54 protein-coding genes, 4 tRNA genes and 1 pseudogene (1 of these 59 cut by a window edge) are annotated in these 56,719 nt (G+C 62.4%); 30 read left to right on the top strand and 29 right to left on the bottom strand.

Annotated features, from left to right (window positions below; all coding sequences use genetic code 11):
• Positions 1–17: the beginning of a PAS domain-containing hybrid sensor histidine kinase/response regulator gene (locus CBW66_RS07010; RefSeq protein ID WP_086142919.1), read on the bottom strand. 3,049 nt of this gene lie to the left of the window's left edge; 17 of the gene's 3,066 nt are visible here — the first part of the coding sequence; the start codon lies at positions 15–17; the stop codon falls past the left edge of the window.
• Positions 18–179: 162 nt separating this feature from the next.
• Entirely contained in the window at positions 180–1,526 is a 1,347-nt protein-coding gene (gene tssK / locus CBW66_RS07005) for a type VI secretion system baseplate subunit TssK (protein WP_086136588.1), read from the bottom strand.
• 175 nt (positions 1,527–1,701) lie between these two features.
• Between tssK and tssF the strand changes: the two genes are divergently transcribed.
• The 7 genes from tssF to CBW66_RS06970 all read left to right on the top strand — a co-directional run bounded on the left by tssF (position 1,702) and on the right by CBW66_RS06970 (position 10,919).
• Positions 1,702–3,507: a type VI secretion system baseplate subunit TssF gene (gene tssF, locus CBW66_RS07000; RefSeq protein ID WP_086153616.1), complete on the top strand. Its 1,806-nt coding sequence runs from the start codon at positions 1,702–1,704 to the stop codon at positions 3,505–3,507.
• Entirely contained in the window at positions 3,507–4,496 is a 990-nt protein-coding gene (gene tssG, locus CBW66_RS06995) for a type VI secretion system baseplate subunit TssG (protein ID WP_170933035.1), read from the top strand. Before tssF ends, tssG begins: the two co-directional genes overlap by 1 nt.
• 29 nt (positions 4,497–4,525) lie before the next feature.
• Positions 4,526–4,780, top strand: coding sequence for a PAAR domain-containing protein (locus tag CBW66_RS06990; protein ID WP_086136585.1), 255 nt, complete (start codon positions 4,526–4,528; stop codon positions 4,778–4,780).
• A gap of 12 nt (positions 4,781–4,792) precedes the next feature.
• Positions 4,793–7,387 (top strand): type VI secretion system Vgr family protein, encoded by a 2,595-nt coding sequence (locus tag CBW66_RS06985; RefSeq protein ID WP_086136584.1) that lies wholly within the window; start codon positions 4,793–4,795, stop codon positions 7,385–7,387.
• Positions 7,384–9,237 carry a triacylglycerol lipase gene (locus tag CBW66_RS06980; RefSeq protein WP_086136583.1) on the top strand — a complete coding sequence of 618 codons (1,854 nt, stop codon included), beginning with the start codon at positions 7,384–7,386 and terminating at the stop codon, positions 9,235–9,237. The genes CBW66_RS06985 and CBW66_RS06980 overlap by 4 nt, the downstream gene beginning before the upstream one ends.
• A gap of 3 nt (positions 9,238–9,240) precedes the next feature.
• Positions 9,241–10,368, top strand: a complete 1,128-nt coding sequence (locus tag CBW66_RS28930; protein ID WP_230492222.1) for a T6SS immunity protein Tli4 family protein — start codon at positions 9,241–9,243, stop codon at positions 10,366–10,368.
• Between the two features lie 71 nt (positions 10,369–10,439).
• Complete coding sequence (locus CBW66_RS06970; protein ID WP_086136582.1) at positions 10,440–10,919, top strand: GNAT family N-acetyltransferase; 480 nt, start codon at positions 10,440–10,442, stop codon at positions 10,917–10,919.
• 2 nt (positions 10,920–10,921) lie between these two features.
• Here CBW66_RS06970 and CBW66_RS28925 read toward each other — a convergent pair whose 3' ends face one another.
• The 6 genes from CBW66_RS28925 to CBW66_RS06945 all read right to left on the bottom strand — a co-directional run bounded on the left by CBW66_RS28925 (position 10,922) and on the right by CBW66_RS06945 (position 14,405).
• The gene (locus CBW66_RS28925; RefSeq protein WP_170933034.1) at positions 10,922–11,095 is read right to left on the bottom strand and encodes a hypothetical protein; all 174 of its coding nucleotides are present in this window, start codon (positions 11,093–11,095) and stop codon (positions 10,922–10,924) included.
• Positions 11,088–11,465, bottom strand: coding sequence for a DUF2750 domain-containing protein (locus tag CBW66_RS06965; RefSeq protein WP_170933033.1), 378 nt, complete (start codon positions 11,463–11,465; stop codon positions 11,088–11,090). The genes CBW66_RS28925 and CBW66_RS06965 overlap by 8 nt, the downstream gene beginning before the upstream one ends.
• A complete protein-coding gene (locus CBW66_RS06960; RefSeq protein WP_086136580.1) occupies positions 11,455–11,727 on the bottom strand; it encodes a hypothetical protein in 273 nt (90 codons plus the stop codon). Before CBW66_RS06960 ends, CBW66_RS06965 begins: the two co-directional genes overlap by 11 nt.
• A gap of 1 nt (position 11,728) precedes the next feature.
• A complete protein-coding gene (locus CBW66_RS06955; protein ID WP_086136579.1) occupies positions 11,729–12,118 on the bottom strand; it encodes an Imm1 family immunity protein in 390 nt (129 codons plus the stop codon).
• On the bottom strand, positions 12,115–13,755 hold the full coding sequence (locus tag CBW66_RS06950; protein ID WP_086136578.1) for a SulP family inorganic anion transporter: 1,641 nt from the start codon (positions 13,753–13,755) through the stop codon (positions 12,115–12,117). Before CBW66_RS06950 ends, CBW66_RS06955 begins: the two co-directional genes overlap by 4 nt.
• Before the next feature lie 68 nt (positions 13,756–13,823).
• A complete protein-coding gene (locus CBW66_RS06945) occupies positions 13,824–14,405 on the bottom strand; it encodes a TetR/AcrR family transcriptional regulator (RefSeq protein ID WP_086136577.1) in 582 nt (193 codons plus the stop codon).
• Between the two features lie 127 nt (positions 14,406–14,532).
• Here CBW66_RS06945 and CBW66_RS06940 point away from each other — a divergent pair, with 127 nt between their 5' ends.
• From CBW66_RS06940 to CBW66_RS06930, 3 genes are all read left to right on the top strand, one after another.
• Positions 14,533–15,507: an SDR family oxidoreductase gene (locus CBW66_RS06940; RefSeq protein ID WP_086136576.1), complete on the top strand. Its 975-nt coding sequence runs from the start codon at positions 14,533–14,535 to the stop codon at positions 15,505–15,507.
• Positions 15,508–15,510: 3 nt separating this feature from the next.
• Positions 15,511–16,386: a Ku protein gene (locus CBW66_RS06935; RefSeq protein WP_086136575.1), complete on the top strand. Its 876-nt coding sequence runs from the start codon at positions 15,511–15,513 to the stop codon at positions 16,384–16,386.
• A gap of 121 nt (positions 16,387–16,507) precedes the next feature.
• A complete protein-coding gene (locus tag CBW66_RS06930; protein ID WP_086136574.1) occupies positions 16,508–18,820 on the top strand; it encodes a PAS domain S-box protein in 2,313 nt (770 codons plus the stop codon).
• On the opposite strand, the gene ligD is transcribed toward CBW66_RS06930, so the two are convergent.
• Positions 18,804–21,302 (bottom strand): DNA ligase D, encoded by a 2,499-nt coding sequence (ligD, locus tag CBW66_RS06925; RefSeq protein WP_086136573.1) that lies wholly within the window; start codon positions 21,300–21,302, stop codon positions 18,804–18,806. The two genes, CBW66_RS06930 and ligD, sit on opposite strands and share 17 nt — an antisense overlap.
• A 210-nt stretch (positions 21,303–21,512) precedes the next feature.
• On the opposite strand from ligD, the gene CBW66_RS06920 reads away from it, so the two are divergent.
• The 6 genes and pseudogenes from CBW66_RS06920 to CBW66_RS06900 all read left to right on the top strand — a co-directional run bounded on the left by CBW66_RS06920 (position 21,513) and on the right by CBW66_RS06900 (position 24,000).
• Entirely contained in the window at positions 21,513–21,830 is a 318-nt protein-coding gene (locus CBW66_RS06920; protein ID WP_086136572.1) for a hypothetical protein, read from the top strand.
• A 222-nt stretch (positions 21,831–22,052) separates the two neighbouring features.
• Entirely contained in the window at positions 22,053–22,400 is a 348-nt protein-coding gene (locus CBW66_RS06915; RefSeq protein WP_086136571.1) for a hypothetical protein, read from the top strand.
• A 42-nt stretch (positions 22,401–22,442) separates the two neighbouring features.
• A complete protein-coding gene (locus CBW66_RS06910) occupies positions 22,443–22,781 on the top strand; it encodes a hypothetical protein (protein ID WP_086136570.1) in 339 nt (112 codons plus the stop codon).
• A 251-nt stretch (positions 22,782–23,032) separates the two neighbouring features.
• Positions 23,033–23,179 (top strand): annotated as a pseudogene (locus CBW66_RS28385) (IS1595 family transposase); the annotation flags it as partial.
• 126 nt (positions 23,180–23,305) lie between these two features.
• On the top strand, positions 23,306–23,659 hold the full coding sequence (locus CBW66_RS06905; RefSeq protein ID WP_086136569.1) for a hypothetical protein: 354 nt from the start codon (positions 23,306–23,308) through the stop codon (positions 23,657–23,659).
• 53 nt (positions 23,660–23,712) lie between these two features.
• The gene (locus CBW66_RS06900; RefSeq protein WP_086136568.1) at positions 23,713–24,000 is read left to right on the top strand and encodes a hypothetical protein; all 288 of its coding nucleotides are present in this window, start codon (positions 23,713–23,715) and stop codon (positions 23,998–24,000) included.
• Positions 24,001–24,055: 55 nt separating this feature from the next.
• Here the strand turns inward: CBW66_RS06900 and CBW66_RS06895 are convergent, their stop codons facing one another.
• The 6 genes from CBW66_RS06895 to CBW66_RS28920 form a co-directional block, all read right to left on the bottom strand.
• A complete protein-coding gene (locus CBW66_RS06895; protein WP_205701191.1) occupies positions 24,056–24,613 on the bottom strand; it encodes a fasciclin domain-containing protein in 558 nt (185 codons plus the stop codon).
• Positions 24,614–24,808: 195 nt separating this feature from the next.
• Complete coding sequence (locus tag CBW66_RS06890; protein ID WP_230492224.1) at positions 24,809–26,257, bottom strand: efflux transporter outer membrane subunit; 1,449 nt, start codon at positions 26,255–26,257, stop codon at positions 24,809–24,811.
• A gap of 44 nt (positions 26,258–26,301) precedes the next feature.
• Positions 26,302–29,502 (bottom strand): efflux RND transporter permease subunit, encoded by a 3,201-nt coding sequence (locus CBW66_RS06885; RefSeq protein ID WP_086136566.1) that lies wholly within the window; start codon positions 29,500–29,502, stop codon positions 26,302–26,304.
• A gap of 2 nt (positions 29,503–29,504) precedes the next feature.
• The gene (locus CBW66_RS06880) at positions 29,505–30,749 is read right to left on the bottom strand and encodes an efflux RND transporter periplasmic adaptor subunit (protein WP_070289289.1); all 1,245 of its coding nucleotides are present in this window, start codon (positions 30,747–30,749) and stop codon (positions 29,505–29,507) included.
• A 281-nt stretch (positions 30,750–31,030) separates the two neighbouring features.
• Entirely contained in the window at positions 31,031–31,891 is an 861-nt protein-coding gene (locus tag CBW66_RS06875; protein ID WP_086136565.1) for an alpha/beta hydrolase, read from the bottom strand.
• Entirely contained in the window at positions 31,888–32,058 is a 171-nt protein-coding gene (locus CBW66_RS28920; RefSeq protein WP_157792285.1) for a hypothetical protein, read from the bottom strand. Before CBW66_RS28920 ends, CBW66_RS06875 begins: the two co-directional genes overlap by 4 nt.
• A 190-nt stretch (positions 32,059–32,248) precedes the next feature.
• On the opposite strand from CBW66_RS28920, the gene CBW66_RS06870 reads away from it, so the two are divergent.
• From CBW66_RS06870 to CBW66_RS06860, 3 genes are read left to right on the top strand one after another with little or no spacing between them, the layout of a single operon-like run.
• Positions 32,249–33,211: a LysR family transcriptional regulator gene (locus CBW66_RS06870; protein WP_086136564.1), complete on the top strand. Its 963-nt coding sequence runs from the start codon at positions 32,249–32,251 to the stop codon at positions 33,209–33,211.
• Positions 33,208–34,191 carry a D-2-hydroxyacid dehydrogenase gene (locus tag CBW66_RS06865; protein ID WP_086136563.1) on the top strand — a complete coding sequence of 328 codons (984 nt, stop codon included), beginning with the start codon at positions 33,208–33,210 and terminating at the stop codon, positions 34,189–34,191. The genes CBW66_RS06870 and CBW66_RS06865 overlap by 4 nt, the downstream gene beginning before the upstream one ends.
• Positions 34,188–34,646, top strand: a complete 459-nt coding sequence (locus CBW66_RS06860; RefSeq protein WP_086136562.1) for a hypothetical protein — start codon at positions 34,188–34,190, stop codon at positions 34,644–34,646. Before CBW66_RS06865 ends, CBW66_RS06860 begins: the two co-directional genes overlap by 4 nt.
• A gap of 3 nt (positions 34,647–34,649) precedes the next feature.
• On the opposite strand, the gene CBW66_RS06855 is transcribed toward CBW66_RS06860, so the two are convergent.
• From CBW66_RS06855 to CBW66_RS06825, 7 genes are all read right to left on the bottom strand, one after another.
• Positions 34,650–35,153, bottom strand: a complete 504-nt coding sequence (locus CBW66_RS06855; protein ID WP_230492223.1) for a DUF1993 domain-containing protein — start codon at positions 35,151–35,153, stop codon at positions 34,650–34,652.
• A gap of 60 nt (positions 35,154–35,213) precedes the next feature.
• The gene (locus CBW66_RS06850; protein ID WP_086136561.1) at positions 35,214–36,095 is read right to left on the bottom strand and encodes a PHB depolymerase family esterase; all 882 of its coding nucleotides are present in this window, start codon (positions 36,093–36,095) and stop codon (positions 35,214–35,216) included.
• 75 nt (positions 36,096–36,170) lie between these two features.
• On the bottom strand, positions 36,171–37,394 hold the full coding sequence (locus tag CBW66_RS06845; protein ID WP_086136560.1) for a HAMP domain-containing sensor histidine kinase: 1,224 nt from the start codon (positions 37,392–37,394) through the stop codon (positions 36,171–36,173).
• Positions 37,387–38,091, bottom strand: a complete 705-nt coding sequence (locus CBW66_RS06840; RefSeq protein WP_086136559.1) for a response regulator transcription factor — start codon at positions 38,089–38,091, stop codon at positions 37,387–37,389. The genes CBW66_RS06845 and CBW66_RS06840 overlap by 8 nt, the downstream gene beginning before the upstream one ends.
• Positions 38,088–38,627, bottom strand: coding sequence for a GNAT family N-acetyltransferase (locus CBW66_RS06835; RefSeq protein ID WP_086136558.1), 540 nt, complete (start codon positions 38,625–38,627; stop codon positions 38,088–38,090). Before CBW66_RS06835 ends, CBW66_RS06840 begins: the two co-directional genes overlap by 4 nt.
• Positions 38,628–38,642: 15 nt before the next feature.
• A complete protein-coding gene (locus tag CBW66_RS06830; RefSeq protein WP_139841542.1) occupies positions 38,643–38,990 on the bottom strand; it encodes an SMI1/KNR4 family protein in 348 nt (115 codons plus the stop codon).
• Positions 38,987–39,550: a GNAT family N-acetyltransferase gene (locus CBW66_RS06825; RefSeq protein ID WP_086136557.1), complete on the bottom strand. Its 564-nt coding sequence runs from the start codon at positions 39,548–39,550 to the stop codon at positions 38,987–38,989. Before CBW66_RS06825 ends, CBW66_RS06830 begins: the two co-directional genes overlap by 4 nt.
• Before the next feature lie 179 nt (positions 39,551–39,729).
• Between CBW66_RS06825 and CBW66_RS06820 the strand changes: the two genes are divergently transcribed.
• The 4 genes from CBW66_RS06820 (at position 39,730) to CBW66_RS06805 (ending at position 42,695) form a co-directional block, all read left to right on the top strand.
• Entirely contained in the window at positions 39,730–40,497 is a 768-nt protein-coding gene (locus tag CBW66_RS06820) for a CPBP family intramembrane glutamic endopeptidase (protein WP_086136556.1), read from the top strand.
• Between the two features lie 9 nt (positions 40,498–40,506).
• Entirely contained in the window at positions 40,507–41,172 is a 666-nt protein-coding gene (locus CBW66_RS06815) for a hypothetical protein (protein ID WP_086136555.1), read from the top strand.
• Positions 41,173–41,182: 10 nt separating this feature from the next.
• On the top strand, positions 41,183–41,980 hold the full coding sequence (locus CBW66_RS06810) for a DUF6624 domain-containing protein (RefSeq protein WP_086136554.1): 798 nt from the start codon (positions 41,183–41,185) through the stop codon (positions 41,978–41,980).
• Positions 41,981–42,188: 208 nt separating this feature from the next.
• Complete coding sequence (locus CBW66_RS06805) at positions 42,189–42,695, top strand: ATP-binding protein (protein ID WP_086136553.1); 507 nt, start codon at positions 42,189–42,191, stop codon at positions 42,693–42,695.
• Here the strand turns inward: CBW66_RS06805 and CBW66_RS06800 are convergent.
• Together CBW66_RS06800 and CBW66_RS06795 are read right to left on the bottom strand one after the other, a co-directional pair.
• The gene (locus tag CBW66_RS06800; protein ID WP_086136552.1) at positions 42,692–43,837 is read right to left on the bottom strand and encodes an alpha-hydroxy acid oxidase; all 1,146 of its coding nucleotides are present in this window, start codon (positions 43,835–43,837) and stop codon (positions 42,692–42,694) included. The genes CBW66_RS06805 and CBW66_RS06800 overlap by 4 nt on opposite strands.
• A 94-nt stretch (positions 43,838–43,931) precedes the next feature.
• Positions 43,932–44,891: a phytanoyl-CoA dioxygenase family protein gene (locus tag CBW66_RS06795; RefSeq protein ID WP_086136551.1), complete on the bottom strand. Its 960-nt coding sequence runs from the start codon at positions 44,889–44,891 to the stop codon at positions 43,932–43,934.
• Positions 44,892–45,006: 115 nt separating this feature from the next.
• Here CBW66_RS06795 and CBW66_RS06790 point away from each other — a divergent pair, with 115 nt between their 5' ends.
• Positions 45,007–45,879, top strand: coding sequence for an AraC family transcriptional regulator (locus CBW66_RS06790; protein WP_086136550.1), 873 nt, complete (start codon positions 45,007–45,009; stop codon positions 45,877–45,879).
• 55 nt (positions 45,880–45,934) lie between these two features.
• On the opposite strand, the gene CBW66_RS06785 is transcribed toward CBW66_RS06790, so the two are convergent.
• Positions 45,935–46,011, bottom strand: a tRNA-Arg gene (locus CBW66_RS06785).
• Between the two features lie 278 nt (positions 46,012–46,289).
• Between CBW66_RS06785 and CBW66_RS06780 the strand changes: the two genes are divergently transcribed.
• A complete protein-coding gene (locus CBW66_RS06780; protein ID WP_086136549.1) occupies positions 46,290–48,419 on the top strand; it encodes a hypothetical protein in 2,130 nt (709 codons plus the stop codon).
• Between the two features lie 117 nt (positions 48,420–48,536).
• On the opposite strand, the gene CBW66_RS06775 is transcribed toward CBW66_RS06780, so the two are convergent.
• From CBW66_RS06775 to CBW66_RS06765, 3 genes are all read right to left on the bottom strand, one after another.
• Positions 48,537–48,613, bottom strand: a tRNA-Arg gene (locus CBW66_RS06775).
• Positions 48,614–48,704: 91 nt separating this feature from the next.
• Positions 48,705–48,781, bottom strand: a tRNA-Arg gene (locus CBW66_RS06770).
• A gap of 82 nt (positions 48,782–48,863) precedes the next feature.
• Positions 48,864–48,940: transfer RNA gene (locus tag CBW66_RS06765), tRNA-Arg, on the bottom strand.
• A gap of 427 nt (positions 48,941–49,367) precedes the next feature.
• Between CBW66_RS06765 and CBW66_RS06760 the strand changes: the two genes are divergently transcribed.
• Positions 49,368–51,875 carry an ATP-binding protein gene (locus CBW66_RS06760; RefSeq protein WP_086148663.1) on the top strand — a complete coding sequence of 836 codons (2,508 nt, stop codon included), beginning with the start codon at positions 49,368–49,370 and terminating at the stop codon, positions 51,873–51,875.
• A gap of 306 nt (positions 51,876–52,181) precedes the next feature.
• The gene (locus CBW66_RS06755; protein WP_086136547.1) at positions 52,182–53,165 is read left to right on the top strand and encodes a diguanylate cyclase; all 984 of its coding nucleotides are present in this window, start codon (positions 52,182–52,184) and stop codon (positions 53,163–53,165) included.
• Positions 53,166–53,245: 80 nt separating this feature from the next.
• Here CBW66_RS06755 and CBW66_RS06750 read toward each other — a convergent pair whose 3' ends face one another.
• The gene (locus CBW66_RS06750) at positions 53,246–53,641 is read right to left on the bottom strand and encodes a hypothetical protein (protein WP_086136546.1); all 396 of its coding nucleotides are present in this window, start codon (positions 53,639–53,641) and stop codon (positions 53,246–53,248) included.
• 310 nt (positions 53,642–53,951) lie between these two features.
• On the opposite strand from CBW66_RS06750, the gene CBW66_RS06745 reads away from it, so the two are divergent.
• From CBW66_RS06745 to CBW66_RS06735, 3 genes are all read left to right on the top strand, one after another.
• The gene (locus tag CBW66_RS06745) at positions 53,952–54,665 is read left to right on the top strand and encodes a sensor histidine kinase (RefSeq protein WP_086136545.1); all 714 of its coding nucleotides are present in this window, start codon (positions 53,952–53,954) and stop codon (positions 54,663–54,665) included.
• Positions 54,666–54,739: 74 nt separating this feature from the next.
• The gene (locus CBW66_RS06740; protein ID WP_086136544.1) at positions 54,740–55,255 is read left to right on the top strand and encodes a DUF6265 family protein; all 516 of its coding nucleotides are present in this window, start codon (positions 54,740–54,742) and stop codon (positions 55,253–55,255) included.
• A gap of 434 nt (positions 55,256–55,689) precedes the next feature.
• A complete protein-coding gene (locus tag CBW66_RS06735; protein ID WP_139841541.1) occupies positions 55,690–56,658 on the top strand; it encodes an IS1595 family transposase in 969 nt (322 codons plus the stop codon).
• The last annotated feature ends 61 nt before the right edge of the window (positions 56,659–56,719 follow it).

Below are 56,719 nucleotides of genomic sequence, written 5' to 3'. Positions count from 1 at the left end.
GGCACCTTACGCATCATTCGCCATGCCCATGCTCGCCCTCGCCTGTCACCATGTTTCAACCATGCGCCGACTATTCAGCCACCGACACTTACAAAAACATGATAACGTCAACTGCAGGGGCAAGTCTATTCCTTAGGGCAATCTTTTGACAATACACCGGAGCGCCAGGCCAAGCATCGTTACGCGGCGGTGCTACTGATGCCGAACAATTCCAGCTTCAGCCCTTTTATGCCAGAGGGCACATAAATCGCCATCGCCTGGGCCTTGATCATGCTGTCATAGATACTGCCCTTGTTATCGATCGAAAAGTAATACGTATTGGGCCGTACTGGCACCTCGGCGGGAACCTGGGCCATATGACGCAACTCGGCCCCGGGCAGCGCCCTGCCCAGTAGCAGTTCGATATTATCCGGAGATGAAATCTTGAACTGCAACGGCACCGTGGCGACCAGTTCCAGCGCCGGCATGTCGGCGTTTACCGCAAGACACAGTTCGGTCTGACGGTCAATCCGCTTGGCATCAAGCACGCCGTAATAGTGGGTGTTCTGTTGCGCGTCGTTCGATAGCGCGATCGGGAAATAACGCGACAGGAGCACGGTATCGATCAGGTCACGAATGATGCCATCGAGCTTGCCGAAGCCGGCAGCCGCGTCATCGTGACAATAAGCGGGCAAGTCGCCCAATGTATATTTTTTTGAGAACGTCATCAATCCACCGGCCAATGCCATCAGTTTTTCAAACAAATACACGGGATGGTGGCGCCGGTAACTGGCGCAATGACTGAGCGTGGCGCTGGCCATGCTCAAGGTATGGAGCATCCAGAACGAGGAAACATCCCCGCCATGAAATTCCACCGTATTGTTGCCAGGCTGACGGTGGCGGCTGTACAGCGCCTCAATTTTCGCGCCCATGCGGTCGATCAGCGCATCGAGCATTTTCTGCAGCGAGGATTCTGCACTGATGGTCAGGCCAGGCGGAATGAAGGAGGCATCGATGTCAAAGCCGCCGTTGCCAGTGCGGTACAAACGGATCAGCGGGATGGCAAGGTAATCATTCAGGGGGTCCAGTTGGGACAGCAGATACACGCGTTTCTTCAGGTAAGCCACGTCTATGCTGACTGCCTCGCTGTACAGATCCGGGGTTTCGATATCGGCCTGGACATAACGCGCACCGGCAGAGCTCACATTGCCGCCATGTGCCTGCAGCGCGGGCAGCGCGGCATAAAAGGTAAAACTGTGTTCGCTCGAAGGGAGTTTGGACAGGTCAACCGCATTGGGCAGCACATCGCCCAGCGGCGCTTCAAACAGTTCGCCGTCCTGAAAGACAAGCGACATGGCATCCGCGCGCAGGCTCTGGTTGGCCAGTGCATCCGCATTCCAGCTGACGCCATGCACGCCCCATAAATGTGGATTGATTAATGAAGCCAGACGTTGCAGGCGCGCTTCATGGTAGCGGTCCAGCTGCTGGAATTGCTGGGGACCGATGGCCAGGCCTTCGGACCACAGTAATTTGGATGGCAATGTCATTGCATTCTCCGTGTTGACCGTTGGAATCTTTCTGCTTTGCCAGTCTGATGTTGCCAGCGTGGAAGTCCTTGATGTTGCGCAGTAACCCTGTTCAATTATTTGCGCAAACGCAATTTTCCTTGGAACAAACGCTCGGATACTGGCCATTCCACCGCAAGGCCACAGGAAAAGAAAGATGGAAGACTTGCTGCCGTATTTCGAACGGGAACTGGTGATGCTGCGGCGACATTGCCGTGAATTCTCCGAGCGCTATCCGAGAATCGCCGGCAAATTGCACATGTCCGGCGAGTCTTGCGAAGATCCGCACGTGGAACACTTGATCGAATCGGTGGCCATGCTGGCGGCACGCATCTCAAAACGGCTCGATGACGACTATCCGCAATTTACCGAAGCCTTGTTCGAAGCCCTGTTCCCCCATTATCTGCGCCCCTTCCCATCCTGCAGCATCGTGCGCCAGTGCGCCCCAGCGGCTGGAGCGGGCGTATTGCACCTGTCTGCCGGCAGTGAAATGGATACAGCGCCGGTGCGTGGCGTACGCTGCCGCTTCAAGACGGCMTACGAKATGACGACAGGAGCATCGCTACTGGACAGCGCCGTTTTCGATGCGATGATCAAGGCGCCACCGGGCGTGCGCCTGCCGGCGTCAGCCAGTTCCTCGCTGAACATCGGCATCCGGCATCTCGATGCGGCGCCCGCATCGCTGCGCGTTTTCATCGATGGAGAAGCGTCTTTTTCAGCCGCACTGCGCGATGCCTTGTTCATGCATACCGTCTGTGCTTTTGTGTCGACCGACGCGGCGCAATGGATGGCCTTGCCCACCGTGCCTTTGACCCCAGTCGGCTTCGCCGACTCGGATGCCTTGATACCTTTTGGCGCCCGTTCGCAGCCGGCCTACCGCATCCTGAGCGAGTATTTTGCGTATCCGGAAAAATTCAATTTCTTCGACATTGATGTCGCGGCGCTGAGTGCCGCCGTGCCGCTTGCTTGCCAGCGCTTTACCCTGCATCTGTGCATGGCCGGTTTGCGGCCCGATTCCGCTACGGCGCGCATGTTGTCCAGCATTTCCAGCGACAACTTAAAGCTGGGCTGCAGTCCGGCGGTCAATCTCTTTCGCCAGGAAGGCGTACCGATCTCCGTCACCCGGCAGAAAACCGACTATCCCGTGCTGGCCCATGCCACCCATGCGCATGGTTACGAAGTCGTCTCCGTCGACGCGGTGCGTTTGCTGCGCCAACGCGGCGGCGAAAGCACGCTGACCGAATTTCGCCCGCTGTACAGCCTGCGCCATGGCGAGGGGGCGGCGCAACAAGGCCATTACTGGATCATGCGCCACGATACGACGTTGGCCATCAGAAGTCCGGGTCACGAAAAGAACATCACGCTGGTCGACAGCGACTTCAATCCCCTGATCCATGAAAAGGCCAGCTTGTCGCTGTCGCTGAGATGCAGCAACCGCGATCTTCCCCTGGCACTCAAATACGGCCAGCCGCAAGGAGATTTGCAGCCATGTGCTGGCGGACCCGCGCTGCACATGCTGCGACGCCCGAGCCAGCCGCGACGCTTTTCACCGGGCACGGGTCTGCACTGGCGCCTGATTTCGCATCTGGCGCTGAATCATCATGCGCTGGTCCAGGAGGGACTGCCGGCGCTGCGCGAAATGCTGACGCTGTACGACCTGTCCCAATCGGCAAGTTCACAACGCCAGATCGGCGGCATCGTCGCGCTGGCGCACTCGCCGACCACGACATGGCTGCGGCACAGGCGCGGCACCTCGCTGGCGCATGGCGTGGAAGTGCGTATCACGCTCGACGAGGAAGCCTTTATCGGCAGCGGCATGCACCTGTTTGTGCAGGTGATCGATCACTTCCTCGGGCTGTATGTACAAATCAACAGTTTTATCGAACTGGTGGTGCTGTCACTGCAAAGCGGAGAGGAGCTGATCCGATGCAAACCAAGAAGCGGATTGCAGAATCTGGTGTAATGCACCATTTGCTGGCCGAGCCCTACCGCTACCAGTTCGTGCAGGCGGTGCGTATTCTGCTGAGCTGGCTGCATCGGCAGAACATATCCCATACGCAAGCCTTCAGCCAGGTGCTGCGCTTCAAGAACAGCCTGTCCATGAGTTTTCCGGCCAGCGAAATCGAACGGCTTACACTCGACGACAACGAACAAGTGACCTTGATACCGGCGTTCATGCGTTTTCTGGGCGTCGCTGGCACCTTGCCCTTGCACCACTCGGAACGCATCGCCGCCTACCGCTTGTCGAGCAAGGACGCCGGCGTCTCGGCCTTCCTCGATATCTTTTCCCACCGCATGCTCACGCTGTATTACCAGGCATGGGAAAAGTATCGACTGGAATCGACGCTCCAGACCCAGGCAAGGGATGCGCAACTGCCTTTGCTGATGGCACTGGCCGGTGTGCAGCGCGATGCGCTGCCGTCGAGCGCCGAACCCGATGCCGTGACGCAGGACGCCGCGGCCTGGTACGCGGGTCTGCTGCGCTGCCGCCCCGTCTCCGCGCAAGCGATCGGCCCGGCGCTGGCCGAATACTGCGGCGTGCCCGTCGCATTGCAACAATTTGTCGGTAGCTGGGACTATCTGGAAAAAAACCGGCGCAGCCTGCTGGGCGGTGTCAACTTCGTTCTGGCGCGCGGCGCAACGCTTGGCCTGCGGCTTTGGCGCCACGACAGGCGTGTCTGCCTGCATATCGGCCCGCTGGATCCCGCCGGTCTGCAACGTTTCCTGCCGCGTAGCGCAGGTGCGGCGGCATTGGCAAAGATGCTGGCGCTGTTTGGCGTACCAGATTTGCAATATGAAGTGCGGCTGATATTGAGTCCGCCATGCATTACTCCCCTGCTTCTAAGCGCCAACCCTGCAGAAAGACGGCGCCTTGGCTGGACGACGTTCTTGCAGACAGCACAAGGCAAGGTACGCGGCGCCGAAGTGCGTTATTTGCTGCAACTGGCTTGAGCAGTTCATCCCTGGAAAGCGAGGCAATCATGAAACATGTGGGACGCGGCGTCATCCGGCTTGGAGACGCAACCGATCACGGCGGCAAAGTCACCAGCGCATCGTCGGGCAGCACCGTGATGGGAAAGACGGCGGCGCTGGCCGATGACACAACCTTCTGCCCCAAATGTAAGGGCAGCTTTCCGATCACGCCGGACGGCGCCGGCGCAAAACACATGGGCAAGCCGTACGCTTATGACGGCGATGCCACCGCCTGCGGCGCCCACCTGATCACATCGCTATAACGGAGGCAGGCCATGCATGCACGCATCCAGGCGGCGCTGTCGGTCTTCGACCTCGCCGCGCAAGAACGGCGCCTGCTGAAGATCGAATTCCCCCATGACGATGGACCGGCCGGCGCCATCCTGCTGGTCAATTCGCTGACCGCCAGGGAAGAGGTGTCGCGCGATTTCCGTTTCGAGGCTGAACTGCTGTCCGATGACGCGCATATTGCACTCAAGGCCATGATGGGCCGCATGGTGACCATTTCCATGGTGCGCGACGATGGCACACTGCGCCACTTCAACGGCTATGTGGGCGAATTCTGCCTGCTGCGCGCCGACGGCGGTTTCGCCTGGTACCGGATGGTGCTGCAACCGTGGCTGGCCTTTGCCCGGCTGCGCCAGGACAACGTCTCCTTTCATGGCCAAAGCGTGATGCAGCTGACCGAAACGACGTTTGCGCACTATGCGCAGCGCGACTGGAAAACCAGCCTCCACGGCGACGACCCGCAAATCACCTGCGCCAACCAGCACAATGAAACCGATTACAACCACTTGCACCGGCGCTGGGAAGCGCTGGGCTGGCATTACTGGTATGAACACCGCGCCGATGGCCATACGCTCTGGCTCGCCGACAACAGCACCCTGGCGGACATGATCGCCACGGCGTCCGGTGACGGCGCCATGCGTTTCCACGCCGAGTCGGGCTCCCTGGAAGACGATGGCCTCCAGCAGTGGCAAGCCGTACGCCGGCTCGGCTCCGGGCAGTTGACCTTGGCCAGCTTCGACTATAAAAATCCCAGGCCCCATCTGGCCAGCGGCTACTCGCTGAATCGCCAGGGTGATGTATTTGCCCACGAACTGTATGAAAACACGGGCGCCTATGGCTACGGGAATGTCGATGATGGAGAGGCGTTGGCACAGCGCCGCATGGAAGAAAGCGACCATCTGCGCCAGTATTTTGAAGCGGCCGGCAATCACCGCGGCGCGCAGCCCGGCCTTTGTTTCCGGCTCGATGGACACTTCAGCGCCGAGGAAAAACGCTATCAGCATGGCGAGGAGCGCCCGGACAGTATTGCCGAACGCGAGTACCTGATCCTGTCAGCCGAGCATATCGCCAGCAATAATTATCAGGCTGAAGCGGGCGCTCCATCGCATTACGCGAACACGCTCACCTGCGTGCGCCGGGACATCCGCTGGAGACCAGGCCGTGGCTACAATAGCACGCCCTGTATCGTTGCCGGCGTGCAGACGGCACTGGTGGTCGGGCCCGCCGGGGAGGAAATCCATACCGATGCACTGGGACGCATCCGCCTGCAATTTCACTGGGACCGCCTGGGCGAATTCGATGAACACAGCTCCCCATGGATACGGGTCATGATGCCGATGGCGGGACCGCAAATGGGACACATCGCCTTGCCGCGCGTGGGCCAGGAAGTCGTCGTGCAATTCCAGGACGGCAATATCGACCATCCCATCGTCATCGGCGTGGTCTACAACAGCGCCAACCCGCCGCCATGGCAATTGCCGCAGCAGCGCGCGCTGTCCGGCGTGCGCAGCCGCGAACTGGGCGCCCGCAGCGCCAACCATCTTGTGCTCGACGATACCAAGGGGGCGATCCAGGCACAGCTGCGCAGCGAGCATCAGGACAGCCGTTTGTCATTGGGCAATATCACCCGCATCGACGACAACGCGGGCCGCAAGGACGCGCGCGGAGAAGGATTCGAGCTGTCCAGCAACGCCTGGGGCGCCCTGCGCGCCAGCAAAGGCATGCTGATCACCACCGAAACACCGGCAGGGGCCGCGTCGGTGAAGCAGCTCGACGAAACGCAATCCCGCCTGGCGCAAGCGCGCCAACTGCAAAAGGGACTGGCCGGCATGGCCGTCGATGCAGGCGCGCAAGACAGCGCCGCACAGCAAGGCGCCGTGGCCGAGGCCATCCAGCGGCAAAATACCGCCATCAAGGGCGCCGGCGGCAATTTTCCGGAACTGTCCGAACCCCACCTGGTGCTGGCCAGCCCGGCCGGCATCGAATTGAGCACAACCCAGTCGATCCACCTGGCCGCCAGCGAACATGTGGCGCTCACCAGCAGCAAGAATATCTCCCTCGCCAGCGGCGACAGCATGTTTGCCAGCATCGCCAAGAGCTTCAGCCTGTTCGTGCACAAGGCCGGCATGAAACTGATTGCCGCCAGCGGCAAGGTGTCCATCGAAGCCCAGAGCGACGAAGTGGAAATCATTGCCCGGAAAGTGCTGTCGCTGATCAGCGAAGCGGACTGGGTCAACATCAAGGGCAAAAAAGGCGTACGCCTGCACGGCGCCAACCACATGCTGGAAATCAGCGACAAGGTGCAGTTCTTTACTTCCTCGCCCGTGCTCTTCAACGGCAACCTGGAAACCCTGGCGCCGAAGAGCGTGTCGCAGGAATTCAATGAGCGGCCGCACAGCAGTTTTGACCAGGAAGTGTTGCTAGTGAATGTCGACGATACGCCGGCCGTTGGCGTTGCTTTTGAAATCCTGCGTGATGACGGCAACATGGCCGGCAAAAGCGCGCAAGACGGTTCCACGCAACTACAAAAATCCGCCGGCATGGACAGCTACATCATTCGCTATAAGGGAGAACTGCCATGAGCAAATGTGATGACTTGAATAAGCGCGGCAATCATCCTGCAAAGTTTAGCCAAGGCGTGGGAGGGTGGGCGGAACTCGCTGTTTCGATGACGGAAACGAAAGATACTGCTCGGCATGACGTCACCGTGCCACCAGGCAAAGTCATTCCTGTCATTTTCCTGCCGGGCGTGATGGGCAGCAATCTACGAATGAGCAAGGTTCGCCAGGACGAATTGCGCCGTCCAGACAATCGGGCTTGGCGGCCAGACGATATGATGGGTGCGGGCGGCACGACGGCTATCCTTACAGGCAAGGGCTTGGGCGGCTGGTTCAAAGAGGCGTCGCCACGGCAGCGGCAATTGGTGTTTGATCCCACTGAAACCGAAGTGGAGTACTACCACTATACGGAGAGCAATAGCCGCTTCGATCCAGACGGTGCTGAAACCAAAGCCGCAGATGCACGGCATCAAAATGTACCCGATAGCTTTACCCCCATTCCTCCCTTGATGGGGACTAACAGGATCGCGACAACAACACGTCCGAATCAAGGTAAAGCCTGTTCGTATCAAAGCCCAGCTCAAATAGCCCGTTGGCGAGGATGGAGTGAAGTGCTATTTGCTGGTGCGTACGGAACAATGCTACGGGCTGCCGAATTGCATCTCAACAACATGATTTCCGAAGGTAAGGTACATCCTGTCTGGCGTCAAACGAGCGGCGTTGGTGCACTGCTTTTGCAAGATCCAACAAATTTTGGCGCGTCATCTGGCAAAGCCATTACCGTCAGCGATTTAAAGAAAATCGCTCCTTGCTGGTATCCCGTGCATGCAATGGGTTACAACTTTATTAAGAGCAATGGGGTATCCGCCGTCACTATTGCAGAGCGACTACGCGGTCTGGTCAAAGGCTACCAGCAACGCGGATTCAAATGCAACGAAGTCATCATCGTCACGCATAGCATGGGGGGCTTGCTGGCCCGTGCATTGATACACCCCAGCTATGGAAAGATGCTTGATGATAAAGATGTGAAAATTCTGGGCATTTATCACAACGTGATGCCAACCATTGGAGCCGCAGGGGCATATAAACGCATGCGTTTTGGTTTTCAGGAAAGAGAAGGTTCTGTAGCGGAAATAGAGGCCCGCATTCTAGGGATCGACGGCGAACACGCTACCGCAATTCTAGCAAACGCACCGGCGCCACTCGAAATGATGCCAGGTGCGGCATATGGCCAGAATTGGCTGAAAATTATAGATGAACAGGATAAAGTTTTATGGAGCTGGCCTCGCGATAAGGCGACTGCACTGGAAAGCATTTACCTTCAACCAGCCCATGCATGGTGGCGACTCATCAATCCAAACTGGGTAAATCCGGCACGCATATCATCTGATAATGGAGGCGGCCTGGAAATGGTAATGAACCGATTAAAATTAGCCACAGAATTTCTATCATCCATAGAAAAAACGTTTCATCCTAACACTTATGCAAGCTATTGCGCATCGAGGAACTTCTTAAGTTATGGCGATGTCGTATTTAAATTAATTGAAGGTCTTCACAGCGGCTCTACCGATCCATGGAATAAATTTGAGCCGCTACCTGAAAAATGGAAATTACTTGAAGATGATAGCAAGGGGCAACTCCTCGTCCAAGCAGGAGGGAAACGCTTAAAACTGCAGCTACAGCCAGCTAGTGCACGCGGTGACGGCACCGTACCATCAGATCGTTCTGCCCGGCACATCACAGGCTCACTTTTCATACATGGCACGGCGGAAGCAAACGGTTATGAACACCAGAACAGCTACGCCGATACAAATGTAATGGCATCCATGCTGTATTCCATCGTACAAATTGCCAAGACGGCAAAATGGGAGTAAGCCATGAATAATAAGATACAGAAAAAAATTTTCCTCATGATCACAGTTATTGCAATGGTATTTCTATCCACCTACGCGAAAAGAAATTCACCCAAGGAGACCATAATGCCTGGAAATTTCAAACTCAGCAAACGCTTGGATGCACTATTTTTAAAAACAAAAATTGTCTGTTTCGGACGTTATTCTATAGAAATTCCAAAGGAGGCTGAATTAATATACGGAAAAATATCATTCCCATCAAGAATTGAAGTCATAAAAGGCGGAATTATTGCAAAAGATGAAAAAATAACAGAAGACTTAAGAAAAATAAGATTCAACAACCAGTCTTCTGAAATAATATCCAACGAAAATGGGCCCATAAAAAACAGTTGGCAAATTCGCTATTTTGACAATAAATTTTCCAAAGAAGATGGCAATGTTTTATTCAGTACGTATATTAACAAAGGAGATATTACGTACATTCTTACCGGCTCTACTCCCAAAGGTGGAACGGTTAAAAGTGCGGCTACCACACAGTTAATGCGAGCGAATAGTCTGCGTCTGCGTCACCAAGATGAAATTCCTGCCGAACCCGGTCATTGCTTAGAAGGCGGCTTCATGAGCGACGACAAGTATGATAGTCAGGAAATGGCGGATGCGGGCCTGTATTTTCCCAGCTTGCCGGATGTAACATTTTCCATCACTGCGAATAAAGATGCCTACGGCGATTATCCTCCTGCTGAATATGATGCAAAAGTACGCGGGAAATTATCATTACTTTCTCGTATCCAGCAGGCGAAAGACCAGCAAGGCAGGAACTACCCTTCTCGTACCCTGCTACGCGAAGGCAAACGTGACGTGCAGCACTGGCATGGCGAGGAATCGTTGATACGGCGTACCGATGGCGTGCACGATTTTGAATGGACGCTGGTGGGTACGCCGCGCGATATCGCCTATCCAGCGGTCTTGGAAGCATCCATGTACACCAAAGTCGCCCACAACATGGTCGGTGCCGCCGAAGCGGCGTCGCTGACCGACGAAGAAGCCATCGCCTTGTGGGACAAACTGCTGTCCGGCCTGAAGTTCCGGGTGAAAGTGCCGGGTGCGCCGCCGGGATCCTACTACATCGATCCGGACAAGCCGGCGCAATGACGGCTCGATAAGCCCTCGCTGGCGCCATGTCAGCTATTGCGCTAGCATGGCCTTTTGCCCGGAAAACCTCGATGACCATCACCCTGCGCCCCGCCCTGCCCGACGAAATCGACGCCCTGTGGGCCCTGCGCACGGTGGCCGTGCGCGTCAGTTGCGCCACGCACTATGCGCCTGAGCAAATTGCTGTGTGGACGGCTTCGCCCGTGCCGGAAGCGTATGCGGCCATGCTGGCCGCCGGTGGCGCCATCGTCGCCATGCACGACGGGGCCATTGCCGGCTACGCCATGCTGGACATAAATAAACAGGAAGTGGACGCCGTATTCGTCGATCCCGCGCGCGCGGGACTCGGTATCGGCAAGCGCCTGCTGGCGGCGCTGGAGCAGCTGGCGCGCGGGCACGGCATCGTCCGCCTTCACCTGTCCGCGTCGCTCAATGCGGAGCCGTTTTACCGGGCCGCCGGTTTTGTCGCCTTGCGCGAAGAAGCGTATGCGCACCCAAGCGGCATCAGCCTGGCCAGCGTGGCGATGGAAAAAGCGCTGATGGCGGTCTGACTTCAGTCAGGCACCGCGCCTGCCTCGGACTCGGCCAGGCATCGCTGCAATTTGGCGATCAGGGCGCGCACTTCGTCGTCGCCCAGGTCCAGCGGATCACCGTGCGCACCGACGGCGATCAGGCAAATGGACGAGCCGTCGTACCAGGCGTCGAGGCGTTCCTTGTGCTCACTCATATTGTTCTGCCTCATGCTGTAAATCCCTCCGTAAATCGTCCGGCGCCGCGATGCCGGCGCGGCCTTGCGGCACGGGAAAGACGGACGCCAGCTGGCCGTTGCCCGCCATGCCCGGCAGCCACTTAGTCAAAAAATCGTCGAGCGCGATGGCGCGCGGCTGGAAACCGGCCCAGTCGCCGCTGGCGCACGCTTGCGCGTATGCCGCTTCCGGCCAGAACGGTATCGCCACCTGCCCATGGGCTTGCGCCGTGGCCCAGCCCTCATGGTGCAAACCCCACACTTCTTGCGTATCGGCCACCTTGCGCACAAAATAGCCATGGCGTTCGGCGGACGGCAGGTCCATCACCTGCTTGAACTTTTCAGGATGCACGGTTTTCCCCTGCCTCATCCCATACCCGCAGATGCGGCGCGCACCAGCCCGTCACCATGTCGAGGGCATCGAGTATCACGTCTTCCAGCGCGCCCTCCTGCGTGGCGGGACGCAGTTCCTGCAACAAGCCGGCCACTTGCGCCGCCGTCGCGCCGCTGGCATGGTAGCGCAGCAGGATGGCGCGCAGCGTGAGCAAATCTGCCCCGGACTCCAGCGCGGCGAGCAAATCTGTGTCGATGTCGGCGATGACGGTGTGCGCCATATCAATCCGCCTCCCACGCAATGACGGCAGGCCGCGCGCCGCCCATCCTGAAAAAATCGGCCAAGGCCCGCTGACAGTGTTCCGCGTCCACGCACCAGGCTTCCGGATATTCATCCACCTGGCCATTCGCCAGCAGGTAGCTGCAAACGCCGTCCGCCTCCTCGTCGCCCAGCGAGTGAAAACTCAGGTCGTCCTGGCCCGACAGATACATCAGCCAGGCGTTGCCGCCATTGCGCAACATGCACAGGGCCGGGCCCTGTTCCGCATCGGTCGCCATGGTCAGCCACAGCTCGCACTGGGCCAGCGCGCGCGCTTCCTGCAGCATTTGTTCCAGCGCAAGGATATTGGCGACGGCATGCGCCTCGCCGTGCAGATTCAATTCCATTGTCATGTTGTGCTCCCGCTCAAATCGTTCGTCGCCAGCGCCGTGCTCAGGTACAGCTTGCCGCTCAGGTCTTTCAATAAACTGCTCTGGCGCAAACGGTCCATCACGGGGCCTTTCACCTCGGCCAGGTTCAGGCTGATGCCGCGCTTGGCCAGCGTGCTGTTGAGCTCGATCAAGCCCAGCAAGGCCGTGCTGTCGATCTGGTTCACGGCCGACAGCACCAGCACCAGGTGGCGCGCCGTCGGGTGGCCGCGCAACTCGTCTTCCACGCGCTCCGTGACGGCTTCGACGTTGCCGAAGAACAGGCCCGCATCGATGCGCAGCAGCAGAACATCCGGCAAGGTCTGCGCTTCATAACGCTCCACGTTGCGGAAGTGCTCGCTATTCGGGATGCGGCCCAGCACGGCGATATGGGGGCGGCTGGCGCGCCAGATCAACGTCCCCATCGACAGCAGCACGCCGATCACCACGCCCGCTTCCACGCCCAGCACCAGCACGCCGGCCGTCGTCGCCAGCAGGGCCAGCGCATCGCTGCGGTCGTAGCGCCACGACAATTTCAAGGTATCCCAGTCCAGCAGGCTGCTGACGGCAAAGATGATGGTGGCCGCCAGCACGGGCAGCGGCAGCAGGGCCAGCCAGCCCGTTGGCGCCACCAGCGCCAGCGCCAGCAGGCCTGCCGTGATGATGCTGGCCAAGGGCGTATTGGCGCCCGCCTGGAAATTGACGGCCGAACGCGAAATCGAGCCCGTGACGGGAAAGCCGCCCGACAGCGCGCTGGCCACGTTGGCCGCGCCCAGGCCCAGCAATTCTCGGTTCGTGTGCAGCTTCTCGCCGCGCTTTTGCGCCAGGGTCTGGGCGGCGGACATGCTCATCAAAAAGATGATGAAAGCGATCAAGAGCGCCGGCGACAGCAAGGTGCGCCAATGGGCGCTCGAGGTGGCCAGGTTCAGGCCCGGCAAGCCGCTGGGCACATGGCCCGTCGTCTGCACGCCCATCGCTTCCAGGCCGCCATAGGCGACCAGCGCGATGCCGGCCAGCACCAGCGCCATCGGCGCCAGGCGCGCGCCCACGTCGGCGGCCACCTTGTTCAGGCCGCAGCGCACAAGCACACGCGCCGCGTACCGTTTGGCCAGCCACAGGAACAGCAGGCCCGACAGCCCCAGCACGAGGCTGGGCGCGTGCCAGTGGGGCAGCGTTGCGCCCAGCAAGGGCGTGATCTGCCCCCAGATGATCAGGATGGCGGCGCCATTGCTGAAACCGCTGATCACGGGGCGCGACAGGAAACTGGCCATGAAGCCCAGGCGCAGCACGCCGCACAGCAACAGGACCAGGCCGCTGATGAAGGCCAGCTGGGCGGCCAGCACGATGTACAGCGAGGAACCGGGGTCGGCCAGCGGCGCCAGGGCCGCGGCCGTCATCAGGGAGACGATGGCCATGGGGCCGACGGACTGCGTCATGCTGCTGCCGAACAAGGCGTACAGCACGGGCGGCAGGATGCTGGCGTAGATGCCCACCACGGGCGGCAAGCCGGCCACCAGCGCATACGCCATGCCTTGCGGCACCATCATCATGGCGACAACGATACCGGCAGTGATGTCCCCGGCCAACAGAGGACGCCGGTATTGCCTGAGCCAAAGCAGCATGATGCGATCCCAAAATCTGAAAACCGAAGCCTATCATGCGACGAGGCCGGCTGACAGGGGGGATGAGACTATTCTGGCAGCAATTGCGCCTTCACGGCGTCGAGGATTTCCATCGATAGCGCCTCGTCATCGATTGAACGCGCCAGCACCATGGCGCCCACCATGGCGGCAAACGTGGAAATGGCCTGCTGGCGCCGCCGCTCCTGCGTACCATCGGGCCCGCCTTCCGGCAGCAAGCCTTCCAGCAGCGCGAACTGCTGCCGCGTGGCTTGCGTAAATGCGGGACGCGCGCCGGGCGACATGCGCGCCACGTCCGTGCCCATGGCCGCCGCCGGGCAGCCGCCGCCGGGCTGGTCGCGGTGGCGGGCGGTCAGATAGCTGTCGATGATGGCCGGCAGCGCCCGCTGCGGGTCGCTGGCGACCTTCGCCCGCCAGCCTTCCAGCGACTTATTCAAGGCATGCTGGCAGGCCTCGATCATCAAGTCTTCCTTGGACGCGAAATGGCCGTAGAAGCCGCCGTGCGTGAGACCCGCGTTCTTCATCAGGTCGGCCACGCCGATGCCGTCATAGCCCTTTTCGCGGAACAATCTTGCCGCCACGTCAACGATGCGCTCCCGGTTCAGCGCCGCCTGTTCCCTGCTCACTTTCATGCTGCCCTCCTACACTTATGTCGATCATCATATAACTTTACGCCCGTTTGCGCCACTCTGTTAGCAAGCGCACCGTTGGATGGCCGCGCCGCGCCGATACTGGATCTTCGTTTCCAGGGAGGCCAGCATGAACGAAAACAAAGACCAGTCCGCCGGTAACTTGCAGCGTGCTATCCAGCAGGAGCAGGACGGCCGTGATGCCGCAAAGCCAGGCAAGGAAAGCAAGCAGCCGGTGCAAACGGGCCACCGCAGCCAGCCGACGCCTCCCCTGCCCGCCCAGCACCTGGACAAACCGGGCATCGAGGGGCAGATGGAATTGAAACCGCGCTTCCTGGCGCCCGATTATTGCGGCAGCGGCAAGCTGGCCGGCATGGTGGCGATCATCACGGGCGGCGATTCGGGTATCGGCCGCGCCGTGGCCGTGCTGTACGCGCGCGAAGGCGCCGATGTCGCCATCATTTACCTGAACGAACACGCCGACGCCAACGAAACGAAGCGCTACGTGGAAGCGGAAGGCCAAAGCTGCCTGTTGATCCCCGGCGACGTGCGCGACCAGGGCTTTTGCCAGCAAGCCGTCAGCCAGGTGCTGGACAAGTTCACGCACATCGATGTGCTGGTGAACAACGCCGCCTTCCAGGAGCACGCCGAATCCTTGCTGGACCTGAGCGAAGAACGCTTCGATCTCACCATGAAAACCAATGTCTACGGTTATTTTCACATGGCCAAGGCCGTGCTGCCCCACTTGCAGCGGGGCGCGTCCATCATCAACACGGGTTCCGTGACGGGTTTGCAGGGTTCCAAGCACCTGCTCGACTATTCCACCACCAAGGGCGCCATCCATGCGTTCACCATGGCGCTGGCCGGCAACCTGCTGGACAAGGGCATCCGCGTGAACGCCATCGCACCCGGCCCCGTCTGGACGCCGCTCAATCCGGCCGACAAGTCGCCCGAGGAGATCGGGAAATTCGGCCAGGACACCGACATGCGCCGCCCGGCCCAGCCGGAAGAACTGTCGCCCGCCTATGTCTTCCTGGCCTCTCCCGCCTGTTCCAGCTACATCAGCGGCATTGTCCTGCCCGTCACCGGCAAGGTGGGAGACTAGCCGATGGCGCGCGCACTATGGAAAGGCGCCATCAGCTTCGGGCTCGTGCACATTCCCGTCGAGCTGATTTCTGCCAGCCTCGACCACGAACTGGACTTGTCCATGCTGGACCGGCGCGACTTCGCCCCCATCGGCTACAAGCGCTACAACAAGCAGACGGGCAAGGAAGTCGAGTGGGACGACATCGTCAAGGGCTATGAATACAAGACGGACGAGTACGTGGTGCTGTCCGACGAGGATTTAAGGCAGGCGAACGTGAAGGCCACGCAAACCATCGACATTTTGACCTTTGTCGATGCGACGGAAGTGCCGCTGACCTTTTACGAGCACCCGTATTACCTGCTGCCCGCCAAGGGCGGCGAGAAAGTATATGCGCTGCTGCGCGAAACCTTGCGCAAGGCTAACAAAGTGGGTATCGCCAGCGTAGTTATGCGCACCAAGCAGCATTTGTGCGCGCTCGTCTGCGTGGGCGACGCCATCGTGCTCAACACGCTGCGCTACGCTGATGAAATCCGCCCCACGGACGACCTGGACTTGCCCGCCAGTCCCCTGAAGGCGGCCGGCATTTCCGACAAGGAACTCAAGATGGCCCTGTCGCTCGTGGAAGGCATGAGCGAAGCGTGGGACCCGGAGCAATACCACGACAGCTATCGCGAAGACGTGCTGGCGCTGGTCAAGAAGAAAATCAAGGCGAAACAGACCAAGACCATCACGCCGCCCGCCCCCGAACCGGAAGAGGAACACGGCAGCAACGTGATCGACCTGGTCGCCCTGCTGCAGCAAAGCCTGGGCAAGAAGGCGTCCGCGGCGCCGGTCCGCAAGCGGACGGCCGCGTCCCCGGCGCGCAAAGCGGCGCCAGCCAGGCGCAAGGCGGCATGAACCGCAGTACCCGGCCCGGGAGCAGCGTCAATAATACAAATGCATTGACTTTAATCAAGCTTCTCGCTACGTTATGCACAGGCCTGCCAGCCGGCAAGCCCTGTCATGCGTGCGGAAAAAAATGGATGCCGAGTTAGATCAGCTTATCCTCAGCGGCGCCCCTGGCGGCGTCGTCATCACCAACGAAGAGCACGCCGTCGTGCGCTGGACGGTGGGTGCCCAGCGCATCTTCGGCTATGCCAGCGACGAAGCGCTGGGCCGCACGCTATGGGAACTGATCTCCCTGCCTGGACAAGCCGAAGCGGCCGTGCTGATCGACGAACAGCTGGCCCTGCACGGCAGCTACGACCGCGAATCGCTGCGGCGGCGCAAGGATGGCGAACTCATCCATGTCGATGTGGCGTGCCAGGCCGCACAGGCCGGGGCGGATGCCCCCCGCTACCTGATTTCCACCATGAAGGACACGACCTTGCTGAAGGCGGCGCGCGACGCCCAGTTCGTCGAGGTGCGCTACCGCGTGCTGTTCGAATCGACGCCGGACAGCGTCATCATGGTCAATGCCACGGGCGCCATCGTGCTGGCTAACCAGCAGGCGGAGCGCCTGTTCGGCTACGCGGAAGGCGAATTGAATGGCAGGCAAATCGATAGTCTGCTGCCGCAACGCCTGCGCCATTCGCATGTGGCGCACCGCGCGCGCTATTTCGACCAGCCCCGCACGCGCACCATGGGCGCCGACCTGGAATTGCTGGGCCTGCGCAAGGACAACATCGAGTTTCCCGTCGAAATCAGCCTGTCGCCCATCCAGACGGAGATCGGCACCTTCGTCATCAGCGCCATCCGCGACGTCAGCGACCGCCGCCGGGCCGAGCAGAAGTTCCGCGGCCTGCTCGAATCGGCGCCGGACGCCATCGTCATCGTCAACGGCGATGGCGAGATCGTGCTCGTCAACTCGCAGACGGAACGCCTGTTCGGCTACTCGCGCGCGGAGTTACTCGGGCGCAATGTGGAAGTGCTGATCCCGGCCCGCTATGCGATGGACCACCCGCGCCACCGCCATGCGTTTTCCACGGCGCCGCGCGCCCGCTCCATGGGCGCCGGGCTGGAACTGTACGGCTTGCGCCGCGATGGCACCGAATTTCCCGTCGAAATCAGCCTGTCGCCGCTGGAAACGGACGAAGGCGTGCTCGTGTCGTCGGCCATCCGCGACATCTCCGAGCGCAAGCGCATCGAACGCACGCTCAACGAACAAAAAGTCGAACTCGAGCGGGCCAGCCAAGCAAAGGACCGTTTTCTCACCAGCATGTCGCACGAGCTGCGCACGCCGCTGAACGCCATCCTCGGCTTTGCCCAGCTGCTGGCCAACGAAGCCCTGCCCGCGACCGTCTTGCAAAAACGCACTTTCGTGCAAAACATCGTCACGTCGGGTCGCCACCTGCTCACCCTGATCAATGAAATCCTCGACCTGGCGAAGATCGAATCGGGCAGCCTGAGCCTGTCGATGGAAGCGGTGACGCTGCCCGCGCTGATCGAGGAAGTGCGCGTGATGGTGGAAGAACAGGCGCAGCAACGCCAGATCCACCTGATCTTTCCCGCCTGCGAAGCGCTCACGCTCAGGGCCGACCATACGCGCCTCAAGCAAGTACTGCTTAACCTGCTGTCGAACGCCATCAAGTACAACCGCCCTGCCGGCAAGGTGGAGCTGGAGATTTCGCAGCCCGATGCGCTGTGCGTGCGCATCGCCATCCGCGACACGGGCAAGGGGCTGGACGACGCGCAGATGGCCGAACTGTTCCAGCCGTTTAACCGCCTGGGGCAGGAGGCCGGCAGCGAAGAAGGCACGGGCATCGGCCTGGTCGTCACCAAGCGCCTGGTCGAACTGATGGGCGGACGCATGGGCGTGCACAGCTGCCTTGGCGAGGGCAGCGTGTTCTGGATCGAACTGGACACCATGGCCGCGCCGCCCGACAGCATGCCGCTGGACACGGACGGGTTATCCGAGCCTGCCGGCAAGGTCGGGGACGACGCCAGCGGCCAGGCCCTGCTGCTGTACGTGGAAGACAATCCGGCCAGCCTGCGCCTGGTGGAAGACATCGTCAGCTTCCTGCCGCATCTGCGCATGATCTCGGCCACCGATGCGCGCCAGGGCATCGCGCTGGCGCTGGAGCGCCATCCCGATGTCATCCTGATGGATATCAACCTGCCCGGCATGAACGGCAACCAGGCGCAACGCATTCTGCGCAACGATCCGCGCACGGCGCACATACCCGTCATCGCCCTGACGGCCAACGCCATGAAGGGCGACATCCGGCATGGCCTGGCCGCGGGCTTTTTCCGCTACCTGACCAAACCCGTCGAGATTCCCCAGCTCAACGCCGCCATCGACGAAGCCCTGCAGCTGGCGCGCGCCACCGTGTCCTTCAAGCCGCAGGAGTAAAGGCCAGCTTTTTCATCGCCGCATCGAGCCCTTTCGCGCTGCGCGCATAGCCATCCCATGGCGCATTGCCCACGTCGAGACGGCTGTGGACATTGCCCACATTCCATTGGTCGCCCGCCTTCAGCTTGTCGAGTTCCTCCCAGGCCAGCGGCACGGAAATGCCCAGCCCCGAACGCGTGCGGGCCGACCACGCGCACACGGTGGTGGCGCCCCGGCCATTGCGCAAATAATCGATGAAGATCTTGCCGACCCGGTTGGACGATCCGCTTTTCAGGACGAAGCGCTGGGGAATCAGCTGCGCCATGTGCGCCACGATGGCTTGCGAAAACGCCTTGACGGTATCCCAGTCGTGTTTCGGGCGGATCGGCACGACCACGTGCAAGCCCTTGCCGCCGCTGGTTTTCAGCCAGGCGGGCAAGCCCAGTTCCGTCAAAAAGGCGCGCAGCAGCACGGCCGCTTCGCGGATGGCGGGCCAGGCCACGCCCTTGCCCGGATCCAGGTCGAACACCAGGCGGTTCGGCGTATCGTAGGCGCTGGCCAGCGCGTTTTGCGTGTGGAATTCCACCACATTCCACTGCGCCGCCGACAACAGGCCCTGTACGCCGGCCACTTCCAGCATGGAAGCATGCTCGGGATCGAGGCCGGGATCGAGCTGCCTGACGCCGGGCATGGTGGACGTGTCCGCATGCTTCTGGAAAAACAGCTCGCCGCCCACGCCGGACGGCGCGCGCACCAGCGACACGGGCCGGCCGCGCAAATGCACGAGCATCAGTTTGCCCACCAGCGCGTAGTAGCGCACCAGGTCGATCTTCCTGGCGCCGCTATCCCGGTCGATCACCCTCTCCGCATGGCTGACCTTGAAACTGGCCGGCAAGACGCGGTCCGGCTTGGATGTGTTCTGCATTGTTGCCTCCCTGTCGATTCGCTGCGCCTGCTCGCGCACGATGGCGGCCGGCTGTTTATCCGCGCGCAAGCCGTGAAAGACGGCGTGGCGCACGGCGCCGCCGCTGGTCCATTGTGCAAAACCGACCTCGGCCACCAGCTGCGGCTTGACCCAGATGGGCCGGCGCACGCCGCCCGCCTTGCCCGCGAACGGACTCGTCTCGATGGCCAGCGCGTCGAGGCGGCGCCGCAAGTCGCGCAAGGCCGCATCGTCAAAGCCGCTGCCCACATTGCCCGCATAGCGCAGCCTGCCCTGGTCGTCGTGCACGCCCAGCAGCAGCGAACCGATGCCTTCGCGCGCGCCCTGCGGCGCCGTATAGCCGCCGATGACGAATTCCTGGCGCAGCCCGCATTTGAGCTTGATCCAGTCGGCGGAACGCCGCGTGACGTAGGGTGAACCACGGCGCTTGCCGATCACGCCTTCCAGCCCCAGGCGGCAGGCATGGGCCAGCAACTGCCGGGGCTTGGCGTCAAGCGCGCCGCTGAAGCGCAGCAGCGGCGAGGCAGCCAAGCTCTGCAGCAATTGCTCCAGCAAGGCCCGGCGCGCCTCGACAGGCTGGCCCCGTAGATCATGGCCGTCGAAATACGGCACGTCGAACAGGTAATACACGATCTCGCTGGTCGTCTCCGCATCGAAGGCGCGCTGCAAGGCGCCGAAATCCGGGTGGCCGCCGGCGTCGTTGACGACGATTTCGCCGTCATACCAGCCTGGCGGCAAACCCACCCTTTCCAGCGCCAGCCGCAGCTTCGGCAGTTTCGCCGTCCAGTCGTTGCCATTGCGCGTGATTAACGCAATATGATCGCCATCGCAACGCGCGAGGATGCGGTAGCCGTCGAATTTCACCTCGAAAATCCAGTCTAGCGCGTCTGGCGGCGGCGCATCGACGAGCGTGGCCAGCTGCGGCGACAGGGTGGCGGGCAGCTTCGCGGCTGGCGCTGCCGCCTGCTCCGCGCTTTGCTTGCGCCTGGGCATGGCCTTGTGCTTGACGCTGTCGGGGAATTCGTCGACGACGGAAAATTCCAGCGCCGGCCGGGCATATTCGTCTTTTTCCTTGATCAGCAGCCAGGCCGGCTGCTTTTCGCTGCGTTTATCGCCCTTGCCCTTCATGCGCACCAGCACCCAGTTGCCATGCATCTTGTGGCCGTCAAGAGTGAATTTCAGCTCGCCGGCCGCCAGGGCGGCGCGCGCATCGGGCGTGGCCGGCTGCGGCTGCCACGTGCCCTTGTCCCAGATGATGACCTTGCCCGCACCATACTGTTTTTCGGGAATCGTGCCTTCAAAACCGGCGTAGGCAATCGGGTGGTCTTCCACCTGCACGGCCATGCGCTTGTCGCGCGGGTCGTAGCTGGGCCCTTTCGGCACGGCCCAGCTTTTCATCGTCCCGTCCAGTTCCAGGCGAAAGTCATAGTGCAGACGGCTGGCCCAGTGCTTCTGGATGACGAAGCTGAGCCCGCCGCCCGCCGCCTCGCCGCCCGCCGCAGGCTCGGGCGTGACGGCGAAATTGCGCTTGGCTTGATAGGTTTTCAAGGCGGCTTTCATGGCGGACCCATGCGGTGAGGATGGCATCGAGTCTAGGCCGCCAGGAGTTTGGGCGCGGTACGCCAGCTAACAGAGTGCCTGCCACGGCAAATGTAAGTGTTTGTAATTGACAGAAAACGTGTCAACGCAATTGCCGCACGGCGCGTTTTTGGCTCAGTGACAGGGGATTGATCTCCTGAACTACAACCCCACTTCTCGAGGAACTGCACCATGAAAAAAGTAATCGCTACTCTGATCGCCGGCTTGTTCGCTACCGCAGCCTTTGCTCAAACCCCAGCACCAGCAGCGCCGGCCAAGGCCGAAGCCAAGCACACCAAGGAAGTGGCAAAAGCAGAAGCCAAAGAAACCAAGGCCGTCGTGAAAGCCGATGCGAAAGAAGCCGCCGTCGTAGCCGACGCCAAAGCCGACGTCGCCAGCGCCAAGGCTGACGCCAAAGCCACCAAGGCCAAAGCTCACCACAAAGCGAAAAAAGCCAAGGCCAAGGCTGACGAAGCCAAAACTGAAGCGACCGCAGCAGCAGCCAAGTAATCCCCTTCGCGCGTTTATTGCGCCACACAAAAAGACAGCTTCGGCTGTCTTTTTTCTTTTTCATACCTGCATCGCGCAGCAATTTCTTTTAAAACACCTGATTGTAAGAAAGTGTAAACAAGGTCAACGGCAACCTTGCGGGCCGCGTTTTCTGCTCAGTGACACGGGAATCATCCCGGCACCGACAGACATACCAGACAAACCACCACTGAGGACTGCACCATGAAAAAAGCCATTGTTACCTTGATCGCCGGCCTGTTCGCTACCGCTGCCTTTGCCCAGTCTCCTGCTGCACCGGCAGCCCCCGCAGCCTCCGTCCCCGCCAAAGTGGAAGCGGCCCACACCAAGGCCGTCGTGAAAGCCGATGCCAAGGAAGCGCAAGCCGTCGTCAAGGCCGATGCGAAAGAAGCGAAAGCCGTCGTCGCCGCGAAAACGGACGTCGCCAGCGCCAAGGCGGAAGCGGCCACCACGAAAGCCAAGGCCCATCACAAGGCCAAGCACGCGAAAGCCAAGGCTGACGCCAAGCTGGCTTCGGCCACCGCTGAAGCAGCGCCGGCAGCAGCCAAGTAATCCCTTCCACATACCATCTCTTACAACAAACAGGACATTCAAATGAAAAAAGTTATCGCCACCGTCATCGCCGGCTTGTTCGCTACCGCCGCCTTCGCCCAAACCCCTGCCGCTCCGGCAGCGCCGGTTCCCGCCAAGGCGGAAGCGGCCCACACGAAAGCCGTAGCAAAAGCGGAAGCCAAGGAAACCAAGGCCGTCGTGAAAGCCGATGCGAAAGAAGCGGCCGTCGTCGCCGATGCGAAAGCCGACGTCGCCAGCGCCAAGGCCGACGCCAAGGTCAGCAAGGCCAAAGCCCATCACAAAGCCAGCAAGGCCAAGGTGAAGGCGGATGCGGCGAAAGCGGCAGAAGCCGTTCCGGCAGCGCCAGCGCCAGCGAAGTAAGCGCGAACGGCGCCACGGAAGCGCGTCCGCCGGGTCTGCGCTTCCGTCGCCGCTTTGCCAGTAATTGCAGGGACAGCTTCGGCTGTCCCTTTTGCTTGGGGGCGCCATCCGGCAACCATTCTGAACGCGATGACACGGCAGTTGTAGGCTCTGTCATCGGCAAATAGGGGAAATGCCGGAATCCTCCCTGATCCGTGCGGTCTGACTCTGCATACCCGCTACGCAGGGAGCAGATCATGCCGCCAGCCAAATGGCTACGCCCGTTTCCCGGCGTGGCGACGCGCTACCTGCCGAACTACCTGGGCTGGCGCTGGATACTCGACGCCGGGCGCATCCGTTCGCCGGAAACATTATTGAAGGCAACACTGGGAGCATTCCCACATCTGACGGTGACATAGCCTAGTTGTAAGCGTTTGTAATGACCGTCAACGCAAGCGTCCAGGGGCGCGTTTTATGCTCAGTGACACGGGAATCATCCCGGCACCAACAGACGTACCAGACAAACCACCACTGAGGACTGCACCATGAAAAAACGCATTTTCAACCTGAGCGCTACCCTGATCGCCGGCCTGTTCGCAACCGCTGCCTTTGCTCAAACGCCTGCAGCTCCTGCCGCTGCGGCAGCCTCGGTACCCGCCAAAGTGGAAGCGGCCCACACCAAAGCCGTCGTGAAAGCCGATGCCAAGGAAGCGCAAACGGTCGTCAAAGCCGATGCGAAAGAAGCCAAGGCAGTCGTCGCCGCAAAAACGGAAGTAGCCAGCGCGAAAACCGAAGCGGCCGCCACCAAGGCCAAGGCGCATCACAAGGCCAAAAAAGCCAAGGCCAAGGCTGACGAGAAGCTGGCATCGGCCACCGCCGAAGCAGCTCCGGCCAAGTAATCCAGTACCTCAGCACCCGATTTTCACATACCTCCACCTGATAGGATTTCATCATGAAAAAAGTTATCGCCACCCTGATCGCCAGCCTGTTCGCCACCGCCGCTTTCGCCCAGGCACCAGCCGCTCCAGCCGCCACGCCAGCAACGCCTGCCGTCGCCGCCACGCCGGCTGCCAAGGCTGAAACCCCGGCCGCGCCAGCCGCCGCCAAGCCTGCCGCCCACAAGAAAGCCAAGCATCACAAGGCAAAGAAAGCGGCGACTGGCGACAAGGCAATGCCAGCGACGCCAGCAGCTCCAGCCACGCCGGCAGCTTCCGCACCGGCAGCAGCGCCAGCCAAGTAAGCAGCGCGCCGCCAGCGAAAAAAGACAGGGTTTCCCCTGTCTTTTTTTCGTCCGTTTATTTTGCCATCAGCACCGTGTCGATGACATTGATCACGCCATTCGACTGGTACACATCATAGGTGCTGATATTGGCGCTGTTGCCGCCTTCATCCATCACGACGATGTTGTGCATGCCGTTCATGGCGAACATCAGCTTGCCGCCGCTGGCCGTGGGCAAGGTGGCTTTACCGTCATGCATCTTGATTTCCTGCGCCAGCGCCTTGAAGTCGTATTTGCCGGGCACCACGTGGTAGGTGAGGATTTTCGTCAGGGTCGCCTTGTTTTCCGGCTTGACCAAGGTCTCGACGGTGCCGGCCGGCAGCTTGCCGAAGGCCGCATTCGTCGGCGCGAACACGGTGAACGGCCCCTTGCCTTTCAGGGTGTCGACCAGGCCGGCCGCCTTGACGGCGGCGACCAGGGTCGTGTGGTCGGCTGAATTGACGGCGTTATCGACGATGTCCTTGGATGGATACATGCTCTGGCCACCCACCATGGTCGCCATGTCGGCGGCAAACGGGGCGCTGGCGGCCAGCATGGACGTAATGAACAGTGCTGCGGGTACGATGGTGCGCATGATGATATCTCCTGGATGACTGCGTTTGCGTGAGTGCAGGAGTATTTACGCTGCTTGCCTGCAAACGGATTCAACTGATTGTCGGCTTACGCGCTGCGCGCTAAGCCGACCTACGCTGCATCAACGCCCGGGCATATAAAAAAACGGCGCCGTGCAATGCACGGCGCCGTTCTTGGCTGGCTTGTCGCCAGGAGACTAGTTGGCCGCGACCTGCGGCTCCGTCTCGCCCCAGCCGCCGCCCAGGGCGCGGATCAGCGCCACCGTGGTGACGGCGCGGTTGCCGCGCAGCTGCACGGCATTGCGCTCGATGGCCGCCAGGTTGCGCTGCGCGTCGAGCAAATCGAGGTAGCTGGAACGGCCCGCGTCGTACAGCTTTTGCGCCAGGTCGGCCGAACGGCGCGCCGAAACGACGGCTTCATCGATCTGCTGCGTCTGGCCCGACAGGATGCGCAGGCCGGCCAGGTTGTCTTCCACCTCGGCGAAAGCCACCAGCACGCTCTGGCGATACGTCGCCACCGATTCTTCCAGCTGCGCTTCGCTGCGGCTCACGGCAGCTTTATTGCGGCCGCCGTCGATGATCGGCATCGACATCAGGGCGCCCAGCAGCCAGGAGCGGCTGCTCCATTTGAAAATGTCCGAGAAGGTGTCGGACGCGCCGCCGCCGGAAGCGTTCAGGGTGAGCGCCGGGAACATGGCCGACTTGGCCACGCCGATGCGCGCATTCGACGCTTCCATGGTGCGCTGCGCCGAGGCAATGTCGGGACGGCGTTCCAGCAAGGAGGACGGCATGCCGGCCGGGATCACCGGCAGGAAGCCGCTATCCTGCAGCGGGTTGACGCTCGCCGTGAAGCTGGCGGCAGGTTTACCCAGCAGGACGGCCAGCGCATGCTCGCTGGTGGCGCGCTGGCGCTGCAGGCCGATGGCTTCGGCGCGCGTCGTCGCCAGTTCCGTGCGGGCACGGGACAGGTCGAACTCGCCGATGTCGCCCAGGTCGTAGCGGCGCTGGTTCACATGCACGCTTTCCTCGCGCAGGCGCACCGTCTGTTCCAGGGTCGCCAGTTCGGCGTCCGTGGCGCGCAGCTGGAAGTAGGTCTGCGCTACATCGGCCTGCAAGGACAGCAGCACCGAGCGGTAAGTCGCTTCCACGGCCAGCGCATCGCTGCGCGAGGCACTGACGTTCGATGCCACCCTGCCGAACAGATCGACTTCGTAGCTGGCCGTCAGGTTGGCCTGGTAGACGTTGGTCGCCGCCACCGGCGCGCCGTTCGGCAAGCCGAGCGACACGGCGGAAGCGCGGTTGCGCTGCCCGCCCACGTTCACGCCCACTTGCGGGATGCGGTCCGCTTCGGCGATGCCGGCAATCGCCCTCGCCTGCTTGACGCGGGCGGCGGCCACGGCCAGGTTGGCGTTGGCCTGCGTGGCCTCGTTGATCAGGCTGGTGAGAGCCGGATCATTGAACGCCAGCCACCACTCGCCGCGCGCCTGGCGCTCGGCCACGGCCACCCTGGCCTGCTGCCAGCGCGTGCCGTCGGCCGCCGTCTGCACGGCAGGCGCTTGCGCTTCCTTGAACGCCGCCGGCGTCTCGATCTGCGGCTGTTTGAACTCCGGCGCCGCGCAGGCGGCCAGCAGGACTGCGGCGGCCATGGCGCTCAAGACGGGCGCCGCGCGCCGGATGATTGCATTGGTTTTCAATATATATCTCCTTCCAGGTCCAGCGCTGGCGCAGCAGTTGGCTTGGCGGCAGCGGCGGCTGGTTTTTTCTCAAAACGCTGCGCCAGGGTGCGCAGCAGTACGTAGAACACGGGCGTCAGGAACAGGCCGAAGAAGGTCACGCCCAGCATGCCGGCGAAGACCGCCACGCCCATGGCATGGCGCATTTCCGAACCGGCGCCGTGCGAGAACACCAGGGGCACCACGCCCATGATGAAGGCGATCGACGTCATCAAAATCGGACGCAGACGCAGACGGCATGCTTCCAGCGCCGCTTGCACGACGGTGCGGCCATGCTCTTCCAGTTCGCGGGCAAATTCCACGATCAGAATCGCATTCTTCGACGCCAGCCCCACCAGCACGAACAGCGCGATCTGGGTAAACACATTGTTGTCGCCGCCCGTCAGTTTGACGCCCAGCAAGGCGCACAGGATCGACATCGGCACGATCAGGATCACGGCCAGCGGCAGGGTCCAGCTTTCGTACTGGGCGGCGAGCACCAGGAACACCAGCAGCACGCACAGCGGGAAGACATAGATCATCGTATTGCCGGACAAGATGTCCTGGTAGGTCAGCTCCGTCCATTCATACGAAATCCCCTGCGGCAGCACTTCCTTGGCGATGCGTTCCAGCGCGGCTTGCGCCTGGCCGCTCGATACGCCAGGGGCGGCGCCGCCATTGAAGTCGGCTGCGGCGTAGGCGTTGTAGCGCTGCACGCGGTCCGGGCCATAGCTGTCCTTGACGCGCATCAGCGACGACAACGGGATCATTTCGCCCTTGTCATTGCGCACCTTCAGCTGCGCGATATCCTGCGCATGCGAACGGAACGCCGCATCGGCCTGCACGCGCACCTGGTAGGTGCGGCCAAACTGGTTGAAGTCATTCACGTACAGCGAACCGAGGTTGATCTGCAAGGTCTGGTAAATCGTTTGCAACTGCACGCCCATCTGCTTGGCCTTCACGCGGTCGACGTCGGCGAACAGCTGCGGCACATTAATCTGATAGCCCGAGAACACGCCCGCCAGTTCCGGCGTCTGGTACGCCTTGCCGGCCAGCGCCTGGGTGGCGTTGTACAGCGCGTCGTAACCGAGGTTGCCGCGGTCTTCGATCATCATCTTGAAGCCGCCGATGGTGCCCAGGCCGTTGACCGGCGGTGGCGGGAAGACCATGATGAAGGCGTCCTGGATACCGCCCAGGCGCTTGTTGATCTCGGCCGCGATGGCGCCGCCCGACAACTCCTTGCTGGTACGCTCGTCGAACGGCTTCAGGGTGGCGAAGACGATGCCGGCGTTCGGCGCATTGGTGAAATCGTTGATCGACAGGCCGGGGAAGGCGATGGTCGATTCGACGCCAGGCACCGACTTGATGACGTCGGACATGCGGCGCACGACATCTTCCGTGCGGTCCAGCGAAGCGGCGTCGGGCAATTGCGCAAAGCCCACCAGGTATTGCTTGTCCTGCGCCGGCACGAAACCGGCCGGCACGGACTTGAAGGTGAAGATGGCGGCGACGACCAGCAGCGCGTACACGCCCAAGGATGCGCTCTTGCGGCCCAGCACACCCTTCACGCCCGCTTCATAGCGGTGCGAAGCGCGGCCGAAGAAGCGGTTGAACCAGGCGAAGAAGCGGCCGAAGACCATGTCCATGCCGCGCGTCAGCGCGTCTTTCGGCGCATCGTGCGGTTTCAACAAAGCGGCCGACAGGGCCGGCGCCAGCGTCAGCGAGCTGAAAGCGGAAATCACGGTCGAAATGGCGATCGTCAGCGCGAACTGGCGATAGAACTCGCCCGACAGGCCGGGCACGAAGGCGATCGGCACGAACACGGCGCACAGCACCAGGGCGATGGCGACGATGGGACCGCTGACCTCTTTCATGGCCTGGATGGTGGCGTCGCGCGGCGACAAGCCTTCCTCGATGTTGCGCTCGACGTTTTCCACCACCACAATGGCGTCATCGACGACGATACCGATGGCCAGCACGAGGCCGAACAGCGACAGGGTGTTGATCGAGAAGCCGAAGCCCAGCATCACGGCAAAGGTACCGACGATGGAGACGGGAACGGCCAGCAGCGGAATGATCGATGCGCGCCAGGTTTGCAGGAAGATGATCACCACCAGCACCACCAGGGCGATCGCTTCGAGCAGCGTATGGATCACGGCTTCGATGGACGAGCGCACGAACTGCGTCGGGTCGTACTCGATCCGGTATTCCACGCCTTGCGGGAAGTCTTTTTTCAGTTCCTCCATCTTGGCGCGCACGTCGGAAGACAGCTGCAGCGCGTTGGCGTTCGGTGCTTCGAAAATACCCATGCCGACGGCCGGATTATTGTTCAGCAGCGAACGCAGCGAGTAGCTGTTGGCGCCCATTTCCACGCGCGCCACGTCCTTGAGCTGCGTGACGGCACCGTCGGCATTGGTGCGCACGATGATGGCGCCGAATTCCTCTGGCGTTTGCAGACGGCCCTGGGTATTGACGGTCAGCTGGAAGTCCGAGTTCTTCGCCGGCGAAGCGCCGATCACGCCGGCCGCCACCTGCACGTTCTGCTCGCGGATCGCGTCGACGACGTCATTGGCCGTCATGCCGCGTGCCGCCACCTTTTGCGGGTCGAGCCAGATGCGCATCGCATAGTCGCCCGCGCCGAAGATCTGGATGTCGCCCATGCCCGGCAGACGGGCCAGTTGATCCTTGACGTTCAGCACCGCGTAGTTACGCAGGTACATGTCGTCATAGCGCTTGTTCGGCGAGACCAGGTGCACCACCATGGTCAGGTTGGGCGAGGACTTGACGGTCGTCACGCCGATCTGGCGCACTTCCTCGGGCAGGCGCGGCAAGGCGCGCTGCACGCGGTTCTGCACCTGCGTCTCGGCCTGCTCGACGTTGGTGCCGATCTTGAAGGTCACGGTCAGCATCATCGCGCCATCGGACGTGTTTTGCGAGGACATGTAAAGCATGTTCTCGACGCCGTTGATCTGCTCTTCGAGCGGCGCGGCCACGGTTTCGGCGATCACTTTCGGGTTGGCGCCCGGGTATTGCGCGCGCACCACCACGGATGGCGGCACGACGTCGGGATATTCGGAGATGGGCAGGCCGAATATCGACAGCAGCCCGGCCACGAATATGACAATCGACAGCACCGCCGCGAAGATCGGCTTGTCGATGAAAAAGCGGGAAAAATTCATGTTTATTCCTTGGAAGTCGATGCTGCTTTCGCGGCGATCTTGGCGTCTTTTGCTTCAGGTTTTGCGGGAGCGACGGGCGCGGTCGGGTCGAAATCCATCGCCACCATCTGCGGCGTCACGGGCGCACCGGGGCGCACGCGCTGCAAGCCGTTGACGACGATTTTTTCGCCCGCCTTCAAGCCTTCGCGCACCACGCGCAAGCCGTCCGAGGTCGGGCCCAGCTTGACGGCGCGGTATTCGGCCTTGTTGTCGGCTCCCACCACGTAGACGTATTTGCGGCTCTGGTCCGTGCCGACGGCGCGGTCGCTGATCAGCAGCGCCGTGCTTTGCGCGTGCGGGCCGTTGCCGCCGTCGAGCTGGATGCGCGCAAACAGGCCCGGCACCAGCTGGCGCTCGGCGTTGGCGAAGGTGGCGCGCATGCGCACGCTGCCCGTGGCCGGGTCGAGCTGGTTGTCGACGAATTCCAGCTTGCCTTCATGCGGGAAGCCCGTTTCGTTGGCCAGGCCCACCTTGACGGTGACGGGCGTGCCCTTTTGCGCCGTGCCGGCCACGCGCAGGTAGGTATCTTCATCGCCGTCGAAGCTGGCGTAGATGCGGTCCGTCGACACCACCGAAGTCAAAATGGCGGAAGCGTCGATCAGGTTGCCGACGGTGATTTCCGCCTTGCTGACGCGGCCGCTGATCGGCGCCTGCACCTGCGTGTACGACAGGTTCAGCCTGGCCGCTTCATACGCGGCTTGCGCCGAGCGGACATTCGCGTCCAGCTCTTTCAGGCCCGATGCCTTTTCATCGAATTCGCGCTGGGCGATGGCTTTTTCGGCCAGCAGCTTTTCGGCGCGCGACAGCTCCAGCTTGGCCAGTTCCGCCTTGGCGCGGGCCGATGCGGCCGTGCCTTCGGCGCGCGACACTTCGGCCTGGAATGGGCGCGGATCGATGACGAACAACACATCGCCCTTTTTCACTTCGCTGCCCGGCTTGAAGTTGACGGCCGTGATGAAGCCGCCGACGCGCGAGCGGATTTCCACGCGCTCGATCGCTTCCAGGCGGCCCGAAAATTCCTGCGTTTCCGTGATCTGTTTTTCAACGACGGCGGCGGCCGAGATGGGCGGGCCGCCGGCCGCGGGCGCGTCGGGCACCTTGCTGTTGGCCGAGTCGCAGCCGGCCAGGCTCACGGCCACCAGTCCCGCCAGCGCGAGCGATGCAGCCAGGGGCTTCAGCAGAGTGGAAAATTGTTGAACGTTTTTCATTTTATTTCCCTGTTTTATGAAAATTTCTAATGGTATGGGCGGCAGGAAGCAACCCAGCGAAAAGTTGGAAACTGCGGTGAACGGTGTTGCCATGGCGCCCGACGGCGCTCGATCAAAGGTAAACAGGCCGCCAGCTGCTTGAAAGCGGACGGGGACGACGAAGCTGGCTGTGCGAACGCACAACGCAGACAGGAAGGGAACTACACTGCGTAGTGTAGCAACCGAAACTCAAAAAGTAAACTGATTAGTGTAAGTTTTTTTGCAGTGCCCAGATGGCGGCTTTATGACGCGGGCTCCTGCCCCAGTCCGGCGACGAAACTGCTAATTTCGCTTAATACCTGCACCTTGCAAGCGCATTCATTACGGGCGGTAGCGTCTTGCAGCGGCGCGGCGGCCATGCGCCGCACGGTGGTCTTGATGCCGCAGGCGATCAATTTGCTGCCGTATTGTTCAGCCTCGTCGCGCAATGGGTCGTCTTCGCTGGACAAGATCAAGGCTGGCGGCAGGTTCTTCAGGCGGCTCGACTGCAGTGGCGACGCATACGGATGGGTACGGTCAGCGGCATTCGGCAGGTAACCACGATAGGCGGCGGCGCACTGGTCGGCCACTTCGGCCAGGTCGGGACAGGTCGGCAAGTGGCGCATCGAACAGGTCGACAGCCCGGGGTCGAGCATGGGCATGATCAGCACCTGGCCCGCGAGGGGCGGTCCGCCCCGGTCGCGCGACATCATGGCGCACACGGCGGCCAGGTTGGCGCCCGCTTCGATGCCCGACACCACCATCTGCTTGCCCGTCCAGCCCAGCTTGGTCTTGTTCTTTTTTGCCCACAGCAGCACGGCATGCGCGTCTTCCACGGCGGCGGGGAATGGCCGCACCTTCGCCAGCGTGTAGTTCGCGGCCAGCACCACGTGGTCCGGGTTGCTCAGCACGAGGCAGCGCAGGAAGTCGTCCGCGTCATCCAGATCGCCATCGACAAAGCCGCCGCCATGGAAGAAGACCATCAGGTTCGGCTGTTTGGCGCCCGGCACGCCGGCCGTGTAGAGGCGCGCGCCGAGCGCATCCTGCGCGCCCTGCACCTGGATGTCGCGTATCTTCAGCGCCTGGCCAGGTGCCAGTTCGGCCGCTGCGCCGGCCACGCTCATTGCGCCACCACCGGCTGCACCGCAGCATCGCGTACCGCGTCGTTCAGGCACAACAGGGCGACGCCGCCTACTTCATGGGTCAGGGCGCTATACGCACTGGCTTCGCTTTGCGCCGCCAGCGAGTAGGCATCCGTCGATACCATCGCGGCCAGAGCAAGCGAGCTCATAGCGAGAGCAAGCACTGCAAAGATTCCATTCCGATAAGCCATGATGTTTCTCCTGTTGTACTTCCTGCGGCATCACATTTATGCTGCAGTACAACAACTATAGACTTGATCTACAATCTGATAAAGAGTGCAATGCCGAATTGATTGTTCAGGATTCTGAATAATCATACAGAAAGTGATAGGAAATCAAGTGAACAAGCTGCAAGCCATGGAAGTTTTCATCCAAGTCGTCGATGCGGGCGGCTTTACGCGCGCGGCCGAGAACATGCAGTTGCCCAAAGCCACCGTGTCGACCCTGATCCAGTCGCTGGAAACAAGCTTGTCGGTTAAGTTGCTCAACCGCACCACGCGCCATGTCAGCATCACCTCCGACGGCGCCGCCTATTACGAACGCTGCGTGCGCATCCTGTCGGACGTGCGCGAAGCCGAGGAATCGCTGTCGCGCACGCGATTGAGCCCCAGCGGACGGCTGCGCGTGGATGCGCCCACGGCCCTGGCCAGCGAACTGATCATTCCCGCCTTGCCCGACTTTTTTGCCCGCTACCCGGACATCTCGCTGGAACTCGGTTGCAGCGACCGTCCCGTCGACCTGATCGAGGAAGGCGTCGATTGCGCCGTGCGCGGCGGCGAACTGGGCGACCTGAACCTGATCGCGCGCCGTGTCGGCGTGCTGCATTTCATCACCTGCGCCGCGCCCGGCTACCTGGCGCGGTACGGCACGCCGCTGCACCCGAACGACCTGGCCCAGCACCGGGGCGTGAATTTCTTCTCCGCCAAGACGGGCAAGACCTTCGAATGGGATTTCACGCGCGCGGGCGAACGCATCCAGATGTCCATGCCCAGCCATATCGCCCTGAACGACTCGAACGCCTACGCGGCGGCCGGCCTGGCGGGCCTGGGCATCGTGCAAATGACGCATTTCATGCTTGCACCGCTGATGGAACAGGGCAAAATGGTGGAATTGCTGGGCGATTGGGAATCCGACCCGCTGCCCATCCACGTGATCTATCCGCCCAACCGCCACCTGTCCGCCAAGGTGCGCGTGTTTGTCGAATGGGTCGCCGACATGTTTACCAACCACCCGGCCACGCAGCTGAAGGGCAAGAACGCCAGCCCCAGCCCGCGCGCCATCCAGACCGAGGCCCAGCCATGACCGCAGCAAGCACACCGCCGCACCTGCACCCGCACCGCATCGTCTTTCTCGACCGCGACAGCCTGATCGCCGCCGTGCGCCCGCCCGCCTTCGCCCACAGCTGGGAAGAATATGCGCACACCAAGGGCAGCGAACAGACGGTGTCACGCCTGCAAGGCGCCAGCATCGCCATCACGAACAAGGTGCCGCTGCGCGCGGCCGAACTGGCGCAGCTGCCCGACCTCAAAATGATCGCCGTGGCCGCCACTGGCACGGATATCCTCGACCTGGCCGCCTGCCGCGAACGGGGCATCGTGGTGGCGAATATCCGCGACTACGCGCGCGCCACCGTGCCCGAGCACACCTTGGCCCTGATGCTGGCCCTGCGCCGCCAGCTCATCGCCTACCGCTTTGATGTGGAAGCGGGCCTGTGGCAGGCGTCGGACCGCTTCTGCCTGTTCGGCCACCCGATCCGCGACCTGGCCGGCAGCCGCCTGGGCTTGCTCGGCTACGGCGCGCTGGGCAAGTCCGTGGCACAGCTGGGACGCGCCTTCGGCATGCAGGTGATCGTCCACAACCGTTCCCCGATCCAGGAAGACGGTGTAAAAGAAGTGGATTTTGACGAACTGCTGACCACCTCCGACGTGCTGAGCCTGCATCTGCCCCTGACGGACAAGACGCGCAACATCATCGGAGCAAAGGAACTGGCGCGCATGCAGCCGACCTCGCTGCTGATCAACACGGCACGGGGCGGCCTCGTCGACGAAGCGGCCCTGGCCGACGCATTGACCCGCGGGGTGATCGCCGGCGCCGGCTTCGACGTGCTGTCGACGGAACCGCCGCCGCCAGACAACCCGCTTTTAAGTTTGCGCCTGCACAACTTCATCCTCACGCCGCACACGGCCTGGGCCAGTGGCGAGGCCATGCAGAAACTGGCCGACATCCTGATCGGCAATATCGAAGCATTCGAGCGGGGCACCCCCACGAACGTGGTGGCATGAGCATCTTGCACGAACTCGATGAACTGCTGGGGCTCGATGGCGAGGAATACGACCGCCTCGACCTGTTTCAGGAGGCGGACGAGCTGGTCGGGCGGTTGCAGCCCCGCGATGTGCCCGCCCTGCTGCAACGGTGGCAGCAACGCGAACTATGCTGGCAGCAGCGTTTCACGCAAGCGAGCACCAACATCGACGGCGAAGTGCTGCGCGCGCTGCTGGCCGGTTTGCTGCAGATCAAGGGTTCCACCCACGGCGTGTTCGAACTGATGTCCAGGCTGCCGCCCGTGGCCGACCATTCTCCGTTCAGCGAGGCGCTGCTCGATTACGCCGAACAAGCATGGCATGCGCAGGGGCCGGCAAGCCACCGGCAAATCCAGATCAGTTGCTGGAGCTGCGGGCTGTCGGGCCGGCTGCTGAAGCGGCTGGGGTTATCTGCCTGGAAGGATGCTGGGCTGTAGCCACTACGGCGCGGCGGGACGCTCGAATGAAAATCCCGGCGCATACAAGTGATAGCCGTCGAAATCGCCCTTGCCGATGGCCGCGCCGGCGCTGCGCGCAATCGCATACGCCATGCTGAAGTGAAAGTAGAAATTCGGCACAATGTACAGATTCAAATATTCATCGGCCGGCAGCGCGATGTCGGCGAAGCCGGCGCGATCGCGGCAGAGGCGCTCTGGCGGCCCGTCAAAGCGCTCCGCAGGAATCGCCTGCAGATAACGCATGGTCTGCGCGATCTGTTCCTGCAGGTTGGCGGCGGCGCTGAAATCGGCCACCTCCAGCCCTGCCAGCGGGCAGCAGCCGCGCAGGGAAAAACTCACGGCCGCGCGCACCTGCTGGGCGAACGGCAGCATGTCCGGGTGCAGCCGCGCCGCCAGGATCTGCGGCTGGGCGTCGAGCTTGTGCAGCATGGCAGACAACTGGCCCAGCGAGCGGCAAAACATGGCGACGGGGTGACTGTTCATCATTTCCTTGTGCAAGATTCAAGATGACCAGAGTGTGCCACAGGCACCAGCGTCCCCGCAGCGTTATCGCCGGTGCTTGCTGAAAAATTCCCACATCACTTCGTTCGCATCGATGGCGTAGGTGGTCTTGCCGATGGGCAGGCCGATATTGAAGGCGTCGGCGCCGGGCCAGGTGTGGCCGCCGTCCTTGACGGTGAACAAAGCCACGCTGGCGCCGCCCGCGCCACTGCCCTGCTCCTGCCAGCTCACTTGCGTGGCGTCGCCGGCAGGCCCAGGCATCCGGCGCGGCTGCGGCGCATCGCCGTCGATGCCGTTGTGCCTGCGCCAGTAGGCGAAGGTATCCTCGGCCGACAGATAGCTGGCGGTCTTGCCCTCAAACAGCACGACCTTGTCGGCCGTCCCCTGCATCAGCAGCACGCCGACCTTCTCCTTCTGCTTGTGATGCTGCAGCACCGGTTCCGGCATGGGCGCGCCCACCGAGGCGACGGCCGCGAACTGTTGCGGCAACTCGGCCGCCAGGCGCAGGGCAAAGAAACCGCCGCGCGACAGGCCCGTGGCATACACGCGCTTGTCATCGATGCGGTAATTCTGCTTGAGTTTGCTCAATATCGCTTGCGTAAAACCGACGTCATCCGTGCCCGCCAGGTAGTCCATGCCGAAGCCCACGTTCCAGTCCTGCTTGATGCCTTGCGGGTACACCACGATGTACCGGTGGCGCTCGGCCGCCTTGTTCATCTGCGTGTACAGCATCTGTTCCGCCATGCTCATGCCGCCGCCATGGAAATTGAAGACGACGGGGAACGCTTGCTGCGGCGCCTGGTCGTAGGCGGCGGGCGTGTAGACGATGTAGCGGCGCTTTTCTTCCTTGTGGACGAGGCTGCTCACTTGCGCCAGAACAGGGGCGCTGGTGCACGCCAGTATAAGCAGACTGATAAGACATTTCATGCGGTTTTCTCCCTTAATCAAGAGCTTGCAGCTTAGGCAAGCGCCGGTGAAATCGCGGTGAAATCTCCCTGCTTTTTATCGTGTCTGGAGGGGAAGAATGTCGACGCGGTAGTGCGCCTCGCCCGGATGGAAACGGATGTCCCAGCGCATGGCCTGCGCCACGCGTGCCAGCAAGCTTTGTCCATGCGCAAAGCCCTGGACGCGCCGCGGCTGCCCCGCCGGCACGGTATTGCCGATGCTCAAGCAGCCTTGCGCATACGCGATATTGATGCGGCAAGCGGGGCCGCCATGGAACAGGGCATTCGCCAGGCAATTATTGATGAGCAACATCGTCAGCGGCGGATTGCCGACGACCTCCAGGCGCTCGGGCAAGTCCAGGGTCAGCAGGCTGGCATCCCAACGATGCTCGTCGAGCAGGCGCAGCAGGCATTGCTCGATACAGCCGCGCAGCTCCACCACGTCGCCAGGCAACTGCTCGGCCCGCGCCAGCGCGAACAGCACGTCGATGGTGGCGCGCATGTCGTCGACACCCTGGCGCAGCTGCGCCTGCCCGTCTGCCGCCAGCGGCTGCGCGCCGGCCAGCGCCAGGCTGTTGTGCATCAGGGTCAGCGGCGTGCGCAATTCATGGCTGACGTCGCGCGCGAACGCCTGTTCACGCAGCAACACCGCCTGCAGTTCGGCAAAGGTGGTTTCCAGGCGGCGCGCCAGGAAGCCGATCTCGTCGGGGCGGTCGCGCTCGCTGAAATGGACGGCGCCGCCGGGCGCCAGCTGGCGCGCTTCCTGGGCCAATCGCTGCAAGGGCAGCACGAGGCGGCGCGCCAGCCAGTAGGCCAGCAGCAAGGCCAGGGCGATCAGCGCCAGCGCCACGCCTGCGACGACACCGCCCACCTCCCCCACCAGGCGCCGCACCACCAGCACGGGCGCCACGTCGGCCAGCAGATACGCGCGCCGCGGCTGGCCAGCGGCAACGAGGTCCAGCGCCAGCACGTGATAATGCTGGCCCGTCGTGGTAAACACTTCGCCGCGCGGGACGGATGGCGGCACTTGCGCGCGCACCGCTTGAGGCAAGTCAAGGTAACGGCCATACACCGTGATGAGGTCGCTGCCGGACGGCGTCAGCTCGCCGTGCTGGCGCAAGCGCTGGCTGAGCACCGCCGCTTCGCGCTCGAGCAGGCGCTGCACCAGCATGTCTTCCGTCACATACGCAATCACCAGCGCCAGGCCCGTGTAGCACAGGCACAGCAGGACGGTGAAGCCGGCCAGGGCGGCGAACAGGCGTTGCCGGATCGACCTAGCCATCGCTGGCCGCCGCGTCGAAGGCCAGACGGTAACCCAGCTGAGGGATGGTCACCAGCACGCCCGCCGCGCCAAGCAACTCCAGCTGCTTGCGCAGCGCGTAGATATGCGATTTGAGGGCGTCGCTGTCGGGCGGCTGGCTGCCCCACAGGGCTTGCAGCAAGGCCGAGCGCGACACGGCGTGCGGATGCTCGCGGCACAGCAGCAGCAGGATTTTAAACCCCGTCTGCGTCAGCGGCAGCGGCGCGTCACGGTACAGGGCGCGTCCCTCGCGCGTCTGCAAGGTGAACGGCCCCACGCGCGTTTCCTGGTGCACGTGCAACTGCTGCCGGCGCGCCAGCGCTACACAGCGCAAGGCCACCTCGCGCAAGTCGAAGGGCTTGGTCAGATAGTCGTCGGCGCCGTCGCGAAAGCCGCGTGCCTTGTCTTCATATGCATCGCGCGCCGTCAGCATCAACACCGGCACATTGCTGGGCGCGCCCGCCTTGATGGCGCGGCACACCTGCAAGCCATCGATGTCGGGCAGGTTCAGGTCCAGCAGCACCACATCATAGGGGTTGCGCGTCGCCAATTGCACCGCCAGCGCGCCCGTGCCCGCATGGTCGGTCTGCCAGCCCAGGCCGTCGAGGAAGTCGAGCACCTGGCGCGCGATGGCCAGGTGGTCTTCCACCAGCAAGATGCTCAAGGACAAGCGATTCATGACGTGCCGGCAATGCGCGCATACAGCCAGAAGTTGCCGGATCTTCCGCGAATCTGCCGGTAGCAGCGCAGATAGCCTTCGCGCTCGAAAGCGCAGCGCTCGAGCACGCGCAGCGATCGGGCATTGCTCTCCAGCACAGTCGCCTGGATGCGCAGCATGCCAAGACGTCGGAAGCCCCAGTCCACGACCGTGTTCACGACGGCCGTGGCCACGCCCTGCCCCCAGACGGCGGGCGCCAGATCGTAAGCGATCTCCGCCGTGCGGTGCTGCGGGGAAATCGCGTTGAAACCGATCGTACCCACCAGCTGGCCGCCGTCGCGCAGCACCACGGCCAGGCGGATCGGCGACGATGGATCGGCCGATGCGTAGTCATCGAAATTGGCTCGCAGGTCGCCGGCGCAACGCACATTCCAGCTCGTGTGCTCGACGACGACAGGGTCGGCCAGGTAGGCATACCAGGCGGGGGCGTCGCTGCGTTCCAGGTTGCGCAAGGTCACCAACGGATGCGTAACAGCCGGTAAATCGACAGCTTTCATTGCCTTGCATCCTCCTCAGGCCAGCGGGCAATCGGCGGCCAGCCACGAGGCGAAATCATCGGCGGCCCGCTCGAAATCCTCGCGCTGCATCGAGCCATGGCCCACCAGGTACACGGCGCGGTCGCCGCCATCGAGGGCCAGCATGACGGCGCGCCCGCCGCTGTCGTCGCCGATGGCGAGATAGCCGGGGCAGCATTGCCGTGTGTCATACGTTTCGTTGCGCTCGATTAAACTTTCCAGGCCGTACAGCAATACCTGTTCACCCCGCATGTCCTCTTGCCCGTCCTTGATAAAGCGCAGGTAATGCGCCGGCAAGGCATGGCCCAGCCAGCGCTCGAGCGCATCGACAGCGTGCCCGCTCACGCGGCGCCCTTGCGCCGCGCTTCCCATTCGCGCCGCAGCAAGCCGTACAGGACCGAGTCGCTGACCTGACCGCCCACGATCCAGCGTTCGGGCAAGAAACCTTCCTTATTGAATCCCTGGCGCTCGAGAGCGCTGGCCGAACCGGCGTTGTTCGGGTCGATGTCCGCCTCCAGGCGGTTCAGGTCGCGCTCGATGAACGCGAATTCGATCAGCGCCGACAGGGCTTCGTGCATATAGCCATTGCCCCAGTACGGACGGCCCAGCGCATAGCCGATCTCGGCGCGGCGGTTCTGGCGGTGCTCGGAAAACAGGCTGCAACTGCCCAGGTATTCGCCCGTCGCCTTCAGCTCGATGGCGAAACGGAAGCATTCCTCTTGCTCGAAAGCGGCGATATCCTCGGCGATCTGGCGCGCGGCGCGGCCGGCATCGGTCCACGGCGGCTCGCTGAAATAGCGCATCACTTCAGGGTCGGCATGCATGGCGAATTGGGCCGCCTCATCGGAGGCCTGCGGCTTGCGCAGGATCAGGCGTTCGGTGGTGATGGTTTTGCTGTAAGTCATGGCGCTCCAGTCTGGCGGCAAACGGACGAATGCTTATTATTCCATGCAACTATAACGATGTGGCAATTTTGTGATGGTGCTTTTAATGTAGTATGGCAATATTTCGACCATATCATTGATGCAACTTCATGATCCGCTCATGCACGCAGTAAAACACGCAGCCAACACCGAAGCCGACCATGTCCATGCCTAGAATCCACCTCACCATGCCGCTTGCCCTCGGCGCACTGGCCGTCTGGCTGGGCTTGAGCATGGGCGGGCGCTGGCTGGAATCGGCCGGCTACGCCTTGCCGGGTGCCGCCGTCACCGGCCGTATCGGCCTGTCGTGGGCCCTGGCCGCCGTGTTCGCACTGGCGCTGCTGCGGGCCTCAAGCCGGCCCCGCGAAGCGGGTCTGTGCGCGCCGCAGCCCTGGAAAAGCACGTGGCTGGTCTCGCCGCCCCTGCTGTATGCGCTGCTGATGCTGTTGCTGGCCTGGGCCGGCGGCTGGCCGCAGCCGCGCGTGCTGCTGATCGTCGCGTGCAATGCGGCGCTGGTGGCCATCTCGGAAGAGCTGATGTTTCGCGCCATCTTGCTGCAAGGCATGCTGGACCGCTACGCCGTCTGGCCCGCCGTGCTGATGTCCTCGGCGCTGTTCGGCCTGGCGCACACGGCCAACGGCCTGGCCACGGGTGATGTCAGCGGCGCCCTGTGGCAAGCCGTCGCCGCCACCCTGCAAGGCATCGGCTACGCGGCCATCCGCCTGCGCACGCGCTCCATCTGGCCGATGGTGCTCGTGCATGGACTGTGGGACTACGCGCTCGTGACGGCCACCTTGCCGCATCCGGCCGAAGATGGCGCGTCCATCCTGCCGACTATCGCCCTGCTGGCCGTGCTGCCCTTGTGCCTGTACGGCGTCTACCTGCTGCGCCCCAGCCAGCGCGCCGCCATGTCGCAACTGCAACGATAAGGAATGTGCATGACGTTTTTTTCACGCGAGTACGAAGTATTCCTGCTGCTGGCCGCACCCGATGCGCCGCCGCTGTGGGACGCGGCGCAATGGACGCCGTTCGCCGCCAGCCTCGACGGCCTGATGGCGCAGACTGGCGCGAGGGGCAAGGCCGGCGTGCGCAGCCATCAGTACAATCCCAAGGGCAAGCCGATTGCCTTTGGCCGCCTGGGCTGGGACGCCAAATCGTACGCCAAGTGGACGCACACGCCGGCCACGACGCAGGCGCGCTTCATGAGCCTGGAAGCATGGGCGCCCACCTGGACCGTCTGCGAAAAGGACGACCAGGCGCCCGACGTGTTCCTCGCCCTGGCCAATGAGTCCTTGCTGGGACTGGCTGGCAAGCCCTTGCAATTCGGCCAGCGCCTCGTGTGCGCCATCGCCACGGACATGGGAGCGGATGCCGCCGCCACCTTGCAGGCAGCGCTGGTGCAACTGGCCGCACAGCAAGACGCCGTCGTCTTCGCCCACACGCGCCGCCAGTGGGGCCGCGCCTCGCCGTACGGCGGTTTCACGGGTGCCATCCAGGATATGCTGATCGGCGGCCTGTTCCGGCAGGACGACCCGCATGCGCGACCGCTCGATGAGGCCGCGTTCCAGGATGTGTGGAGCAAACTCGACACCCACCATGCATGAACGGACTCCCATGCCACGCCTGAGCTTCGCCATCCTGCTGTGCTGGAGCGTCCATGCGGGCGCCTTCGAACTGAGCGGCACCATCCGCAGCAACGGCCCGCCGCTGCCGCAAGCCATCAGCATCGTTGCCGAGCGCATGCACGGCGAGCCGCAGATACATGGCACGGTTGAAAATGGCCGCTACCGCATTGAGGTGCCGGAAGGCGGCACACTGGCACTGCTCCTGCAATCGCCCGGCTGGGAAGCGGAACCCAAGCTCATCTTCAACGCGGCCACGGCGGGCGCGCTGGACTTCCTGCTGTACCCGGCCGCGGTGCCCGAAGCGGCGCTGGCAGCCGAATTGCGGACCATGGAACAGGAAGACCAGGCCCTGCGCGCGGGATTCCCGCCAACGGGGCCGGACCTGGCCACGCGCCAGCGTATGCTGGCCACGGATGAAGCACGCGAGCAACGCTTGCGGCAAATCATCGCCAGCAAAGGCTGGCCCACGCAAACGATGGTCGGCTACAAGGCGGCCGGGAGCGCCTGGCTGATCGCCCAGCATGGATCAAGTGCCTTCCTCAAAAGCAGCCTGGTCCTGATGCGCGCAGCAGCGGCACGCGGGGAGATCACGCCATCGAAGCTGGCACTGGCGATCGACCGCGACCTGTGTAGCGACAATCAGCCGCAGCTGTACGGCAGCCAGTTCCGCACAGATAGCACCGGCAAGACGGTGCCCTTCCCCATCGACGATCCGCAGCGTCTGGAGCAGCGCCGCGCCAGCATGGGCATGGAACCGTATGCGCAGTACCGGCAATCCTTCGAGTAAAGACCAAGTATTGACAGCGCCAGCCATTCCATGACATCGTTGCGCCATGCCATCGCCATTCCCGCCCCTGCCATCGATTATTGCCGCCATTTCAAGCATGGTGGCTGGGCAGGAATGACATTGACCAAGCCGCCTGCAAGGCGGCTTTGATCGGCAACAAACAATCAAGACGTCTCGCAGGCTTTGTTTTCACTTTCAGCGAGCGACCATGCACACCTCTTCCAGCCCCACCGTTATCCCCACCTTGCACCTCGTGTGCGGCAAGATTGCCTCGGGCAAATCCACCTTGACCAGCCAGCTTGCGCAAGCGCCGCATACCGTGCGCATCAGCGAAGACACCCTGCTGGCACAGCTGTATCCGGGCAAGATCGCCAACCTGGCCGACTATGTCGACTGCGCGGCGCGGCTGCGCGCGGCCATCGCGCCTCTGGCCTTGCAGATGCTGCGGGCGGGCGTGTCCGTCGTGCTCGATTTCCCCGCGAATACGCCGGCCAGCCGGGCCTGGATGCGCGAGCTGTTCCAGCAGGCGGGCGTGCCGCACGTGCTGCACTACCTCGACGTGACGGACGAGGAATGCAAGGCGCGCTTGCGCCGGCGCAATGACAGCGGACTGCACCCGTTCTCCACCAGCGACGCGCAATTTGATGAAATCACGCGCCACTTCACGCCGCCCCAGGCGTCGGAAGGCTTTGATATCGCGTGGATTACCGCTTAAAACGTGCCCGGCAGCAGTATCTTTTTATCCACATGCTGCAGGTCGCGCAAGCCGCAAAACGCCATCGTCAAATCGAGTTCGTTGCGGATGATGTCCAGGCACTTGGTCACGCCGGGGCCGCCCATGGCGCCCAGGCCATATAGAAATGGGCGGCCGATGTAGACGCCCTTTGCGCCAAGCGCCACGGCCTTGAGCACGTCCTGGCCCGAGCGGATGCCGCCGTCCATGTGCACTTCGATCTGGCTGCCGACGGCGTCGACGATGGCGGGCAAGGCTTCGATCGACGATTGCGCGCCATCGAGCTGGCGCCCGCCGTGGTTCGAGACGATCAGCGCGTCGGCGCCGCTTTCCACCGCCAGACGCGCGTCTTCGGGGTCCATGATGCCCTTGATGATCAGTTTGCCGCCCCAGCGCTGCTTGATCCATTCCACGTCCGCCCACGACAGGCTCAGGTCGAACTGCTGCTGCGTCCAGGCCGACAGCGACGACATGTCGGACACGGACGTGGCGTGGCCAACGATGTTGCCGAAGCCGCGGCGTTGCGTGCCCAGCATGCCCGCCACCCAGCGCGGCTTGCTGGCCATGTTGAGGATGTTCGGTATGGTCAGTTTGGGCGGCGCGGACAGGCCGTTGCGCAAGTCCTTGTGGCGCTGGCCCAGCACCTGCAAGTCCAGGGTCAAGACTAGCGCACTGCACTTGGCCGCCTTGGCGCGGTCGATCAGGCGGTTGATGAATTCGCGGTCTTTCATCACGTACAGCTGGAACCAGAACGGTTTGCTCGTGTTCGCCGCCACGTCCTCGATCGAGCAGATGCTCATGGTCGACAGGGTGAACGGCACGCCGAAGCGCTCGGCCGCCTGGGCCGCGAGGATTTCGCCATCGGCGTGCTGCATGCCCGTCAAGCCCGTGGGCGACAAGGCCACCGGCATCGAGACGGCCTGCCCCACCATGGTCGAAGCCAGGCTGCGGTTTTCCAGGTTGACGGCCACGCGCTGGCGAAACTTGATCTTGGCGAAATCGCTGTTGTTGGCGCGGTACGTCGATTCCGTCCAGGAGCCGGAATCGGCGTAGTCGTAGAACATGCGCGGCACCCGTTTCTGGGCCAGCACGCGCAAGTCTTCGATGCAGGTGATGATACTCATGCGTTTCCTCGGTCGATGGCTAGTCGGACCATGATCGTGCATTTACCGGCAATTGTCTATCCAGCAGGCAATGCCACCGGAGCCGGCGCCACGATTACCAGTCGCGCGCGCCGAGGATCTTGTCGCCCAGTTCGCTCAAGCGCGCCTGCGGGTAGCGCAGCTTTTCCTTGTCCTCGGGGTCGCCGGGAAACGCGTAGCCCTGCGGCGCGCTGCGTTCGCGCCAGCTTTGCACCCGCCAGTCGCGCAAGGCCTGGTTGTCTTGCTGGGCGGGCGTGAAGGAAATGTATTGCGCCAGGCGCACCTGGTCCGTCGACGTGTTCGGGCGGATGCCGTGCGCCAGCAGGCTGTTGAAAATCAACAGTTCCCCCTTCTTCATGGCGATGAATTCCATCGGGTACGGCACCGTCGCCAGGTCCGGCTGCCAGGGGTTGCGATCCGCCGGCACCGTCTTGCGCCACGCCAGCAAGTTGTTGAACAGTTCCGGATAGCACTGGAAACCGCCGCTCTCGGGCGAGGTGTCGGACAGGGCCAGCACGCCCTGCACGTTGACGGGCAGCGGGTCGAGCGTGGTATCGGCATCCCAGTGGATGAAGCCGCCAAACTTGCGCTTGCCATGGTTGGGCGTGTTCAGGTTGGCGCGGTCGATGGTCACCCACAAATCCTGACGGTCCCAGATATCGACAAAGGCGTCGTAGACGCGCGGGGTCTGGCGGTTATCCCACAGTGTCTGGTTGTGATAGGCCTCGACCATGCCGGAGCCGTTGAGCTCCTTCATCGCGTGGTCGCGCAACTGGTCCCGGTTCCAGGTGGCGGGATCGTGCTGGTCCATTCCTTGAAATTCCCACAGGAAATCCGTTGTGCACCGCACCTGCTCGGGCGACACGGCATCCTTGACGATGACGTAGCCATAGGTTTGCCAATGTAAAAAATCGCTGTCGGACAGCACGCGCAGGGGCAGCTGTTTTTGGATGTCGCGCAGCTGGGTCTGTTCCGTGTAGGCCACGGACGGGTTGCCGGGACGGTCTTCGCCGTATTGATATCGATCTTCTTGCATCGCTGTCTCCTGTGTTGGTGTGAGACAGATTGTGCGATGGCATGGCCGGCTGAAATGCGCGCCAGGCGGCCAATACTGATACTATCCTGACTATTTACTGCCCTAAAACGTCACAATGACGCCTTTATTCGAACAAGTCACGATTCCGGCGGGCCATTCCTGGGGCTTGCTGTGGCGCGAACTCGATGCCATTCCCTTCATCTGGCACTACCACCCGCAGTTCGAGCTGACCCTGACCGTCAATGCGCGGGGGCAGCGCTACATCGGCGACCATCTGGGCGACTTCGAGCCGGGCGACCTGGTGCTGCTAGGGCCGAACCTGCCGCACACGTGGTCGGCCAGCGAGCGCATCGACAGCAGCCAGCCGATGCTGGCCGTCGTCGTGTGGTTTTCACTGGAGTGGCTGGAGCGGCTGGCGGCGTGCTTTCCGGAATTGCACGGCGTGCGGCAACTGGCGGCCCGCGCCGGCCCGGCCCTGCATTTTTCGCCGCGGACGAGCGCGCGCTGCGCCGGTCAGCTGCTACGGCTGAACGCCCTGCCCGTGCCGCAGCGCCTGCCACTGCTGCTCGACGTGCTGCTGGAACTGGCGGGCGATACGGGCGCGCGGCCGCTGGCCTCGACGGCGCAGGCGCCGCTACCCGATGGGCAGCAAAAACGCATGGCCGGCGTGTTCGATTTCATGCACGCGCATTTTCGGGAAGAAATCGCACTGGAGACCCTGGCGCAGCGGGCGGCCCTGTCGCTGGGCGCGTTTCACCGCTGTTTCAAGCGCCACGCGCATTGCACGCCGGGCGAATACCTGGCGCGGCTGCGCATCGGCCGCGCCTGCCAACAGCTGATCGAGAGCGATCTCGCCATCGCCGTCATCGCGCAAGAGGCGGGCTACCGCAACCTCGCCCATTTCAACCGCCAGTTCCGCGCCGCCAAGCACGTCACGCCGCGCGCGTTTCGCCTGCAATACCGGCGCGGCCTCAAAGACCTATCGTAAATCCGTTCGGAAACGAAAAAGGGGATCAGATTTTATAATCTGATCCCCGATATTCTGGTGCGGCTGGCAGGAATTGAACCCACGACCCCTTGGTTCGTAGCCAAGTACTCTATCCAGCTGAGCTACAGCCGCCTAAGACAAGATTATAGCAGGGCTTTACGGAATGGCAAAGGGCGTGGCGGCGATATTTCACAATTGACGCCCTCACCGGTTTTTCACCGGCCGCCCCGCGCACTTGCATTTTTAATCATATTGATTTTCTGATTGCGGCGCAAAACCGACACGCCGATGACTGATTGGCCATTATTAATGCATCCAAGAAAAATAAATTGCAATTTATGGAAAACTTTGAGAATGTTTACTAGCAGTAATTCCAAAAAAAATACCAAGGGGATGTCATGAAAATAAACTTGCATAAATTACCTCTGGCCGCCGCCTGCGCGGCCACCCTCCTTCTTGCCGCCTGTGGCGGCGGCAGTAGCAGCAGCACCGCCGACCCGATTCCGCCCGTCGTGCCGCCGCCGGCAACGACGCTCAGCGGCACTGCCGCCGTCGGCGCCCCCATCTCGGGCAGCGTGGTAGCCATCGATAGCAAGGGCAAAGTGTCCACGGCGGTCAGTACCGGCGCCGGCGGGGCCTTTACGGTCGACGTCGCCGGCATGACGGCGCCGTTTTTCCTCAGCATCACCGGCACGTCCGGCGGCAAGCAAGTCACCCTCAACTCCATCGCCACCGCGGCGGGACAGACCGTCAACATCACGCCGCTGACCGACCTGATCGTCTCCACGGCGTCAGGCCAGCCCGGCGGCACGGCCCTGGCCACCGTCTGCGCTCCCGTTGCCAATACGGTATCGGCCGCCTGCACCGCGGCGCTGGCGGCTGCCGCGACCCAGCAACGGCTTGATGCGGCCGTGGCCGCCGTCGTCGCCATGATCAAACCGATTAATACCGGCAATACCAATCCGCTGACGGGCGCCTTTGTTGCCAACGGCACGGGCATGGATGCCGTGCTGGACCAGATCCTCGTCGCGCCCGCGGAAGCGCAGGGCGCCATGGCCACCGTCACCCTGATCGCCACGAATAGCGCGCTGGGCAGCGTGACCCTGCCGGCCGCCGCCGGCGGCGCGCCGACGATACCGGCAGCGACGCCGCCATCGGACGCCGACCTGGCCAAGGCGACGGCCGCGGCCACTGTCTTGCCGGAAATCCGCGCCTGCATGGCCTCGCTCAGCGCCCTGTATCCGAAGACGGGCTTCGTCGTGCCGTCGGCGGCGGCCGTGTCGCCGTTCATCGACGACACCTTCAATATGGGCACGGCAGTGGGCAAGGCCGACATTGTGTCCGCCCTGAGCAGCGCGGACCAGGCCGCCCATGCGGGTCTGACGATCGAGGCGCTGGGCCTGTCCAGCGTCAGCATGCAGCCCTTGAGCGCCGATGAAATCGCCACCTTGACGTCCGCCAGCAGCACCTCGACGACGCGCGTGGCCGACTTCATCGGCAATCGCCTCGGTGCCGGGGCGACGGCCATCACCTTCACTTCAGGCAAGCCCAGCAGCGCATGGGTACAGTTGCGCATAGGAACAGATGCGGGCATGCTCAACTGGAAGCTGGTCAAGACGGGCGACACCAGCGGCTGCGCCGGCGGCTGGAAACTGGCCGGCAGCGGCCACCTGGACATGCACATGAATGCGCGCATCCAGCGCAGCCTCGATGCTGCAGGTACGGCCAGCTTTGCGCGCGAATGGGCAGCGCACGTCGAGCTCGACACCGTGCTGCAGGAAAATCCGGCCGTCAACAAGATCGACGTGCGGGGACCGGGCCTGACGACGTTCGGCGACTTCCAGATACCGGGCACGGCCGGCAGCAAACTGCAGCTGATCCTGCCGGCCACCGGCTATACCCACATGCGGGTGGCCGACAGCAATGGCGCCGCCAGCACTTTCTACAATAACGCGGAAGCCATCCAGAGCTGCCAGGATCTGGCCAGCCTGCCCGCCAATACGCCGGGCCTGGGCGCGGGCACGGCTTGCATCGACGAAACGAAAGTGGCGCCTGGAAAAATCTACGTGTGGACCCTGAAAACGCCGAATGGCGCCGTCAGCGCCTTCCCGTTCCAGATCAATGCCGTGCCCCTGTCGAAAGCGTTTGCCAAGGCCAACCAGGCCAGCCTGTTCGCCACGCTCACCAGCATCACGCCGGCGAAACTGTCATCGATCCCCGCCGCCGCCCTGCTCGATGGCGCGGTGACCTTCCATTACACGCAGTCGGCCACCTACGGATCGAAAATGGACAATTGCGGCCTATACTTGTTCAATGGCGCCACGCCGGTGCTGAACGCGGAGCAAAATGCGGTTGGACAGGAAACCTCGTGCACGTTCACGACCTCGGGGCTCAATACGCTGGCGTCGAACGTGGCGGACCCGGCGCAATCTGGCGCCTCGCTGTTCAAGTTCACCGGTCCCGTGACAAGCGGCGGACTGTGGCTAACCACCATCGTCCTGGGCAACCAGGCGTCGTCGGGCCAGCCTTATCCGAACTGACGGGGCCCGGCCGCTGGAGCGCGCCGCGATGGGGCGGCGCGCTGCAGGCTTGCCTTTCGCTGGACTAAAAAAAACCCGGAAAGCGAACTTTCCGGGTTTTTTCACTACTGCTGATACTGGTGCGGCTGGCAGGAATTGAACCCACGACCCCTTGGTTCGTAGCCAAGTACTCTATCCAGCTGAGCTACAGCCGCAAACTCTGACACACTTCACCGAACGGCGCGAAGCTTGAAACTTTCATCGGAACGAAGCGAACTTCATTCCGGCAACGATACTAATAAATACTGGTGCGGCTGGCAGGAATTGAACCCACGACCCCTTGGTTCGTAGCCAAGTACTCTATCCAGCTGAGCTACAGCCGCAAAACTTCTACAACATTCCATCAACAACATGGAGGTGAAACTTGTCACAACAAAACCAGGCAAAGTCTGATTTTCAGTATTCTGGTGCGGCTGGCAGGAATTGAACCCACGACCCCTTGGTTCGTAGCCAAGTACTCTATCCAGCTGAGCTACAGCCGCGCAGGCAAACATTATAGCGTATTCATTTCGCTTTGAAAAGTTCGATTTTTCAATCGCTTAGCTGATTTTGCAGAATACCGCCCCGCACGATCGACTCCCTTTTCACTGCCAAAAGCTGACGCCTTTTTATCGATAGGCACTTCTGCTTCCACAGTCGTATCCAGCGAATCGAGGAGTTGCTGCCTCGAAAGAAGCGGGATTATAGGGACTGCTTTCCAGCCTGTCCAGTGCTATCTGCAGGCGGCGCGCAAGCGTGCGGTGGCGGTGCGCCGCTTGGGGCTACAATACCAGCCAGACAGGGGCGCTTTTGCCTCCCCTGATGCATGACGGCGGACATTGAGCATCATGACCTATTTAACTGAGCTTAGCGACGGCGGCCCGGCGGGACCAGAGCCCGTGCGGCAGATTCATTGTTGCAGGATTTCCGATGGCCAAGCATGACCGCGAGCAAGATCTGCTTCCCCCATCAGCGCCGCTGAGCCTATCCGACGAGCGCCTGTCCAACTTGCTGGAAAGTATTACCGACGGCTTTTGCCTGCTCGACCGCGACTGGACCATCCGCTACCTCAATACGCGCGGCGCCGCCATGCTGGCGCCGCAACACGCGCCCGGGCCCAGCAAGACAGGCAAGAACCTGTGGCATGCCTGCCCCGCCCTGCATGGCACGGAACTGGAAACCCAGTACCGGCGCGCCATGGCGCAGCAGCTCAGCTGCAGTTTCGAACTGCTGTATCCGCCGCTGGGGCGCTGGCTGGAAGTGCGCATCTTCCCTTCCAGCGAAGGCTTGACCACGTACATCCAGGACATCAGCCAGCGCAAGACGGCCGAGGAAAACTTGCGCCACAGCGAGGAAGACTTGCGCGCACTGGCCAATTCCATCCCGCAACTGGCCTGGATCGCCAGCTTCGACGGCACCATCGCCTGGTACAACCAGCGCTGGCACGACTACACGGGCACCACTGCCGAACAGATGGCGGGCGACGGCTGGAGCATCGCCTATGACGCGCAGCACCTGCCGTCCATGCTGCAAGCCTGGAAGGCCGCCTTGCGCGAGGGCACGCCCTTCGAAATGGAGTTCCCCATCCGCGGTGCCGACGGCCAGTACCGCTGGTTCCTGACGCGCGCCAACCCCGTGCGCGACCGGGGCGGCCAGCTGCTGCGCTGGTTTGGCACGAGCACCGACGTCGACCAGGTCAAGCGGGCGCAGGAAGCCTTGCGCGATGAAACGCGCGTACTGGAGCTGCTCAACAATACGGGCGCGGCCCTGGCCAGCACCCTCGACTTGCCGGCCCTGCTGCAGGAAACCGTCGATGCGGCCACGCGCATCAGCGGCGCGCGCTTCGGCGCCTTTTACTATGATGATGCGGGCGATATCCACGACGATCCCGACGCCCTGCCCGCGGCACGCGCCGTCAACGGCATCAGCCTGCGCCAGGCCGATGCCATCGCCACGGAACTGCGCCAGGGAGCGGCCATGCGCCAGAACGACTTGCTGGCCGCGCCCGACACCAGCGCCGGCGGCGCGCCGCCGCTGCGCAGCTGCCTGAGCCTGCCCGTCAGTTCGCGCTCGGGCCTGTTGCTGGGACGCTTGCTGCTCGGCCATCCGCAAGCGGGCATGTTCAGCGCGCGCAGCGAACGCATCGTCTCGGCCATCGCGGCCCAGGCCGCCGTCGCGCTCGACAATACGCGCCTGTACGCGGCCGCCACGCGCGCCGCCGAAGAGCGCAAGGTACTGCTCGACAGCGAGCGCGAGGCACGCGCCGACGCCGAACGCACGAACCAGCTGAAAGACGATTTTCTCGCCACGCTGTCGCACGAACTGCGCACGCCGCTGTCGGCCATCCTGGGCTGGGCGCAAGTGCTGCGGCGCGGCACGCGCGACCAGGCCGACCTGCACCGCGGCCTGCAAAGCATCGAACGCAATGCGCGCGCGCAGGCGCAACTGATCGAAGACTTGCTCGACATGAGCCGCATCACTTCCGGCAAGGTGCTGCTGGACCTGCAAACCATCGTGCCCGCCAGCATCATCGCCTCGGCCATCGAAACCCTGCGCCCGGCGGCCGACGCCAAGCACATCGCCATCCACAGCGACATCGCCAGCGATGCGGGCAGGATCACGGGCGACCCCAGCCGTATCCAGCAAGTGATCTGGAACCTGTTGTCGAATGCCCTGAAGTTCACGCCGCAAGGGGGCCGGGTCGAGATCGGCGTGCGCCGCGAGGCAAGCCGCCTGGCCATCACGGTGAGCGACAACGGTGTCGGCATCAAGAAAGACTTCCTGCCCCACGTGTTCGACCGCTTCCGCCAGGCCGACGCCTCCACCACGCGCCGGCATGGCGGCCTGGGGCTGGGACTGGCGATCGTCAAGCACCTGGTGGAGCAGCATGGCGGCACGGTCACGGTCAGCAGTGCCGGCGACATGCAGGGCGCCAGCTTTACCGTCCGCCTGCCCCTGGAGACGCGAACCGCGCCGGCGCGGCCAAAGAGTGGCGACTTGCCCGCCCGCCATGACTTGCGCGGCGTCACCGTCCTGCTGGTCGATGACGAGGCCGACGCGCGCGAACTGACGGCGCGCATCCTGCGCGACAGCAACGCCGAAGTGCATGGCGCCGGCAACGTGGCGCAAGCGCTGCAACTGCTGGAGCAGGTACACCCGCATGTGCTGATCAGCGACATCGGCATGCCCGACGCCGATGGTTTCGACTTGCTGGCGCAAATCCGCGCGCACGCCTCCCCTGATGCGGCCCGCCTGCCTGCGCTGGCGCTGACGGCGTTCACGCAAGCGCAGGACCGCCAGCGGGCGCTGGCCAGCGGTTTCCAGGCCTGGGTCTCGAAACCGCTCGACCCAGCCGAACTGCTGGCGGCCGTAGCGCAACTGGCCGCCACGCGCTCCCTCGCGCAGCGTCCAGAAGAGGGCAGCAATACGCCGCCCTAAAAAGATGATGCAAAGAAATACATAATGCAGTACAAAATGACTATTTTCATGGGCTAGCCTTCCTACTTTCAGACGCGGCTCTGTCCTACAAGCAACTAAGCTAAAGTTTGATACACTGAAATGCAGAAAAGCACCTGCACGGCAGGCGGGAGACGGCGGCCTTGGCCGGCGAGAACGTCAGAAGCGAGCTCAAGCGCTGTTGTGCGCCCTAACTTGTTGCAAGGCGCTACTATCTTCTCCACCGCCGTCAGCCCATCATCTGCGGTGGAAGCCAGCGTTGCATAGACCGTATAACCGAGACCTTACATGCCCAGCCAAGATGAGATTTTGAAAGCCAAAATTTTGGTCGTCGACGATTCACCCGACAATGTTGACCTGATGCTGGAAATCCTGCGCGATGCCGGCTACACCAATGTGACGGCCACCATGCGTCCGGCCCAGGTTTGCCCTCTGCACCGGGAGCATTGCTACGACCTGATCTTGCTGGATCTGCAAATGCCGGAACTCAATGGTTTCCAGGTCATGAAAGGCTTGAAGGAAATCGAGCATGGCGGCTACCTGCCCGTGCTGGCCCTGACGGCACAGCCGAGTTTCAAGATCGCCGCCCTGGAAGCGGGCGCGCGCGACTTCATCAGCAAGCCCTTCGACCTGATGGAAGTGCACAAGCGCATCCACAACATGCTGGAAGTGCGCCTGCTGTACAAGGAACTGGCGCAATACAGCAAGCAGCAGCAGGAACTGGCGCTGCACGATCCGCTGACGGGCTTGCCGAACCGGCGCCTGCTGGAAGACCGCATCGAGCATACCTTGCAGCAATCGGCCCGCAGCCGCGGCAAGTCGGCCATCCTGTACCTCGACCTGGACGGTTTCAAGGCCATCAACGACAGTTACGGCCACGGCTATGGCGATGAAATCCTGAAAATGGTGGCGACCCGCCTGGTGAGCGCATCGCGCAAGGAAGACACGGTGGCGCGCATCGGCGGCGACGAATTCGTCATCGTGCTGGGCAACCTGGCCGGCAAGGGTGACGCGCGCGAACCGGCCGCCAAGCTGATCGAAGTCATTTCCGAGCCGTATTTCATCAACGACCTGACCCTGCGCCTGTCGACCAGCATCGGCATCGCCATCTACCCGGACGACGCCAGCACCGTCGAATCCCTGCTGGGCGCGGCCGACACGGCCTTGTACGAAGCCAAGCGCGCCGGCAAGAACCGCTTTTGCTGCATCCCGCACGAGGTGATCGCCTCGCAGGTGAATATGCAAAAAAACAACATCCCGTCGATCGCCTGAGTTTTTACGCCGCGCCGCACATGAAAAAAACCGGCAAGCCACGTTGATGGCTTGCCGGTTTTTTTCATGTGCCCGACGGTTTATTTCTTGCCAGCCGTCACTTTATGCTGGCCCGCATGCTGGTGGTCCGTTTGCGCATCGACGGTTTCCGGCGGCACTTCGATGTGCGTGATGCCGGCATCGACGGAGATCGGGTCGCTGGCGGGGAAGGTCATTTCCACGGCGTCGTCAAGCAACTCTTCCTTGGCCCGCTCTTCGCCGCTCATGCCCTCTTCATCGGCCAGGATGGCCAGCGCGCTGGCCCATTTCACGAAATTAAGGTTGGACAATTCGCGTACGGTGGTCACGCCAAACGCTTGCTGCAAGGCCTTCGCATCCTTCGCGCTGACACCACGCAAGGCGCTGATGGGGGCATTGACAATGTCGCGGAAGCTTTTGTCGAGGTATTCCTTGTCGACGATGGTTTCGATATTCATGGCATGTCCTTTCGTTTCGGTAAACGGGCCTGTACTGCACCCTGCGCCGCGGGGCGGCTATGCTGCATGGAAAAATGCACAGCCCCACTATGGCAGCGTGCGGCGTCCCGGTATGTGCGCAGCCGTACGTAAAGACGGGAACAACTTCCTGCTGGCGCAAACAGAAATATTGCCTATCATATAAAAATGATGGGAGGAGATTAAAATTGCCGAAAAGACAGAAATTTTCCATCCATGCGCCCCGCGATGAAATCCTCATGTATGATCCACAACTTGAATTTGGTCCACCTTTCACCATTCACGGGGCGCTATGTCCGCACAAACACATCCGAACAAGGAAGCGGCCCAGGCCGATGCGGAACGCGCCGCCGATCTCAGCGAGTTGCTCGGTCATGTCAACACCAGCTGGGACAATGAACGGCGCGCCCTGTCGCGCCAGCTGCACGACAGCCTCGGCTCGTCGCTGACGGCGCTGACCATGCACCTGTCGCTGCTGACGCAAAAAATGCCGCAGGAAGCGGCCTTGCTCGACCGCGCCGCGACCATGAAGCAATTGCTGCTGAATGTGATTGAGACCAACCGGCAAATGCAGATGAAGCTGTGGAACGACAAGCTGGAGTTTCTCGGGGTGAATGTGGCGCTGGGCGAACTGGCCGCGCAATTTGCGGAACAGCACAAGATCACCGTGCGCTGCAGCCTGCCCGAAGATGAACTGATTTGCCCGCGCAACGTGGGCGTGGCCCTGCTGCGCACCCTGGAAGAGGCGCTCAGCAATATCGCCGCGCACGCACAGGCGAGCGAAGTCGATATCATCATCGACGACAACGACGAGGCGCTGATGATGACCGTGAAGGATAACGGCAGCGGCTTGCCGGCCAGCGAGCCCGTCGAAATGAGCAAGCACGGCCTGCGCGCCGTCCGCGAGCGCGTGCATTACCTCGGCGGCAGTCTGAGCCTGACGGCAAATCCGCAAGGCGGCATGGCCCTGACCGCCGTCTTGCCGCGCATTAGTCCGAAAGAATAATCCCTGCCAGGCAGCATCGGGCCGGAACATCGCCGGGCGCCCTGCTCCGCTGAACGATACGACGAGGAGACCGCATGCAAGGACTGATCCCCACCCTGTTGGCAGCGCTGCTGGCCATGGGAGCCGCCCAGGCCGCCGACAAGACCGTGCCGCCGCCGGAAACCGTGGACAAGCTGGCCTGGCTGGCCGGTTGCTGGAACGTCGACGGCGCCGAACCCGGTTCCGGGGAACAATGGAGCACGGCCGCCGGCGGTACCCTCCTCGGCACCAGCCGCACCGTCAAGGGCGGCAAGACGACGGCCTTTGAATTCGTGCAGATCCGCCTCACGGAACCGGGCCAGCTGGCCTACATCGTGCAGCCGTCGGGCGAGCCGCCCGTGATCTTCAACCTGCTGCGCCAGGACAAGCCGAATGAATTCATCTTCGCCAACCTGGACAATGACTTTCCGAGCCGCATCACTTACCGCCATGACAGCGAACGCATCTTGCACGCCAGCATTACCGGCACCTTGAAGGGCAAGCTCACCACCATCGCCTTCCCCATGACGCGGGGCCGCTGCGAAGCGGCGCCCCTCGCGCGCAGCAAATAAAAAGGCTCTGTCATCGGCAAATAGGGGAAGTACCGGAATCTTCCCTGCGCTGCGCTGTCTGACTCTGCATACCCACCACGCAGGGAGCCGATCATGCAGCAAGCCAACTGGCTCCGTTTTGTCGCGCAGTGTGCGCAGTTGAACCGGCGCCAGCGGCAGGCAGGCATCGCCTTGTTGCNAAATCGGCGCAGGCCGCCGCAAGCGCAGCTACACGCGCGGGCTCGACGCAAAATTCATGGCGACCGTGGACGCCTTGCTCAAGGCACCGCTGACAACGGAGCCTTCATAACAGCGATAAGGCCGCAGTGACGATGAAACGACAGGATTTTCCTGTCGTTTTTTTTGGCTCTGTCATCGGCAAATAGGGGAAATACCGGAATCTTCCCTGCGCTGCGCTGTCTGACTCTGCATACCCACCACGCAGGGAGCCGATCATGCAGCAAGCCAACTGGCTCCGTTTTGTCGCGCAGTGTGCGCAGTTGAACCGGCGCCAGCGGCAGGCAGGCATCGCCTTGTTGCGTGGCAATGCCCCGCACGACGCGACCGTCGCGCTGCTGGAAAGTGTGGCTCAGCCACAATTGGCCTGTCCCGCCTGCCACTCGCATCACCTCCACCGGCATGGCCATGCGCATGGACTGCAGCGCTGGCGCTGCGTGCCGTGCGGGCGCACCTTCAATGGACTGACGGACACGCCGCTGGCGCGCTTGCGCCACAAGACCTTGTGGCTGGACTATGCCGATTGCCTGCTGGCATCGGACTCCGTGCGCAAGGCAGCGAACCTGCTGGGCGTGCACCGCAACACCACCTTTCGCTGGCGTCACCGTTTTTTAAGTTTGGCCAAGAYGGACCGGCCCCATCGCCTGCATGGCATCGCCGAGGCGGACGAGTTATACCTGCTGGCATCGGAAAAGGGCGCGCGACACATGACGCGTCCGGCGCGCCACCGCGGCGGCCATGCCSGCAAACGAGGCATTTCCAATGAGCAGGTCTGCATCCTGGTGGCGCGCGACCGCACGGGACAAACCCTCGATTTCGTCACGGGCAAAGGGGCGCTCACGACAGCGCAGCTGCATCATCGGTTATTACCGATGATCGACAACGATATCCTGCTGGTCACCGATGGCCATGCCGCCTATCGGGCTTTTGCGCGGGAAGCGTGCATCAGCCACCAGGCCGTCAACTTGCGCGCCGGCATCCGCGTGCAGGGCGCTGTGCACGTGCAGAACGTCAACGCCTATCACAGCCGCCTGCGGCAATGGCTACGTCCGTTTCACGGCGTGGCCACGCGCTATCTGCCGAACTACCTGGGCTGGCGTTGGATACTCGACGCGGGGCGCATCCGTTCCCCGGCAACCTTGTTGAAAGCCGCGCTGGGAGCATTCCCACATCTGACGGTGACATAGCCAATAAAAAGGGGCCGCAAGGCCCCTTGTTTTGTTACGGCGCAAACTGGTCAAACGAACT

It is taken from the genome of Janthinobacterium sp. GW456P (assembly GCF_002127655.1).
Taxonomy (GTDB): Bacteria; Pseudomonadota; Gammaproteobacteria; order Burkholderiales; family Burkholderiaceae_D; genus Janthinobacterium.
This window is presented reverse-complemented; position numbering and strand designations above follow the sequence as displayed.

Coding starts and splice junctions, on each gene's coding strand:
- tssK (WP_086136588.1), bottom strand. CDS start 1,526: ATGACATTGCCATCCAAATTACTGTGGTCCGAAGGCCTGGCCATCGGT.
- tssG (WP_170933035.1), top strand. CDS start 3,507: ATGCACCATTTGCTGGCCGAGCCCTACCGCTACCAGTTCGTGCAGGCG.
- CBW66_RS06990 (WP_086136585.1), top strand. CDS start 4,526: ATGAAACATGTGGGACGCGGCGTCATCCGGCTTGGAGACGCAACCGAT.
- CBW66_RS06985 (WP_086136584.1), top strand. CDS start 4,793: ATGCATGCACGCATCCAGGCGGCGCTGTCGGTCTTCGACCTCGCCGCG.
- CBW66_RS06980 (WP_086136583.1), top strand. CDS start 7,384: ATGAGCAAATGTGATGACTTGAATAAGCGCGGCAATCATCCTGCAAAG.
- CBW66_RS28930 (WP_230492222.1), top strand. CDS start 9,241: ATGAATAATAAGATACAGAAAAAAATTTTCCTCATGATCACAGTTATT.
- CBW66_RS06970 (WP_086136582.1), top strand. CDS start 10,440: ATGACCATCACCCTGCGCCCCGCCCTGCCCGACGAAATCGACGCCCTG.
- CBW66_RS28925 (WP_170933034.1), bottom strand. CDS start 11,095: ATGAGTGAGCACAAGGAACGCCTCGACGCCTGGTACGACGGCTCGTCC.
- CBW66_RS06960 (WP_086136580.1), bottom strand. CDS start 11,727: ATGGCGCACACCGTCATCGCCGACATCGACACAGATTTGCTCGCCGCG.
- CBW66_RS06955 (WP_086136579.1), bottom strand. CDS start 12,118: ATGACAATGGAATTGAATCTGCACGGCGAGGCGCATGCCGTCGCCAAT.
- CBW66_RS06950 (WP_086136578.1), bottom strand. CDS start 13,755: ATGCTGCTTTGGCTCAGGCAATACCGGCGTCCTCTGTTGGCCGGGGAC.
- CBW66_RS06945 (WP_086136577.1), bottom strand. CDS start 14,405: ATGAAAGTGAGCAGGGAACAGGCGGCGCTGAACCGGGAGCGCATCGTT.
- CBW66_RS06940 (WP_086136576.1), top strand. CDS start 14,533: ATGAACGAAAACAAAGACCAGTCCGCCGGTAACTTGCAGCGTGCTATC.
- CBW66_RS06935 (WP_086136575.1), top strand. CDS start 15,511: ATGGCGCGCGCACTATGGAAAGGCGCCATCAGCTTCGGGCTCGTGCAC.
- CBW66_RS06930 (WP_086136574.1), top strand. CDS start 16,508: ATGGATGCCGAGTTAGATCAGCTTATCCTCAGCGGCGCCCCTGGCGGC.
- ligD (WP_086136573.1), bottom strand. CDS start 21,302: ATGAAAGCCGCCTTGAAAACCTATCAAGCCAAGCGCAATTTCGCCGTC.
- CBW66_RS06920 (WP_086136572.1), top strand. CDS start 21,513: ATGAAAAAAGTAATCGCTACTCTGATCGCCGGCTTGTTCGCTACCGCA.
- CBW66_RS06915 (WP_086136571.1), top strand. CDS start 22,053: ATGAAAAAAGCCATTGTTACCTTGATCGCCGGCCTGTTCGCTACCGCT.
- CBW66_RS06910 (WP_086136570.1), top strand. CDS start 22,443: ATGAAAAAAGTTATCGCCACCGTCATCGCCGGCTTGTTCGCTACCGCC.
- CBW66_RS06905 (WP_086136569.1), top strand. CDS start 23,306: ATGAAAAAACGCATTTTCAACCTGAGCGCTACCCTGATCGCCGGCCTG.
- CBW66_RS06900 (WP_086136568.1), top strand. CDS start 23,713: ATGAAAAAAGTTATCGCCACCCTGATCGCCAGCCTGTTCGCCACCGCC.
- CBW66_RS06895 (WP_205701191.1), bottom strand. CDS start 24,613: ATGCGCACCATCGTACCCGCAGCACTGTTCATTACGTCCATGCTGGCC.
- CBW66_RS06890 (WP_230492224.1), bottom strand. CDS start 26,257: ATGGCCGCCGCAGTCCTGCTGGCCGCCTGCGCGGCGCCGGAGTTCAAA.
- CBW66_RS06885 (WP_086136566.1), bottom strand. CDS start 29,502: ATGAATTTTTCCCGCTTTTTCATCGACAAGCCGATCTTCGCGGCGGTG.
- CBW66_RS06880 (WP_070289289.1), bottom strand. CDS start 30,749: ATGAAAAACGTTCAACAATTTTCCACTCTGCTGAAGCCCCTGGCTGCA.
- CBW66_RS06875 (WP_086136565.1), bottom strand. CDS start 31,891: ATGAGCGTGGCCGGCGCAGCGGCCGAACTGGCACCTGGCCAGGCGCTG.
- CBW66_RS28920 (WP_157792285.1), bottom strand. CDS start 32,058: ATGAGCTCGCTTGCTCTGGCCGCGATGGTATCGACGGATGCCTACTCG.
- CBW66_RS06865 (WP_086136563.1), top strand. CDS start 33,208: ATGACCGCAGCAAGCACACCGCCGCACCTGCACCCGCACCGCATCGTC.
- CBW66_RS06860 (WP_086136562.1), top strand. CDS start 34,188: ATGAGCATCTTGCACGAACTCGATGAACTGCTGGGGCTCGATGGCGAG.
- CBW66_RS06855 (WP_230492223.1), bottom strand. CDS start 35,153: ATGATGAACAGTCACCCCGTCGCCATGTTTTGCCGCTCGCTGGGCCAG.
- CBW66_RS06850 (WP_086136561.1), bottom strand. CDS start 36,095: ATGAAATGTCTTATCAGTCTGCTTATACTGGCGTGCACCAGCGCCCCT.
- CBW66_RS06845 (WP_086136560.1), bottom strand. CDS start 37,394: ATGGCTAGGTCGATCCGGCAACGCCTGTTCGCCGCCCTGGCCGGCTTC.
- CBW66_RS06840 (WP_086136559.1), bottom strand. CDS start 38,091: ATGAATCGCTTGTCCTTGAGCATCTTGCTGGTGGAAGACCACCTGGCC.
- CBW66_RS06835 (WP_086136558.1), bottom strand. CDS start 38,627: ATGAAAGCTGTCGATTTACCGGCTGTTACGCATCCGTTGGTGACCTTG.
- CBW66_RS06825 (WP_086136557.1), bottom strand. CDS start 39,550: ATGACTTACAGCAAAACCATCACCACCGAACGCCTGATCCTGCGCAAG.
- CBW66_RS06820 (WP_086136556.1), top strand. CDS start 39,730: ATGTCCATGCCTAGAATCCACCTCACCATGCCGCTTGCCCTCGGCGCA.
- CBW66_RS06815 (WP_086136555.1), top strand. CDS start 40,507: ATGACGTTTTTTTCACGCGAGTACGAAGTATTCCTGCTGCTGGCCGCA.
- CBW66_RS06810 (WP_086136554.1), top strand. CDS start 41,183: ATGCCACGCCTGAGCTTCGCCATCCTGCTGTGCTGGAGCGTCCATGCG.
- CBW66_RS06805 (WP_086136553.1), top strand. CDS start 42,189: ATGCACACCTCTTCCAGCCCCACCGTTATCCCCACCTTGCACCTCGTG.
- CBW66_RS06800 (WP_086136552.1), bottom strand. CDS start 43,837: ATGAGTATCATCACCTGCATCGAAGACTTGCGCGTGCTGGCCCAGAAA.
- CBW66_RS06795 (WP_086136551.1), bottom strand. CDS start 44,891: ATGCAAGAAGATCGATATCAATACGGCGAAGACCGTCCCGGCAACCCG.
- CBW66_RS06790 (WP_086136550.1), top strand. CDS start 45,007: ATGACGCCTTTATTCGAACAAGTCACGATTCCGGCGGGCCATTCCTGG.
- CBW66_RS06760 (WP_086148663.1), top strand. CDS start 49,368: ATGGCCAAGCATGACCGCGAGCAAGATCTGCTTCCCCCATCAGCGCCG.
- CBW66_RS06755 (WP_086136547.1), top strand. CDS start 52,182: ATGCCCAGCCAAGATGAGATTTTGAAAGCCAAAATTTTGGTCGTCGAC.
- CBW66_RS06750 (WP_086136546.1), bottom strand. CDS start 53,641: ATGAATATCGAAACCATCGTCGACAAGGAATACCTCGACAAAAGCTTC.
- CBW66_RS06745 (WP_086136545.1), top strand. CDS start 53,952: ATGTCCGCACAAACACATCCGAACAAGGAAGCGGCCCAGGCCGATGCG.
- CBW66_RS06740 (WP_086136544.1), top strand. CDS start 54,740: ATGCAAGGACTGATCCCCACCCTGTTGGCAGCGCTGCTGGCCATGGGA.